Annotated in this window: 60 protein-coding genes (1 of these 60 cut by a window edge); 43 read left to right on the top strand and 17 right to left on the bottom strand. The window is 73.3% G+C overall.

The annotated features are described in order from the left end of the window. From LN652_RS04500 to LN652_RS04420, 17 genes are all read left to right on the top strand, one after another. A protein-coding gene (locus tag LN652_RS04500) for an ABC transporter substrate-binding protein (protein ID WP_230443494.1) crosses the window boundary here: on the top strand, positions 1 to 1,363 show its 3' portion. Its footprint begins 422 nt before the window's first position; the window shows 1,363 of its 1,785 coding nt (coding positions 423-1,785); its start codon lies beyond the left edge, outside the window; it ends in the stop codon at positions 1,361 to 1,363. A gap of 25 nt (positions 1,364 to 1,388) precedes the next feature. Continuing rightward, positions 1,389 to 1,904: a hypothetical protein gene (locus tag LN652_RS04495; RefSeq protein WP_230443493.1), complete on the top strand. Its 516-nt coding sequence runs from the start codon at positions 1,389 to 1,391 to the stop codon at positions 1,902 to 1,904. Further along, entirely contained in the window at positions 1,904 to 2,176 is a 273-nt protein-coding gene (locus LN652_RS04490) for a DUF6167 family protein (protein WP_230443492.1), read from the top strand. Before LN652_RS04495 ends, LN652_RS04490 begins: the two co-directional genes overlap by 1 nt. Continuing rightward, a complete protein-coding gene (gene alaS, locus LN652_RS04485; RefSeq protein WP_230443491.1) occupies positions 2,176 to 4,878 on the top strand; it encodes an alanine--tRNA ligase in 2,703 nt (900 codons plus the stop codon). Before LN652_RS04490 ends, alaS begins: the two co-directional genes overlap by 1 nt. Before the next feature lie 2 nt (positions 4,879 to 4,880). Then, positions 4,881 to 5,342: a Holliday junction resolvase RuvX gene (gene ruvX, locus LN652_RS04480; RefSeq protein WP_230443490.1), complete on the top strand. Its 462-nt coding sequence runs from the start codon at positions 4,881 to 4,883 to the stop codon at positions 5,340 to 5,342. Beyond that, positions 5,335 to 6,504, top strand: a complete 1,170-nt coding sequence (mltG, locus tag LN652_RS04475; RefSeq protein ID WP_230443489.1) for an endolytic transglycosylase MltG — start codon at positions 5,335 to 5,337, stop codon at positions 6,502 to 6,504. Before ruvX ends, mltG begins: the two co-directional genes overlap by 8 nt. Positions 6,505 to 6,544: 40 nt before the next feature. Beyond that, complete coding sequence (locus LN652_RS04470) at positions 6,545 to 7,369, top strand: shikimate dehydrogenase (protein ID WP_230443488.1); 825 nt, start codon at positions 6,545 to 6,547, stop codon at positions 7,367 to 7,369. Continuing rightward, a complete protein-coding gene (locus LN652_RS04465; RefSeq protein WP_230443487.1) occupies positions 7,366 to 8,091 on the top strand; it encodes a prepilin peptidase in 726 nt (241 codons plus the stop codon). The genes LN652_RS04470 and LN652_RS04465 overlap by 4 nt, the downstream gene beginning before the upstream one ends. A 12-nt stretch (positions 8,092 to 8,103) precedes the next feature. Continuing rightward, positions 8,104 to 9,282 carry a chorismate synthase gene (gene aroC, locus LN652_RS04460; protein ID WP_230443486.1) on the top strand — a complete coding sequence of 393 codons (1,179 nt, stop codon included), beginning with the start codon at positions 8,104 to 8,106 and terminating at the stop codon, positions 9,280 to 9,282. Between the two features lie 5 nt (positions 9,283 to 9,287). Then, entirely contained in the window at positions 9,288 to 9,845 is a 558-nt protein-coding gene (locus tag LN652_RS04455; protein WP_230443485.1) for a shikimate kinase, read from the top strand. Next, positions 9,838 to 10,935, top strand: coding sequence for a 3-dehydroquinate synthase (aroB, locus tag LN652_RS04450; RefSeq protein ID WP_230443484.1), 1,098 nt, complete (start codon positions 9,838 to 9,840; stop codon positions 10,933 to 10,935). Before LN652_RS04455 ends, aroB begins: the two co-directional genes overlap by 8 nt. After that, positions 10,932 to 11,720, top strand: a complete 789-nt coding sequence (locus LN652_RS04445) for a DUF402 domain-containing protein (protein WP_230443483.1) — start codon at positions 10,932 to 10,934, stop codon at positions 11,718 to 11,720. The genes aroB and LN652_RS04445 overlap by 4 nt, the downstream gene beginning before the upstream one ends. Further along, on the top strand, positions 11,717 to 12,148 hold the full coding sequence (locus LN652_RS04440; protein WP_230443482.1) for a type II 3-dehydroquinate dehydratase: 432 nt from the start codon (positions 11,717 to 11,719) through the stop codon (positions 12,146 to 12,148). Before LN652_RS04445 ends, LN652_RS04440 begins: the two co-directional genes overlap by 4 nt. Before the next feature lie 58 nt (positions 12,149 to 12,206). Continuing rightward, the gene (locus LN652_RS04435; protein WP_230443481.1) at positions 12,207 to 12,485 is read left to right on the top strand and encodes a hypothetical protein; all 279 of its coding nucleotides are present in this window, start codon (positions 12,207 to 12,209) and stop codon (positions 12,483 to 12,485) included. A gap of 12 nt (positions 12,486 to 12,497) precedes the next feature. Then, the gene (locus tag LN652_RS04430; RefSeq protein WP_230443480.1) at positions 12,498 to 13,346 is read left to right on the top strand and encodes a PhzF family phenazine biosynthesis protein; all 849 of its coding nucleotides are present in this window, start codon (positions 12,498 to 12,500) and stop codon (positions 13,344 to 13,346) included. A 124-nt stretch (positions 13,347 to 13,470) separates the two neighbouring features. Beyond that, positions 13,471 to 13,647, top strand: a complete 177-nt coding sequence (locus tag LN652_RS04425) for a hypothetical protein (protein WP_230443479.1) — start codon at positions 13,471 to 13,473, stop codon at positions 13,645 to 13,647. After that, positions 13,644 to 14,000: a hypothetical protein gene (locus tag LN652_RS04420; RefSeq protein ID WP_230443478.1), complete on the top strand. Its 357-nt coding sequence runs from the start codon at positions 13,644 to 13,646 to the stop codon at positions 13,998 to 14,000. Before LN652_RS04425 ends, LN652_RS04420 begins: the two co-directional genes overlap by 4 nt. A 179-nt stretch (positions 14,001 to 14,179) precedes the next feature. Here LN652_RS04420 and LN652_RS04415 read toward each other — a convergent pair whose 3' ends face one another. Further along, complete coding sequence (locus LN652_RS04415) at positions 14,180 to 14,833, bottom strand: NAD(P)H-binding protein (RefSeq protein WP_230443477.1); 654 nt, start codon at positions 14,831 to 14,833, stop codon at positions 14,180 to 14,182. Positions 14,834 to 14,865: 32 nt separating this feature from the next. On the opposite strand from LN652_RS04415, the gene LN652_RS04410 reads away from it, so the two are divergent. The 4 genes from LN652_RS04410 to LN652_RS04395 all read left to right on the top strand — a co-directional run bounded on the left by LN652_RS04410 (position 14,866) and on the right by LN652_RS04395 (position 17,647). Next, a complete protein-coding gene (locus LN652_RS04410) occupies positions 14,866 to 15,693 on the top strand; it encodes an aminoglycoside phosphotransferase family protein (protein WP_230443476.1) in 828 nt (275 codons plus the stop codon). 93 nt (positions 15,694 to 15,786) lie between these two features. Next, the gene (gene efp / locus LN652_RS04405; RefSeq protein ID WP_211731507.1) at positions 15,787 to 16,350 is read left to right on the top strand and encodes an elongation factor P; all 564 of its coding nucleotides are present in this window, start codon (positions 15,787 to 15,789) and stop codon (positions 16,348 to 16,350) included. 9 nt (positions 16,351 to 16,359) lie between these two features. Next, the gene (gene nusB / locus LN652_RS04400; RefSeq protein WP_230443475.1) at positions 16,360 to 16,770 is read left to right on the top strand and encodes a transcription antitermination factor NusB; all 411 of its coding nucleotides are present in this window, start codon (positions 16,360 to 16,362) and stop codon (positions 16,768 to 16,770) included. A gap of 64 nt (positions 16,771 to 16,834) precedes the next feature. Beyond that, positions 16,835 to 17,647, top strand: coding sequence for a DUF1206 domain-containing protein (locus tag LN652_RS04395; protein WP_230443474.1), 813 nt, complete (start codon positions 16,835 to 16,837; stop codon positions 17,645 to 17,647). On the opposite strand, the gene LN652_RS04390 is transcribed toward LN652_RS04395, so the two are convergent. The 3 genes from LN652_RS04390 to LN652_RS22005 form a co-directional block, all read right to left on the bottom strand. Next, the gene (locus tag LN652_RS04390; protein WP_230443473.1) at positions 17,644 to 18,354 is read right to left on the bottom strand and encodes a TetR/AcrR family transcriptional regulator; all 711 of its coding nucleotides are present in this window, start codon (positions 18,352 to 18,354) and stop codon (positions 17,644 to 17,646) included. The genes LN652_RS04395 and LN652_RS04390 overlap by 4 nt on opposite strands. A 73-nt stretch (positions 18,355 to 18,427) precedes the next feature. Continuing rightward, positions 18,428 to 19,354, bottom strand: coding sequence for an ATP-dependent DNA ligase (locus LN652_RS22010; protein WP_329958485.1), 927 nt, complete (start codon positions 19,352 to 19,354; stop codon positions 18,428 to 18,430). Further along, complete coding sequence (locus LN652_RS22005; protein ID WP_329958460.1) at positions 19,249 to 19,944, bottom strand: hypothetical protein; 696 nt, start codon at positions 19,942 to 19,944, stop codon at positions 19,249 to 19,251. The genes LN652_RS22010 and LN652_RS22005 overlap by 106 nt, the downstream gene beginning before the upstream one ends. Before the next feature lie 59 nt (positions 19,945 to 20,003). On the opposite strand from LN652_RS22005, the gene LN652_RS04380 reads away from it, so the two are divergent. Next, positions 20,004 to 20,618 (top strand): FMN-binding negative transcriptional regulator, encoded by a 615-nt coding sequence (locus LN652_RS04380; RefSeq protein WP_230443472.1) that lies wholly within the window; start codon positions 20,004 to 20,006, stop codon positions 20,616 to 20,618. A gap of 465 nt (positions 20,619 to 21,083) precedes the next feature. Here LN652_RS04380 and LN652_RS04370 read toward each other — a convergent pair whose 3' ends face one another. Continuing rightward, complete coding sequence (locus tag LN652_RS04370) at positions 21,084 to 22,325, bottom strand: MFS transporter (RefSeq protein ID WP_407941522.1); 1,242 nt, start codon at positions 22,323 to 22,325, stop codon at positions 21,084 to 21,086. A 23-nt stretch (positions 22,326 to 22,348) separates the two neighbouring features. Between LN652_RS04370 and LN652_RS04365 the strand changes: the two genes are divergently transcribed. The 3 genes from LN652_RS04365 (at position 22,349) to msrB (ending at position 23,785) form a co-directional block, all read left to right on the top strand. Beyond that, the gene (locus LN652_RS04365) at positions 22,349 to 22,909 is read left to right on the top strand and encodes a TetR/AcrR family transcriptional regulator (protein WP_230443470.1); all 561 of its coding nucleotides are present in this window, start codon (positions 22,349 to 22,351) and stop codon (positions 22,907 to 22,909) included. Between the two features lie 100 nt (positions 22,910 to 23,009). Further along, positions 23,010 to 23,291: a DUF4287 domain-containing protein gene (locus LN652_RS04360; RefSeq protein WP_230443469.1), complete on the top strand. Its 282-nt coding sequence runs from the start codon at positions 23,010 to 23,012 to the stop codon at positions 23,289 to 23,291. A gap of 41 nt (positions 23,292 to 23,332) precedes the next feature. Continuing rightward, positions 23,333 to 23,785: a peptide-methionine (R)-S-oxide reductase MsrB gene (gene msrB / locus LN652_RS04355; protein ID WP_230443468.1), complete on the top strand. Its 453-nt coding sequence runs from the start codon at positions 23,333 to 23,335 to the stop codon at positions 23,783 to 23,785. Between the two features lie 56 nt (positions 23,786 to 23,841). Here msrB and LN652_RS04350 read toward each other — a convergent pair whose 3' ends face one another. Then, the gene (locus tag LN652_RS04350; protein ID WP_230443467.1) at positions 23,842 to 24,792 is read right to left on the bottom strand and encodes a class II glutamine amidotransferase; all 951 of its coding nucleotides are present in this window, start codon (positions 24,790 to 24,792) and stop codon (positions 23,842 to 23,844) included. Positions 24,793 to 24,910: 118 nt separating this feature from the next. Here LN652_RS04350 and LN652_RS04345 point away from each other — a divergent pair, with 118 nt between their 5' ends. From LN652_RS04345 to LN652_RS04320, 6 genes are all read left to right on the top strand, one after another. Next, positions 24,911 to 25,759 (top strand): SCO6745 family protein, encoded by an 849-nt coding sequence (locus LN652_RS04345; protein ID WP_230443466.1) that lies wholly within the window; start codon positions 24,911 to 24,913, stop codon positions 25,757 to 25,759. A gap of 89 nt (positions 25,760 to 25,848) precedes the next feature. Then, entirely contained in the window at positions 25,849 to 27,573 is a 1,725-nt protein-coding gene (locus tag LN652_RS04340; protein WP_230443465.1) for a thiamine pyrophosphate-dependent enzyme, read from the top strand. A gap of 54 nt (positions 27,574 to 27,627) precedes the next feature. Further along, positions 27,628 to 28,656, top strand: a complete 1,029-nt coding sequence (locus tag LN652_RS04335; RefSeq protein WP_230443464.1) for an aldo/keto reductase — start codon at positions 27,628 to 27,630, stop codon at positions 28,654 to 28,656. Between the two features lie 120 nt (positions 28,657 to 28,776). Then, on the top strand, positions 28,777 to 30,153 hold the full coding sequence (locus tag LN652_RS04330; protein ID WP_230443463.1) for an NAD-dependent succinate-semialdehyde dehydrogenase: 1,377 nt from the start codon (positions 28,777 to 28,779) through the stop codon (positions 30,151 to 30,153). Between the two features lie 97 nt (positions 30,154 to 30,250). Beyond that, complete coding sequence (locus LN652_RS04325) at positions 30,251 to 31,093, top strand: SDR family NAD(P)-dependent oxidoreductase (RefSeq protein ID WP_230443462.1); 843 nt, start codon at positions 30,251 to 30,253, stop codon at positions 31,091 to 31,093. A gap of 415 nt (positions 31,094 to 31,508) precedes the next feature. Beyond that, positions 31,509 to 32,759 carry an HNH endonuclease signature motif containing protein gene (locus LN652_RS04320; RefSeq protein WP_230443461.1) on the top strand — a complete coding sequence of 417 codons (1,251 nt, stop codon included), beginning with the start codon at positions 31,509 to 31,511 and terminating at the stop codon, positions 32,757 to 32,759. 94 nt (positions 32,760 to 32,853) lie between these two features. Here LN652_RS04320 and LN652_RS04315 read toward each other — a convergent pair whose 3' ends face one another. Beyond that, positions 32,854 to 33,492, bottom strand: a complete 639-nt coding sequence (locus LN652_RS04315; RefSeq protein WP_230443460.1) for an NAD(P)-dependent oxidoreductase — start codon at positions 33,490 to 33,492, stop codon at positions 32,854 to 32,856. A gap of 159 nt (positions 33,493 to 33,651) precedes the next feature. Between LN652_RS04315 and LN652_RS04310 the strand changes: the two genes are divergently transcribed. From LN652_RS04310 to LN652_RS04300, 3 genes are all read left to right on the top strand, one after another. Continuing rightward, positions 33,652 to 33,996: a MarR family transcriptional regulator gene (locus tag LN652_RS04310; protein ID WP_230443459.1), complete on the top strand. Its 345-nt coding sequence runs from the start codon at positions 33,652 to 33,654 to the stop codon at positions 33,994 to 33,996. A 228-nt stretch (positions 33,997 to 34,224) separates the two neighbouring features. Then, positions 34,225 to 34,575, top strand: a complete 351-nt coding sequence (locus LN652_RS04305) for a hypothetical protein (RefSeq protein ID WP_230443458.1) — start codon at positions 34,225 to 34,227, stop codon at positions 34,573 to 34,575. Positions 34,576 to 34,643: 68 nt separating this feature from the next. Beyond that, entirely contained in the window at positions 34,644 to 35,333 is a 690-nt protein-coding gene (locus LN652_RS04300; RefSeq protein WP_230443457.1) for a hypothetical protein, read from the top strand. A gap of 67 nt (positions 35,334 to 35,400) precedes the next feature. On the opposite strand, the gene LN652_RS04295 is transcribed toward LN652_RS04300, so the two are convergent. Then, positions 35,401 to 35,844, bottom strand: coding sequence for a ferritin-like domain-containing protein (locus LN652_RS04295; protein WP_230443456.1), 444 nt, complete (start codon positions 35,842 to 35,844; stop codon positions 35,401 to 35,403). Between the two features lie 104 nt (positions 35,845 to 35,948). Further along, complete coding sequence (locus LN652_RS04290; RefSeq protein ID WP_230443455.1) at positions 35,949 to 36,539, bottom strand: DUF1349 domain-containing protein; 591 nt, start codon at positions 36,537 to 36,539, stop codon at positions 35,949 to 35,951. Positions 36,540 to 36,755: 216 nt separating this feature from the next. Between LN652_RS04290 and LN652_RS04285 the strand changes: the two genes are divergently transcribed. The 3 genes from LN652_RS04285 to LN652_RS04275 all read left to right on the top strand — a co-directional run bounded on the left by LN652_RS04285 (position 36,756) and on the right by LN652_RS04275 (position 39,029). Next, entirely contained in the window at positions 36,756 to 37,232 is a 477-nt protein-coding gene (locus tag LN652_RS04285) for a hypothetical protein (protein ID WP_230443454.1), read from the top strand. A gap of 85 nt (positions 37,233 to 37,317) precedes the next feature. After that, a complete protein-coding gene (locus tag LN652_RS04280) occupies positions 37,318 to 38,217 on the top strand; it encodes an ABC transporter ATP-binding protein (RefSeq protein ID WP_230443453.1) in 900 nt (299 codons plus the stop codon). Then, positions 38,214 to 39,029 (top strand): ABC-2 transporter permease, encoded by an 816-nt coding sequence (locus LN652_RS04275; RefSeq protein WP_230443452.1) that lies wholly within the window; start codon positions 38,214 to 38,216, stop codon positions 39,027 to 39,029. The genes LN652_RS04280 and LN652_RS04275 overlap by 4 nt, the downstream gene beginning before the upstream one ends. A 67-nt stretch (positions 39,030 to 39,096) precedes the next feature. Here LN652_RS04275 and LN652_RS04270 read toward each other — a convergent pair whose 3' ends face one another. Further along, positions 39,097 to 39,762 (bottom strand): hypothetical protein, encoded by a 666-nt coding sequence (locus LN652_RS04270; RefSeq protein ID WP_230443451.1) that lies wholly within the window; start codon positions 39,760 to 39,762, stop codon positions 39,097 to 39,099. Positions 39,763 to 39,942: 180 nt separating this feature from the next. On the opposite strand from LN652_RS04270, the gene LN652_RS04265 reads away from it, so the two are divergent. Beyond that, positions 39,943 to 41,670 (top strand): DEAD/DEAH box helicase, encoded by a 1,728-nt coding sequence (locus LN652_RS04265; protein WP_230443450.1) that lies wholly within the window; start codon positions 39,943 to 39,945, stop codon positions 41,668 to 41,670. Positions 41,671 to 41,699: 29 nt separating this feature from the next. Here the strand turns inward: LN652_RS04265 and LN652_RS04260 are convergent, their stop codons facing one another. Continuing rightward, complete coding sequence (locus LN652_RS04260; RefSeq protein ID WP_230443449.1) at positions 41,700 to 42,833, bottom strand: CDP-glycerol glycerophosphotransferase family protein; 1,134 nt, start codon at positions 42,831 to 42,833, stop codon at positions 41,700 to 41,702. A 254-nt stretch (positions 42,834 to 43,087) separates the two neighbouring features. Here LN652_RS04260 and LN652_RS04255 point away from each other — a divergent pair, with 254 nt between their 5' ends. Both LN652_RS04255 and LN652_RS04250 read left to right on the top strand, forming a co-directional pair. Next, a complete protein-coding gene (locus LN652_RS04255) occupies positions 43,088 to 43,912 on the top strand; it encodes a resuscitation-promoting factor (protein ID WP_230443448.1) in 825 nt (274 codons plus the stop codon). Positions 43,913 to 44,003: 91 nt separating this feature from the next. Further along, complete coding sequence (locus LN652_RS04250; protein WP_230443447.1) at positions 44,004 to 44,660, top strand: hypothetical protein; 657 nt, start codon at positions 44,004 to 44,006, stop codon at positions 44,658 to 44,660. Between the two features lie 158 nt (positions 44,661 to 44,818). Here the strand turns inward: LN652_RS04250 and pepN are convergent, their stop codons facing one another. Both pepN and kynA read right to left on the bottom strand, forming a co-directional pair. Further along, on the bottom strand, positions 44,819 to 47,251 hold the full coding sequence (pepN, locus tag LN652_RS04245; protein ID WP_230443446.1) for an aminopeptidase N: 2,433 nt from the start codon (positions 47,249 to 47,251) through the stop codon (positions 44,819 to 44,821). An 89-nt stretch (positions 47,252 to 47,340) separates the two neighbouring features. Next, on the bottom strand, positions 47,341 to 48,195 hold the full coding sequence (gene kynA / locus LN652_RS04240; protein ID WP_230443445.1) for a tryptophan 2,3-dioxygenase: 855 nt from the start codon (positions 48,193 to 48,195) through the stop codon (positions 47,341 to 47,343). 52 nt (positions 48,196 to 48,247) lie between these two features. Between kynA and LN652_RS04235 the strand changes: the two genes are divergently transcribed. After that, positions 48,248 to 49,183: a DNA-3-methyladenine glycosylase family protein gene (locus LN652_RS04235; RefSeq protein WP_230443444.1), complete on the top strand. Its 936-nt coding sequence runs from the start codon at positions 48,248 to 48,250 to the stop codon at positions 49,181 to 49,183. Between the two features lie 13 nt (positions 49,184 to 49,196). On the opposite strand, the gene LN652_RS04230 is transcribed toward LN652_RS04235, so the two are convergent. Continuing rightward, positions 49,197 to 50,441, bottom strand: coding sequence for a phospholipase D-like domain-containing protein (locus LN652_RS04230; protein WP_329958459.1), 1,245 nt, complete (start codon positions 50,439 to 50,441; stop codon positions 49,197 to 49,199). Between the two features lie 64 nt (positions 50,442 to 50,505). Between LN652_RS04230 and LN652_RS04225 the strand changes: the two genes are divergently transcribed. Next, a complete protein-coding gene (locus tag LN652_RS04225) occupies positions 50,506 to 51,093 on the top strand; it encodes a dihydrofolate reductase family protein (protein WP_230443443.1) in 588 nt (195 codons plus the stop codon). Positions 51,094 to 51,096: 3 nt separating this feature from the next. Here the strand turns inward: LN652_RS04225 and LN652_RS04220 are convergent, their stop codons facing one another. The 3 genes from LN652_RS04220 to LN652_RS04210 are packed head-to-tail and all read right to left on the bottom strand — an operon-like array spanning position 51,097 to position 52,134. Beyond that, positions 51,097 to 51,303: a hypothetical protein gene (locus LN652_RS04220; protein WP_230443442.1), complete on the bottom strand. Its 207-nt coding sequence runs from the start codon at positions 51,301 to 51,303 to the stop codon at positions 51,097 to 51,099. Positions 51,304 to 51,319: 16 nt separating this feature from the next. After that, complete coding sequence (locus tag LN652_RS04215) at positions 51,320 to 51,586, bottom strand: hypothetical protein (protein WP_230443441.1); 267 nt, start codon at positions 51,584 to 51,586, stop codon at positions 51,320 to 51,322. Beyond that, positions 51,529 to 52,134: a hypothetical protein gene (locus LN652_RS04210; protein WP_230443440.1), complete on the bottom strand. Its 606-nt coding sequence runs from the start codon at positions 52,132 to 52,134 to the stop codon at positions 51,529 to 51,531. The genes LN652_RS04215 and LN652_RS04210 overlap by 58 nt, the downstream gene beginning before the upstream one ends. 89 nt (positions 52,135 to 52,223) lie before the next feature. Here LN652_RS04210 and uvrB point away from each other — a divergent pair, with 89 nt between their 5' ends. Further along, on the top strand, positions 52,224 to 54,353 hold the full coding sequence (gene uvrB, locus LN652_RS04205) for an excinuclease ABC subunit UvrB (RefSeq protein WP_230443439.1): 2,130 nt from the start codon (positions 52,224 to 52,226) through the stop codon (positions 54,351 to 54,353). The last annotated feature ends 41 nt before the right edge of the window (positions 54,354 to 54,394 follow it).

Below are 54,394 nucleotides of genomic sequence, written 5' to 3'. Positions count from 1 at the left end.
CCGTGACGACGCGACGTGGGAGGACGGCAGCAGCGTGACCGCCGAGCAGGTGGCCTTCGGGATCTGCCGCTCGCTCGACGCCGGAGAGTTCCCCGCGGGGCCCGGCGCCCAGTACTCGCGCACCTACTTCGCCGGCGCCGAGGGCTACTTGGGCCCGTACTCCGGCGAGGACCCGACCTGCCGGGACTGGCCGGGCATCTCGGTCGACGGCCAGGACATCACCCTGGAGATGTCGCGGCCCTTCCCGGACATGGACTACTACGGCGCCTCCATGGCGATGGGCCCGGTCCCCGTCGGCGACGCCTCGGCGCCGGGGGACTACAAGCTGCGTCCGCTCGCCAACGGACCCTACCGGGTCGAGCGCTGGGACCCGGCCGAGCAGCTCGTGCTGGTGCGCAACGAGGAGTGGGACGCCGGGTCCGACCCGGCGCGTCACCAGTACCCCGAGCGGTGGGTCTTCAAGTTCAGCCAGGACCAGGCCAAGGTCGACGAGATCATGCTGTCCGACAGCCCCCGCGGTCGCGCGGCCATCGCCACGGCGGTGGGGTCGGGGCGCTACGAGGAGGCCAGCTCGTCGTTGGGCGAGCGACTGGTGCAGACCCCGACCGACTGCGTGTCGACGCTCGCGCCGGACTACGACAAGGTCGCGGACGTCCGGGTGCGCCGGGCGCTGGCGCACGCGTTCCCCTACCGCGACGTGTGGATCGCCGGCGGTGAGGTCCCGGACGTGACCCGCGTGCCGGCGAGCTCGGTGATGCCGCCCGGGATGGCCGGGCGTCACGACGTCCGGGTCGGGGGCGCGCAGACCGGCTACGACCCGGCGCGCTCGCGCGAGCTGCTGGCCGAGGCCGGCCACGCGGACGAGCCGTACCCGATCACGATGATCTACTACGAGGTCGACGACCAGGCGCGTGCGGCCCAGGAGCAGATCACGAAGGGCTTCGAGGCCGGTGGCTTCTCCGTACGGGCGATCCCGGTCCAGGAGTCGCCCTACAACGTATGGCTCGACCCCGACGACCCGCTCAACCAGAAGCTCGACGTGCGGGGCGCCAGCCTCTGCCCACTGTGGCCCGGCGGCTCGGCGATCCTGCCGACCCTCCTGAGGACCGGGGCGCTCCTCAACACGGCGGGCTTCTCCGAGCAGTCGGTCGACGACGAGATGGACCGGATCGCGATGCTCCCCGTCGACGAGCAGGCCGCCGCGTGGGGTGCGCTCGACGAGAAGATCATGTCGACGTGGTTCCCCGTGATCCCGATCGCCTACATCAACCGGCTGTTCGTCTTCGGCACCGACGTCGGCAACCCCAGCGGAGACAGCTCGATGGGAACGCCCAACTACAAGGACCTCTACCTCGAGCGGTGAACGGCGCGGCTTATAGGCTGTCCGGGTGACGACGGAGCAGGCGTGGCTGGTGGCCACCACGGCGACGGCCTCGGTGCTGGCGCTCGTGGCGCTGCTCGTCGGCCTGCGCGCCCGCGCCCGTGCGCTCCGCGCCGAGGCCCGGGCCGACGTCCTGGCCCGTGAGCTGTCCGAGCGTGTCGCGCTGCTGGAGTCACCCGTCACCACGGCACCTCCGGCTCCGTCCGGGGAGGACGCGGCGACGTTCGTGATCACCGCGCTGCGTCCCGACGTCGCGCCGCAGCCGGTGGCGCGGGAGATCGACGGGCGGCTCTTCACCGACATCGTGGCCCGTGAGGCGGTCGTCGCGGCCGCGTCGTGGACCCACGGCGTGCGTCGCGCGCTGTCGGCCGAGACCCGCAACCGGATCCGCTTCGAGGTGCGCCGCGAGACCAGGCGCGCCGGACGCGAGCGTCGTGCGGAGATGAAGCAGGCGCTGCGCGAGTTCCGTGCCCGCGAGCGGTCGGCGGGCCGTCCGGCCGAGGTCGGGGAGGACGTCGCCTGATGGGACGCCCTCTCTGGTTCGTCGCCGGGGCGGGGGTCGGGGTCTACGCCGCTGCCCGCGCCCGCCGCGTCGCCGAGTCGCTCACCGCCGACGGCCTGCGCGACCGCGTCCGCGGCTGGCAGGTCGGCGCCCGCCTGTTCGCCGAGGAGGTCCGCCAGGGCCGGGACGAGCGTGAAACCGAGTTGCGGGAGCAGCTGGGCCTGAGGCCCACTTCAGGTCCAGACGGACTTCCCGAGCTGACGAGCACCACCGAGACGAAGGACCCCCACTGATGGACACCGCCGAGATCCGCCGCCGCTTCCTCGCGCACTTCGAGGCCGCCGGGCACGCGGTGGTGCCGTCCGCGTCGCTCCTCGCCGACGACCCGAACCTGCTGTTCGTGCCGGCCGGCATGGTCCCCTTCAAGCCGTACTTCCTCGGCCAGGAGACCCCGCCCTACGACCGGGCGACCAGCATCCAGAAGTGCGTGCGGACGCCCGACATCGAGGACGTCGGCAAGACCACCCGCCACGGCACGTTCTTCGAGATGTGCGGCAACTTCTCCTTCGGCGACTACTTCAAGGAGCGCGCGATCGAGCTGGCCTGGACGCTGCTCACCGGGGCGGTCGAGGACGGCGGCTACGGCCTCGACCCGGAGCGCCTCTACCCGTCGGTGCTCGTCGGCGACGACGAGGCGATCGAGTTCTGGATGAAGACCACCGGCTTCCCGCGCGAGCGCATCGTCCAGCTCGGCAACAAGGAGAACTACTGGTCGATGGGCGTGCCCGGCCCGGGCGGCCCGTGCTCGGAGATCCTCTACGACCGCGGTCCCGAGTGGGGCCCGGACTTCGACCCGGCCACCCTCGGCCCGGACATGCCCTACGAGCTCGAGGACCGGCTGCTCGAGATCTGGAACCTCGTCTTCATGCAGGACGAGCTGAGCGCGGTGCGCTCCAAGGTCGACTTCGACGTCGCGGGCTCGCTGCCGAAGAAGAACATCGACACCGGCATGGGCCTCGACCGGGTCGCTTTCCTGCTCCAGGGCAAGAACAACATGTACGAGATCGACGTGATGTACCCCGTCATCGAGAAGGCGGAGGAGCTCACCGGGAAGAAGTACGGCGCGGACCCGGCCGACGACGTGCGCTTCCGCGTCGTCGCCGACCACGTGCGCTCCTCGATGATGCTCATCGGCGACGGCGTGACGCCTGGCAACGACGGTCGCGGCTACGTCCTGCGCCGGCTGCTGCGCCGGGCGGTGCGCTCGATGCGTCTGCTCGGCTGCGAGGCCCGCGTGCTGCCCGAGCTGATGCCGGTCTCGCGCGACAGGATGGGGGAGACCTACGACAACCTCCTGACCGACTGGCCGCGCATCTCGCAGGTCGCGTTCGCCGAGGAGGACGCGTTCCGCAAGACGCTGCAGTCCGGCACGCAGATCTTCGACACCGCGGCCGCCGAGGTGAAGCAGTCGGGCGGCTCGACGCTGTCCGGCGAGCGCGCCTTCGCGCTGCACGACACCTACGGCTTCCCGATCGACCTCACCCTGGAGATGGCCGCCGAGGCGGGCCTCGCGGTCGACGAGCAGGGCTTCCGCGGGCTGATGGCCGAGCAGCGCGAGCGCGCCAAGGCCGACGCGCGGGCCAAGAAGGGCGCGCACGGCGACACCGCGGTCTACCGCGGGATCTTCGACGAGCACGGACCCACCGAGTGGCTGGCCTACGAGACCCTCGAGACCGAGTCCCGTCCGTTGGCGCTGCTCAGCGGCGGCACCGCGGTCCAGCGCCTCGCCGAGGGCGAGGTCGGCGAGCTGGTCCTCGACCGGACCCCGTTCTACGCCGAGTCGGGCGGCCAGGTCGCCGACGCGGGTCGGATCGTCTTCGACGGCGGCGTGCTCGAGGTCGTCGACGTGCAGCGCCCGATCAAGGGCCTGGTGGTGCACCAGGTCCGTGTGGTCGAGGGCGAGCTCGACGCCGGCCGCGAGGTGCACGCGCGGGTCGACCCGGAGTGGCGCACCGGCGCCCGCCAGGCGCACTCCGGCACCCACGTGGTGCACGCCGCGCTGCGCGAGGTGCTCGGCCCCACCGCCCTGCAGTCGGGCTCCTACAACCGCCCGGGCTACCTCCGCCTCGACTTCGGCTGGACCCAGGCGCTCACCCCCGAGCAGGTCCGCGACGTCGAGCTGGTCTCCCAGCAGGCGCTGCGCGCCGACCTCCCGGTCGCGTGGGACTACATGACGCTCGAGCAGGCCAAGGAGTGGGGCGCGATCGCGCTGTTCGGCGAGACCTACGACAACACGAAGGTCCGCGTCGTCGAGATCGGCGGACCCTGGTCGCGCGAGCTGTGCGGCGGCACCCACGTCGACCACTCCTCGCAGATCGGCACCGTCGTCGTCACCGGCGAGACCAGCGTCGGCTCCGGCAACCGCCGGATCGAGGCGCTCACCGGCGTCGAGGGCTTCGGCTACCTCGCCCGCGAGCGCGACGTCGTCGCCCAGCTCACCGGCCTGCTGAAGACCCAGCCCGACGACCTCGTGTCGCGCGTCCAGGGCCTCACCGAGCGGCTGAAGTCGGTGGAGAAGGAGCTGGAGAAGGCCCGCCTGGCCCAGCTGCTCGGCGCCAGCGCGGAGCTCGCCGCCGGTGCGACGCAGGTCGGTCCGGTGCGGCTGGTCGCCCACCGCGCCGACGGCGCGTCGGGAGGCGACGTCCGCAACCTCGCGATGGACGTGCGCGGCCGGCTGCCGCAGGGCGAGCCCGGCGTCGTGGTGGTCATCGGTCAGGCCGACGGCAAGGTGTCGGTCGTGGCCGCCACCAACGACGAGGCGCGCGCCCGCGGGCTGTCGGCCGGCGAGCTGGTCCGCGCGGTCGGCCCGCTGCTCGGCGGCAAGGGCGGCGGCAAGGACGACGTCGCCCAGGGCGGCGGCACCGACGCGTCGCGCATCGACGAGGCCCTGGCGCTGGTCACCGCCGAGGTCGGCGCACGAGCGGCGCAGGGCTGAGCGTGCGGTTCGGCGTGCGGCTGGGCATCGACCCGGGGGACTCCCGGATCGGTGTCGCCCGCAGCGACCCCTCCGGCTTCCTCGCCACCCCGGTCGAGACGGTCCGGCGCGGGTCCGGGGACGTACGCCGCATCGCCGCGCTCGCCGTCGAGGTCGAGGCGGTGGAGGTCGTGGTGGGCCTCCCGCGCTCGCTCAGCGGGGACGAGGGACCGGCCGCGACCAAGGTCCGCGAGTTCGCGGCCAAGGTGGCGCGCCGAGTTGCACCCGTCCCCGTCAGGCTGTGTGATGAGCGACTGACCACGGTCTCGGCCGAGTCGATCCTGCGCGAGCAGGGCCGACGTGGGGCGAAACGGCGTGCCGTGGTCGACCAGGCAGCGGCCGTGCTGATCCTGCAGACTGCCCTCGACACGGAGCGGTCGAGCGGAAGGCCACCCGGAGAGATCGTCGAGGTGAACGATGAGTGAGCACGAGGCCCCCGTCGAGGACGACCGCGACGACCAGCCCTACGAGTACGTCCCCGGCGGCAAGCGGCGCAAGCGCCGCGGCGGCAAGGGCTGCCTCGCCGTCGTGGTCGCGCTGGCGGTGCTCGTCGGCGGCTTCTACGTCGGCCTCACCAAGGGCGTGGAGTGGGTCTCCGACCAGTTCCAGGGACCGGACGACTACCCCGGACCCGGCACCGGCTCGGTGCAGTTCGACGTCAACGAGGGCGACTCCGTCGCCCAGATCGGCCGCAACCTGAAGGCCGAGGGCGTCACCAAGTCGGTCCAGGCCTTCATCGACGCCGCGGCCGGCGAGCCCGACTCCAGCGGCATCCAGGTGGGTGCCTACGAGCTCCAGAAGGAGATGAAGGCCTCCGACGCGCTCGAGGTCCTCATCGACCCCGCCAACCTGATCGGCTTCCCGACCGTCACGATCCCCGAGGGCCTCCGCCTCACCGAGATCGTGTCCACCCTCGCCGAGGGCACCGACTTCTCCGAGGCGGCCTACAACCGGGCGCTGCAGCAGCCCGACCGGATCGGGCTGCCCGACTACGCCGACGGCAACGCCGAGGGCTACCTCTTCCCGGCGACCTACGAGATCAAGCCCGGCATGAAGCCGGTCGCGATCCTCAAGATGATGGTGGCGCGCTGGCAGCAGGCGGCCGACGAGGCGGGCCTGGAGGAGAAGGCCGCCGAGCTCGGCCACACGCCGGGCGAGCTGATGATCATCGCCTCGCTGATCCAGGCCGAGGGCCGCGGCTCCGACATGCCGAAGATCTCGCGGGTCATCTACAACCGCCTCGACGGCCCCGGCGACAAGGGCGGCACCAACGGCACCCTCGGCATCGACGCGGCCATCGCCTACGGCCTCGGGCTCTCGCCCGGCTCCACCGAGCTGACGCCCGAGCAGCTCGCCGAGGACACGCCCTACAACACCCGCCTCAACGCCGGGCTCCCGCCGACGCCCATCGAGGCGCCGGGCGACGACGCGATCGCCGCGGCCGCCAACCCGGAGGAGGGCGGCTGGTACTACTACGTCACCGTCGACCTCTCCACGGGCGAGACGAAGTTCTACGAGACCTACGACGGGTTCCTCGAGGGACGCGAGGAGTACAAGACCTACTGCGAGACGTCGGACCGGTGCTGATCCCGGGGGTCGGCGCGACGTACGGCGGGAGCGGCCGGGGGTGAGCGGGCGCCGCTGCGGCGTGCTGGGCGACCCGGTCGCCCACTCGCTGTCCCCGGTCCTGCACCGCGCCGGCTACGCCGCGCTCGGGCTCGACTGGCGCTACGACGCGCACCGGGTGTCGGCCGGCGGGCTGGCGGGCTTCCTCGACGGCCTCGACCCGCAGTGGCGCGGGCTGTCGCTGACCATGCCCCTCAAGCGCGAGGCGATGGCGCTGGCCGACCGGCTGACCGACCGCGCGCGGCTCGCGGGGGCGGTCAACACCCTGGTGCTGGACGACGACGGCGCCCGCACCGGTGACAACACCGACCTCCCGGGAGCGGTGGCGGCGGTGCGCGAGCGCACCTCGTTGCCGCTGGTGTCGGCCGCGGTGCTCGGCGGCGGCGCGACGGCCACCTCGACCGGGCTGGCCCTGGCCGACCTCGGGGTGCGCTCGGTCCGGGTGCTGGTCCGCGACGCGTCCCGCGCGGAGGAGACGGTGCGGGCGCTGCGGTCCCACCCGGCCGGGATCGAGGTGACCACCGGCGACCTGGCGGGCCGCGACCCGCTCGACGTCGACGTGGTGACCTCGACCGTCCCGGCGGCGGCGCAGACCCCCGACCTGGTCGCGCGGTGCGGGCTCGCGCCGGTGCTGTTCGAGGTGCTCTACGACCCCTGGCCCACGCCGCTCGCCGCGTCGGCGGGCGACCGGGTGCTCGTGGGTGGGCTGGACCTGCTGGTGCACCAGGCGGTCCTGCAGTTCCATCTCTTCACCGGCCTGCAGGCTCCCCTGGAGGCGATGAGGGAGGCGGGCCACCGCGCGCTCGCCGGACGGAGCCCGACGTGACCGACACCGTGCTGGCCTCGCTGCTCGCGGCGCTCGTCGCGGCGCTCGGGGGCCTGCTGGTGCCGGTCGTCCTCGCGCAGCTGCCGGCACCCGAGCCGCCGACGACGCCGCTGCCCGAGGGCGAGGAGCCGCCGGTGGCGTACGCCGTGCTGGCGGCGCGCCCCGGGCTGGGCTGGCGCTGCGCGCTGGTGTCGGCGGTGCTCGGCGCCCTGGTGGGCGCCACCCAGGGTCTCGACTGGCCGCTCGTCTGGCTCGCCCCGCTGGTGCCGGTGGCGGTGGGCCTGGCCCACGTCGACTGGCACACGCGGCTGCTGCCGCGCCGGGTCGTCGTGCCGGCCACCCTCGCCGTGCTGGCCGCGGTCGTCGTGGTCGGCCTCGCCACCGACCAGCGCGACGCCCTGGTGCGCGCGGTGGTCGCCATGGTCGTCGTGCGCTCGTTCTTCTGGGTGCTGTGGTTCGTCCACGCGTCGGGGCTCGGCTTCGGCGACGTGCGGCTCGCCGCGCTGGTCGGCCTGGTGCTCGGCTGGGAGGGCTGGGGTGCGGTCGCGCTCGGCCTGTGGTCCGGTTTCGTCGCGCTCGGCGTCCCGGGCGTGCTGCTGGCGCTGGTGCGCCGCGACCTGGCGCTGGTGCGCAAGGCGTACCCCTTCGGTCCGGCGATGCTCGCGGGAGCACTGGTGGGTCTCGTCTGGGGGACCGCGCTCGGTGCGCGGCTCTGGGGCTGAGAGACTGGCGCCATGCTCCGATGGCTCACAGCAGGCGAGTCCCACGGTCCCTCGCTGGTGGCGATCCTCGAGGGGCTGCCCGCCCACGTCCGCGTCACGACCGACGACCTCGCCGACTCGCTCGCCCGGCGCCGCCTCGGCTACGGCCGCGGGGCACGGATGAAGTTCGAGCAGGACCAGGTGCGGGTCCTCGGCGGCGTGCGCCACGGTGAGACCCAGGGCGGCCCGGTCGCCATCGAGGTCGGCAACACCGAGTGGCCGAAGTGGGAGAAGGTCATGTCGGCCGATCCCGTCGACCCGGTCGAGCTCGACGCCCTCGCCCGCAACGCCGCGCTGACCCGCCCGCGCCCCGGCCACGCCGACCTCGTCGGCATGCAGAAGTACGACTTCGACGAGGCCCGCCCGATCCTCGAGCGCGCGTCCGCCCGCGAGACCGCGGCCCGCGTCGCGCTCGGTCGCGTCGCCTCCAACTTCCTCGAGCAGGCCGTCGGCGCCCGGATCGTCTCCCACGTCGTGTCGCTCGGCGGGGTGAAGGCTCCCGCGGGCTCGATCCCCGGGCCCGACGACGTCGAGCGCCTCGACGCCGACGAGGTGCGCTGCCTCGACCCCGGGGCGAGCGCCGCGATGGTGGCGCGCATCGACGAGGCCCACAAGGACGGCGACACCCTCGGCGGCGTCGTCGAGGTCGTCGTCCACGGCCTCCCGCCGGGCCTCGGCTCCCACGTGCACTGGGACCGCCGCCTCGACGCCCGGCTGGCCGGCGCGCTGATGGGCATCCAGGCGATCAAGGGCGTCGAGGTCGGTGACGGCTTCGAGCTCGCCGACACCCCGGGCTCGCTGGCCCACGACGAGATCGTGGCGACCGACGAAGGCCTGCGCCGCGCCTCGGGCCGCTCCGGTGGCACGGAGGGTGGCATGTCGACCGGCGAGGTGCTGCGGGTGCGCGCGGCGATGAAGCCCATCGCCACGGTCCCGCGGGCGCTGCGCACCGTCGACGTCGCCACCGGCGAGGCCACCGTCGCCCACCACCAGCGCTCCGACGTGTGCGCGGTGCCCGCCGCGGGCATCGTCGCCGAGGCGATGGTGGCGCTGGTGCTGGCCGACGCGGTGGTCGAGAAGTTCGGCGGCGACTCGGTCGCCGAGACCCGGCGCAACGCCGAGTCGTACCTCGACACCCTCCGGTTCAGGTGAGCGCGATGGCTCCCCGTGTGGTGCTCGTCGGACCGATGGGCGCCGGCAAGACGACGGTCGCCGGCCTGCTCGGCGACGCGTGGGGAGTGCCGGTGCGCGACACCGACGCCGACATCGTGGCCACCAGCGGCCGCGAGATCGCCGACATCTTCGTGGAGTCCGGCGAGGAGACCTTCCGTGACCTCGAGGCGGCGGCAGTGGCGTCCGCGCTGGCCGACCACGACGGCGTCCTGGCCCTCGGTGGCGGCGCCGTGCTGCGCCCCGAGACACGTGCGGCGCTCGACGGCGTGACGGTGGTGTTCCTGCGCGTCGGGCTCTCCGACGCGGTCCGGCGGGTCGGCCTCGGGGTCGGGCGCCCGCTGCTCCTCGGCAACGTGCGGGGGCGGATCAAGGCCCTCCTCGACGAGCGCGCCCCGATCTACGAGTCGGTGGCCGACCACGTCGTGGAGACCGACGGCCGCACCCCCGACGAGGTGGCCGCGGAGATCCGGGACCTGCTGGGCGCGACTCGGCGACGTCCGTCTCCGTCGCACGACGCCGAGGGGACCCCGGAGCATGACTGACACGGTCATCCACGTCGGAGGCGCCTCGCCCTACGACGTGGTGGTCGGCCACGGCCTGGCCGACCGGCTGCCCGGGATGCTGGGCGAGTCGGTGCAGCGCGTCGCCGTGCTCTACGCCGGCACGCTGGGCGCGCTCGCCGACCCCGTCGTCGACGCGCTGGTCGAGCACTACGACGTGCTGGCGCTCGGCCTGCCCGACGGGGAGCGGGCGAAGACCGCACCCGTCGCCGCGGACTGCTGGGAGGCGCTCGGCGAGGCCGGCTTCACCCGCTCCGACGCCGTCGTCACGATCGGCGGGGGAGCGACCACCGACCTGGGCGGGTTCGTGGCGGCGAGCTGGCTGCGCGGCGTGCGCGTCGTCCACGTGCCGACGACGCTGCTCGCGATGGTCGACGCGGCCGTGGGTGGCAAGACCGGCATCAACACCGGCGCCGGGAAGAACCTCGTCGGCGCCTTCCACGAGCCGGCCGGCGTGCTGTGCGACCTCGCGCTGCTGGAGTCGCTGCCGCGCGCGGAGCTCGTCGCCGGGCTCGGCGAGGTGGTCAAGTGCGGCTTCGTCGCCGACCCCGCGATCCTCGACCTCGTCGAGCGCACCGACCCCGCCGCGATCACGTGGGACTCACCCGAGCTGCGCGAGCTCGTCGAGCGGGCCGTCCGGGTGAAGGTGGACGTCGTGGTCGACGACCTCAAGGAGACCGGCGGCACCGGGGGCCACCCGGGCCGCGAGGTGCTCAACTACGGCCACACCCTGGCGCACGCGATCGAGCGCACCAGCGACTACGCCGTGCGCCACGGCGAGGCCGTCGCCATCGGCTGCGTCTACGTCGCCGAGCTCGCCGCGCGGGCCGGCTCGCTCGACCCTGCGCTCGTCGAGCGGCACCGTGCGGTGCTGGCGCGGGTCGGGCTGCCGACGACCTACGACGCGGCCTCCTTCGACGACCTGCACGCCGCGATGAAGGTGGACAAGAAGGCGCGGGGCTCACAGCTCCGGTTCGTCGTGCTCGACGCCCTGGCCGCGCCGCGGATCCTCGCCGGCCCCGGCGAGGACGACCTGCGCGCGGCCTACGCGGCGCTAGCGTCTGCCAAGTGAGCGACACCACGGGGGACGAGACGGCCGTCAGCGAGTCCGGCGGGACGATGCAGCGGCTGTCCGGGGCGGCCGCCCCGCGGCAGGTCGACCTGGCGCTGCTGGAGGAGCACCGCTCGGTCGGCGCGGGATGGCCGGTCGCCGGCAGCGGGCCCTTCCTCGCCCCGGGCGAGGTGGTCCAGTGGTGCCACGGCGCGAGCATCGACCCGATGCGGGTGGTCCGCGACGACGAGCGCGGGCTGGTCGCCTGGCTCGCAGAGGACACCGAGCAGCTGATGTGGTGGCCCGCGGACGGGCGCGCGATGCGCGAGGTGCCGCTGGAGGAGCGCTTCGGGGTGCCCCGCGCCCCGGTGGTCCGCCGCTGGCAGGGCTCGGGGGTGCTGCGCCTGGCGCCGACCGGACGCCCCTGGTCGGTCTGGGTCTTCCTCGAGGACGACGGCAGCCTCGCCGGCCACTACGTCAACCTCGAGCTGGTCCACCACCGCGACGGCGCGACGACGGCCTCGCGCGACCTCGTCCTCGACCTCTGGCTCGACGCGGACGGCGCGCTCTGGCTCAAGGACGCCGACGAGATCGGGGCGGCGGTCGCGGGAGGCCACCTGTCGGCGGCCGCGGCCGACGAGGTCCGCGCCGTCGCCGAGTGGGCGCGCGCCGAGGTCGTCGAGGGCCGCTCGTGGGTGCTCGACGAGGAGTGGACCACCTGGCGGCCGCCGGCCGCGTGGACGCCGCCGTCGCTGCCGGACGGCGACGACGTCCGGGCCGCGCGGAGCCGTACGCTCTCGGCATGACCCGTGTCCTCGTCCTGAACGGCCCCAACCTCGGCCGGCTCGGCCGGCGCCAGCCGGAGATCTACGGATCGACGACCCACGCCGAGCTCGCGCACCAGTGCGTGGAGTGGGGGAGCGGACTCGGGCTGGAGGTCGAGGTGCGCCAGACCAACCACGAGGGCGACCTGCTCGACTGGCTCAACGCCGCCGCCGACGACGGGGTGCCGGTGGTGCTCAACGCGGGCGCCTGGACCCACTACTCGCTGGCCCTCTGGGACGCCTGCGCCCAGCTCACCGCGCCGCTGGTCGAGGTGCACATCTCCGACCCCAAGCAGCGCGCCGAGGAGTTCCGGCACACGTCCGTCGTCGAGCCGCACGCCGCCGCGACGATCGCCGGGCAGGGGATCGACGGCTACCGCCAGGCGCTCGTGTTCCTCTCCGGGACCTGAGCGCCGCCGAGCCGGCAGGAGCTTCCGGCCGACCCACCGACGTGCGAGCCTGACCCCCATGGACGAGGGCGTCGAGGTCAGCGCGATGGCGATCAACGTGGTCATCCCCGAGGAGCTGCGCTGGCGCGACACGCGCCGCGACGAGGAGTTCGAGCTCCAGAGCCTGACGATCAGGATGCTGCCGGACGGGTCCCTGGCCGCGAAGGCCTACGGGCGGCCGGTCGCGGGCGGTCGGGGCGCGTACGTCTCGTTCCCCGTGCCGGACCGGCCCGAGCTCGCTGCGCTCTTGTCCGCCGCCGCGGACGAGGCCGGACGGCGCTGGAGCGCCCACCTCTGATTGGATCGGCGGATGCTGCCCTTCCGCCAGGTCGACGTGTTCAGCTCCGAGCCGTGGCTCGGCAACCCGCTCGCCGTCGTCCACGACGCCGACGGCGTGAGCGACGCGCAGATGGCGGCCTTCGCGCGCTGGACCAACCTCTCGGAGACCACCTTCCTGAGCGCACCGACCGACCCGGCCGCGGACTACCGCGTGCGGATCTGGACGCCCGCGGGTGAGCTCCCGTTCGCCGGGCACCCGACGATCGGCAGCGCCCACGCGTGGCTGGAGGCCGGGGGAGTGCCGCGCGGCGACGTCGTGGTGCAGGAGTGCGGGGCCGGGCTGGTCGACGTGCGCCGCTCGCCACGGCTCGGGTTCGCCGCGCCGCCGCTGGTCCGCTCCGGGCCGGTGGACGACGCGCTGCGGGACCGGATCCTCGCCGGGCTCGCGGTGCAGGCGTCCCTCGTGCAGGACATGGCGTGGATCGACAACGGACCGGGCTGGGTCGGGGTCGACCTCGGCGACGCCGAGGCCGTGGTGGCGCTGGTGCCCGACCTCGCTGCGTTCACCGACCTGAAGGTCACGGTACTGGGGCGCTGGGACGACGCGCGGGCGGACGAGCTGGGCGCCGACGTCGAGGTGCGGGCGTTCTTCGCGGACGGGCGCGACTTCACCGAGGACCCCGTCACCGGCAGCGCGAACGCCGGGCTGGCCCAGTGGCTGATCGGCAGCGGGGCGCTGCCGGCCGCGTACACCTCCCGGCAGGGCAGCGTGATCGGCCGCGAGGGCCGCGTCTGGCTCGAGGCCGTCGACGCGACGGTCTGGGTGTCCGGCGACGCCGTCACGCGGGTGGCGGGCCGGGTCGACCTCGGCCCCGCCTGATCGCGGCTACGCCCCGCGGCGAACATCGGTAGTTCTGCCGATGCGACCGCTGCCCGGCTGCGGCGAGGCTGGGCCCAGACGTCGTGCCGTCAACGGCGTCGGGGAGGGCGTGATGCGGAGCGTGGTGAGCAGGAGCGCGCACGCGGACCAGCTGGAGGCAGAGGTGCGCGACGCGACGTGCTGCGTCGCGACCGACCGCTGCTGGACCTGCCAGGTCAAGCTGGGAGAGGTGCGCGCGGCCCGCAGGGACGCGCTGCTGCTCCGGATCACGACCGTCCGGCCGAGGAGGGTGCGCCGATGATGGTGCGCGACGGAGCCGCAGGGGGCGGTGCGGGGGCCCGGGGTGGGGGACGGGTGCCGTTGTCGACCATGGGGCTCGGCATGGCGGTGCGCCGCGAGGCGGCGCGCCGTCGCGCCGAGGCCGACTTCGGGCCGGCCTCCGGGTCGGCGCTCGATCTCGTCGAGCTGTTCGAGCTGGGGTGGCACCGGTGCTACGGCGACCTGGCGCCACCGGCCGACGTGATGGACGACCTCTGGCTGGTCGCCGACGGCGACGTGGGGCGCCTGGCGACGGCTGCGCGGCTCGCGGTGAACGACTGGCGCGACCTCCGGGTCGCTGCCGACCGGCTGCGCGAGGCGGCCGGCGGGGCCTGAGGCGTCCAGCGGGCCGGGACGCGACGGGAGGGGGACCCGTCCGTCCACACCCTCCACCAGTAGTCCGCTGCGAACGGCCGGTCCCGGGGCGCCCGGCACCGGCCGATCGCAGCGGACTATCGGGAGGGGTGTGGACGACGGGTGTCCGGACCGCCGGTGGGCCCAGACCGCCGGTGGGCTCAGCCCAGCGAGGAGAGCCACTCGTCGATCGGGACCTCGCCCTTGCCGAAGACCAGCGTCCTGCCGACCGCGCGCTCGTCGGCGAGCACCGCGGCGGCGACCTGCGCCACCAGCTCGCGGGGCGACTCGTCGCCGTCGCGCGAGGAGGCGTCGGGGTTGACCCGCCCGTCGGACGCCTCGGAGGTGAGCGCGCCGGGGCCCAGCACGGTCCAGCCGAGGTCGGTGCCGCGCAGGTGGTCGTCGGCGGCGATCTTGGCGTCCTGGTAGCGCCGGAACGGGTCGTCCTCGGGCACCAGGTGGTCGGGGGAGGCGCCGGAGAACGACACCATGACGTAGCGACCGACGCCCGCGGCGACGGCGGCGTCCATGGAGCGGATCGCGGCGTCCCGGTCGACGGCGTCGGTGCGCTCGGGGGACCCGCCGCCCGCGCCGGCCGACCAGACGACCGCGTCGGAGCCGCGGAGCAGGTCGGTGAGGGCGGCCAGGTCGGCGTCCTCGACCGAGGAGACCACCGCGGTGGCGCCGGTCGCCTCGACCTCGGCGACGTGGTCGGGGTTGCGGATCACCGAGTGGACCTCGTGACCGGCCTCGACGAGGAGGGGAGCGAGCAGGAGGGCCACCTTGCCGTGGCCGCCGAAGATCGTGGTGTGCATGTCAGAGACGCTAGCGCGGCTACGGTGGCGCGGTGCAGACCACGGTCCAGACCTCCACGCACGCGGTGACGCTCGGCGACACCGAGGTCCGCAAGGAGTTCGTCGCCGACCACGAGGCCGAGGCCGAGCGTGAGTGGGCCTGCCTGGCGCTGCTGGCCGAGCACGCACCCGGGCTCGCCCCGCGCCCGCTGCGGCGCGAGGACGGCGCGACACCGGTGGTCGTGATGGAGCGGGTCCCCGGTGAGCCGCTCGCGCCGCGCCCGCTGTCGGCGGCGCAGACCGCGGCCCTGGGCGCAGCGCTGCGACGGATGTACGACGTCGCGCCGACCGCGCTGGCCGACGCCGGGATCGGCGGACGCAGCCACGGCCCGCGCGAGCACGCCGACCTGATGGTGGAGTGGCTGGGCCGCGAGGTCGACCTCGCGCCGTGCCGCGACCCCGGCCTGGTGGCCGAGGCGCTCGCGGCGGCGCGGGCGTACGTCGCCGACCCGCGGCTCCCGGAGCCGCACCTGACCTGCCTGGGGATCGCCGACCTCAACCCCGCCAACGTGCTGTGGGACGGGCGGGCGGTGCGGCTCGTCGACTTCGAGGACGCCGGCCTCAGCGACCCGGCCTATGAGCTCGCCGACCACGTCGAGCACCTCGGCAGCCGGCTCCCGGGCGTGTACGACGCCCGCGCGCTCGCCGACGCCGTCGGGCTGACCCGGGCCGACCGGGAGCGGGCGGCGGCCTACCGGCCGCTGTGGGGGGCGTTCTGGCTCGCGATGCTGCTGCCCGGCAACCGCGCGTGGCACAGGAACCCGGCGGGGACGACCGAGGCGCACGCCGCGCATTTCATGGCTCTCGTGGGCCACCACTAGACTGGCCCGTCGGCGCGGGACCCGTCGTCTCGTCGCCCACACGTTCTTTGACACTCCTCGAGACCAGACAGCGACGAAGGCGGACAGAATCACATGGCAACCACCAACGACCTGAAGAACGGCATGGTCCTCAAGATCGAGGGCCAGCTCTGGTCCGTCGTCGAGTTCCAGCACGTCAAGCCCGGCAAGGGCCCGGCCTTCGTCCGCACCAAGCTGCGCAACGTCGAGTCGGGCAAGAACGTCGACAAGACCTTCAACGCCGGCACCAAGGTCGAGACGGCCAACGTCGACAAGCGCACCATGCAGTACCTCTACAACGACGGCTCGTCCTACGTCTTCATGGACACCAGCACCTACGAGCAGCTCGAGGTCACCCCCGAGGTCGTCGGCGACGCGAAGAACTTCATGCTGGAGAACCAGGAGGCGATCGTCGCCACCAACGAGGGTCGCGTGCTCTTCATCGAGCTGCCCGCCTCGGTGGAGCTCCTCATCGCCGAGACCGAGCCGGGCCTGCAGGGCGACCGCTCCACCGGCGGCACCAAGCCCGCCACGCTGGAGACCGGCCACACCATCGCGGTCCCGCTGTTCATCACCACCGGCGAGAAGGTCAAGGTCGACACCCGCGACTCGTCCTACCTCGGCCGCGTCAAGGGCTGAGCTCCGCACGTGGCTGCCCGTTCCAAGGCCCGCAAGCGCGCGCTGGACATCCTCTTCGCCTCCGAGCTCCGCTCCGAGGACCCGGTGGAGGCGCTCGAGCGCGCCATCGCCGCCGGCGAGGGCCCGACCAACCCCTACACGGCCACCCTGGTGCGCGGTGTCGTCGAGCACCGCGAGCGCATCGACGAGGTGCTGAGCACCTACAGCAAGAGCTGGACGCTCGGGCGGATGCCCGCGGTCGACCGCAACGTGCTGCGCATCGGCGTCTTCGAGCTGCTGTGGGGCGACGACGACGTGCCGCAGAGCGTCGCGGTGAGCGAGGCGATGCACCTCGTGCAGGACCTCTCCACCGACGAGTCGCCGACCTTCGTCAACGGCCTGCTCGGCTCGGTCATGCGCGACCGCGCCACCCTCGTCTGACCCGCCTCACCCGCAGGGGTTCCGGGCCTCGCCCGGAGCCTCTGCGAGGGCCTACGTTGGGCCCATGAGCAACGCGTCGGACGCCGCCGAGAAGGTCCATGACAGCGCGTGGTTCGACCACGCGATCCGCGCCGGGCTGGTGGCGTACGGCGTCGTCCACCTGCTGGTGGCGTGGCTGGCGATCCAGCTCGCCATCGGCGACAAGGAGGATCAGGCCTCCAACAGCGGCGCCATGCACTACCTCGCCCAGCAGCCGATGGGCAAGGCGCTGGTCTGGCTGATCGCGATCGGCATGCTGCTGCTCGTCGTGTGGCGCGTGCTCGAGGCGCTCTACGGCTACGCCGACGAGTCCGACGAGAAGAAGCGGCTGCTCAAGCGCGCGTCCTCGATCGGCAAGGCGGTGATCTACGGCGCCCTCGCGTGGAGCGCCTTCAAGACCGCCACCGGTGACGGCGGCGGCAAGGGCGGGACCGACAGCACCACGGCGAAGATCATGCAGATGCCGGGCGGCCAGCTCATCGTCGGCGTGATCGGCCTCGCGATCATCGGTTACGGGATCTCGCTGGTCGTGCGCGGCTGGACCGAGAAGTTCCGCGAGCACCTCGACGCGCAGGGCCAGGCCGGGCAGGACGGCTCGGCGTACGTCCTCTTCGGCAAGGTGGGCTACATCGCCAAGGGCGTCGCGATCGCGATCGTGGGCGGTTTGTTCGCCTGGGCCTCGGCCACCCACGACGCGAAGAAGTCCGGCGGGCTCGACCAGGCGCTGCAGACGGTGCTGGAGCAGCCGTTCGGGCAGGTGCTGCTGATCGCGATCGCGCTCGGGATCGCCGGCTATGGCGCGTTCTGCTTCGCCCGCGCCAAGCACCTCTCGCGCTAGCGTCCCGGCGGCCGGGTGCCGCCGGAGGCGACGGCGAGCGCGGTGGTGACCATGTGGTCGCGCACCTGCTCGGCGGAGATCCGGCTGATCCGCGGCACGCCCGGCGCCTCCTCGGACACGAGCATCGCGACCCGGCCGAGCTGGAGGGTGCCCAGCCCGCTGGCGTAGAGCATGTTGGCGAGCAGGCCGGGGTCGTCGACCTGGAAGTCGCCCGACGCGACGCCGGCCTCGATGGTCTGGGTCAGCACCGCCAGGCAGCCGCTGATCGCCTGCCCCAGCCGGAACATCGCGCTCTCGCTCACCTCCTCGAGCAGGTCGCCGCCCGGGCGACGCATGATCGACTGCGCGCAGTCGACGAAGGCAGGGTGGGCGAGGCCGTAGTCGACGAACGCCTCCGTGAGCCGCTGCAGCTGCGCGCGCGGCTCGTCGGCGGTGGCGGCGCCGGAGCGGAGCGCGTCGCGCAGCTCGTCGAGGTACTGCACCAGGGTGAGGGCGAACAGCTCCTCCTTGCCGGTGAAGTGGCGGTAGATGATCGCCCGGTTGATGCCGACGGCGCGGGCGATGTCCTCGATCTGGGCGTCGCGGACCCCGCGCTCGTCGAAGAGGGCCCGGGTGGCGGCGATGATCTCCGCCTCGCGGAGCCGTCGCCGGGCCGCCGCGGTCGTGCCGCGGGTGGCGCCGGTCGGGGTCGACGGCTCGGTGCTCATGCCGGTCAGTCTAGGGAGACGACGGGGGCCTCCCGCCTCCCCGGTGCGGCGTATCTTCGTGTCCGACCCGGTGTCACCCGCGGGCGTGGGCGCGCACGTCCTCGATGGTGTCGGCCTGGTCGGCGGCCTTGTCGTCGCGGTAGCGCAGGACGCGGGCGAACCGGAGCGCGAGGCCACCGGGGTAGCGGGTGGAGCGCTGGAGGCCGTCGAAGCCGATCTCGACGACCTGCTCGGGCCGGACGTGGACGACGTGGCCCTCGCGGTGGGTCTCGAGCGCCAGGAACCGCTCGGTCTGCCAGACGAGCACCTCGTCGGTCATGCCCTTGAACGTCTTGCCGAGCATCACGAAGCCGGTGGGCGAGGTGTCGTCGCGGGCGCCGAGGTGGATGTTGGAGAGCCAGCCCTCGCGGCGCCCCGAGCCCCACTCGACGGCGAGGACGACGAGGTCGAGGGTGTGGACCGGCTTGACCTTGACCCAGGCCGAGCCGCGGCGGCCCGCGGCGTAGGGCGCCGACAGGTCCTTCAGGACGACGCCCTCGTGGCCGGCGGCGACGGTCTCGGCCGCGAAGGCGTCGGCCTCCGCGGGGTCGGTGGTGACGAGGCGGCGCACGCGGTGCTGCTCGGGCACGAGCGCGTCCAGGGCGGCGATCCGCTCGCGGCCAGGGGAGTCGAGCAGGTCGCGGCCGTCGAGGTGGAGCAGGTCGAAGAAGTGCGGCGTGACCGGGACGCCCGCGTCCTGGGCGGTGCGGCTGGCGGTGTCCTGGAACGCCATCGGGCGCCCGTCGTCGGTGAGCGCGAGTGCCTCGCCATCGAGCACGAACCGCTCCGCGGGCAGCGACCGGGCCACCTCCACGACCTCCGGCAGCCGCCCGGTGATGTCGTCGAGGCTCCGGGTCACGACCAGCACCTCGTCGCCGTCGCGGTGGACCTGGATCCGGATGCCGTCGAGCTTGGCGTCGATGGCGACCTCGGTGCCGGCGTCGGGGGACAGGCCGGCCATCGCGGTGGCCACGTCGGGCGCGCTGGAGGCGAGCATCGGCATGACCGGGCGGCCGACCTCGAGGCCGATGGCGGCCAGCGCGTCCTCGCCGGCCCACGCGGCGCCGGCCGCGGCCACGGTCGACCCCGCCAGCATCGCGGCCCGGCGCACGGCCGCCAGCGGACGCCCGCGACCTGCGCGACGGCCTCCTGGGTGACGGCGTCGAGCGCGCCCTGGCGCACGTTGCCGGTGACGACCGCCTGCAGCCACCGCTGCTCGGGCGCCGTGGCGCGGGAGAACAGCGCGGCGACCGCCTCCTTCCGCGCGAGCTGGGAGCCCGCGCCGGCCAGGCGGGACATCGCGTCGAACGCCTCGTGGACCTCGAGCACGCCGAGGGACGGCTCGTCGGCGGGGTCGGGGACCTCGCTCACGCCGCGCCAGCCGAGGCCGGTGCGGCGCTGGAGCAGCGCGCCGCCGAGGTAGGACACGACGACCTCGAGCTCCTCGGGCGTGACCCGGGCGAGGGTCTCGGCGAGCGCGGCGACCTTGGCCTTGCGCGAGCGCGTGGCGGCGACCGCGGTGGACGTGGCGACGAGCTCGGCGAGCAGCATGCGCCCATCCTGCCGCCCGCCACCGACAGCCGCCGCGCCCGAACGGGCAGGATGGAGCCATGCCCGACGCCTCGCTCTACGTGCCCCGCTTCAACGCGATGGACGCCGACGCCGTACGTCCCTTCGTCGCAGGCGTCGGGGTCGCCCAGCTGGTCACGGTGGGCGAGGACGGGCTGCCCGACGCCACCCTCCTGCCCGTGCTCTGGGAGGGGGACCGCCTCGTCGGCCACCTCGCCCGGGCCAACGCCCACTGGCGGCGCGTGGTCGACGGCTCGCCCGCCCTGGCGGTCGTGACCGGGCCGGACGCGTACGTCTCGCCGTCCTGGTACGCCTCCAAGGCCGAGCACGGCCGGGTCGTCCCGACCTGGAACTACTCCGTGGTCCACCTGCGCGGCACGGTCCGCGTGCACGACGACGCCGCCTGGGTGCTGGACCTGGTCACCCGCCTCACCGAGCGCCACGAGGCCCCGCGCGCGCAGCCGTGGGCGGTCGCAGACGCCCCCGCGGACTACGTCGAGAAGAACCTCCGCCCGATCGTCGGCGTCGAGGTCGTCGTCGACTCGGTCGAGGCGAAGGCGAAGCTCTCGCAGAACCGCTCCGACGAGGACCGCGCGGGCGTCGCGGCCGGACTCTCCGCCGACGGGCGCGACCCGTCCGGGCTGGTGGCGCCGTGAGGCGTGTCCGCGAGCGGTTCACCGGCCGGATCGCCGGCGTGGGCAGCACCAGCGGGGTCCGCGTCGTCGTCGGCCGGTGGGACGGCTCGCCGTGGGGCTCCTTCGCCGACGTGATGGTCGAGGACGCCGCCGGCCACCGCGTGCTGCTCGCCCCGGACGAGCGGGTGCGCGACTTCGTCAGCGCGACCTACACCTTCGACGAGCACGTCCTCGAGCCCGTGTCGGTCACCGACGGGGGCGACGGCTGGGAGGTGACGACCCCGTCGCTGTCGCTGCGGCTGGCGCTCGGTGGGCGTACGCCGCTGGGCGTGCTGCTCGGCCTGGTCCCGGCGCGGGTCGCGACCGCGCCCGCCTGGTGCACCGCGATCGACCCGGTGGCGCGCGTGGTGGTGCGCGGGGTGCGGACCCGCGGGACCGCCGGCAACGACCGGCGCGAGTGGTACGGCGCGACCTCGGTGCACGCCGTCACGTCGGTCGCAGGGGACTGGCGCGGCGCCGACCTCGGCGCGCTGGCGCCCGTCGACCCGCCGTGCCGCTTCGGGTTCTCCTCGACCCCGGCGCGTCCGTCGGTGACGAGTGTGGTGACCACGGTCGAGCGCGCCGCGCCGGCCTGAGCCGCGCGGCCGACGCGCCCGCGCTCAGGCGAGCACGCGCCCCAGGAGCTGGGAGCCGGCGGCCTGCCCGATCGCGAGCGCGATGAACAGCCATGCGGTGGCGGAACCCCCGCCGCGCGGGTCGACCAGGCGGTCCCCAGAGGATCAGCACGCCGCTCAGGGACATGTACGCCGCCCCGAAGCAGGCCGCCCCGAGTAGCGGTTGTGCCGGGTCGGCGCCCGGGACCAGCACCGCGGCCGAGCCGACCAGCAGTGCCGCCGTGCACACGACGAACGCCGTGGTGGGTCCGTGGCGCGACACCGGCCGTGCGACGAACGCACCCGCGAGTCCGCCGAGCCCGAGCGCCGCCCACAGCAGGCCGACCTGGCCGGGTCGGAGTGCTCCGCGGTCGACGACCACGGTGGGGCCGAAGGTCCACACGGCGGCCGAGGCGACCCCGGCGCCGAGGGCCAGCACGAGCGGGAGCACCAGGGAACGCGCGGCTCGTCCTCCGCGCCCTGCCGGAGGACCGGCGACCGCTGCGCCCGAGCTCAGGAGCACGACCGCGGCGCCGGCGACCACGCACACCACCGCCATCAGCACCCACGCAGCTCCGGGCGCCGTGATCGCGGTGGCGAGCAGCCCGGTGAGGACGACCCCCAGCGTGGTGCCGGAGTTCACCACGGCCTGCGCGCTGCCGGCCACCCGCTCCGGGACCAGCGCGTCGAGCAAGCCGACCAGTGCGGGAGACGCGAGGCCCGCGCCGGCGCCGCCGACGAACGCGCTGACGACGAACCACCCGCTCGACGTGCTGGTGGCCAGCCCCACGCACCCGGCCCCGGCCAGCACGCCCGCGGCCCCGGCGACCGCGCGTGACCTGCGGGGGACGACGAGGCCCGCCAGCGCGGCGGCCACGCAGTACGAGGCGAACTGCGCTGCGCCGGCCGACGGCAGCGCCGTCGCGATCCCCGGACGCTCGACCGCCATCGCCGGGTGCAGCAGCCCGACCCCGAACCGGGCCATCCCGTACGTCGCAGCGACCAGCAGGGTGCCGGCCGCGACGAGCGGGAGGCCGTGGGTCGTGCCGGATTGAAACGTACGTTTCACCACCATGAAACGCACGTTACACTACGGGCATGGGGCGTCCGGACACCCGAACCACAGCACTCGACGCGGCCGAGCGGCTGTTCTTCGGCGACGGCATCGCCGTCACCCCCGTCGACGCCGTGGCGCGCGAGGCGGGCGTGTCGGTCGTGACGCTCTACTCCCACTTCGGGAGCAAGGACGGTCTGGTCGAGGCCGTCCTCGCGAGGCGGCTCCACGCGTGGGACGAGGTCTGGCGCTCCCACGTCGAGGCGGCGGAGGACCCGCGCGACCGGGTGCTGGCCGTCTTCGACGCCGTGACGACCTTCCGGGCGACGGCCGGGGCGACCCAGTGGTGCACCTTCCTCGCCACCGCCTCCGAGCGACCCGCCGCCGACGACGCGCCTGCCGCACTGGTCGCCCGCGACGACGCGCTGCTGCGGGAGCGACTCCGTGCGTACGCCGAGGCCGCGGACCCCGCGCGGGTCGACGAGATCGTCGACACGGTGACGCTGGTCTACAACGGTGTCCTCGCGAGCCTCCTGCGGGGAGCGCCCGACGACCCTGCCACGGTCGGTCGCCGCGTCGCCGCTGTGGCCCTCGGATGGTCATGACCGCCCGGGTGGTCCACCGGCCAGGGGACAGCGGTTTCGGAGAAGCGGTGAGGCGGTCGGTGCCACTAGCGTCGCTCGCACACCACCGAAGGGGATCACGATGAGCTACCAGGCCTACCTCGATGCGATCGAGAAGAAGACCGGCAGGACGCCGGACGAGCTGCTGGGCGAGGCCGCCGCCCGCGGGTTCACCCCGGCGAGCAAGGCCGGCGACTTCGTCCTGTGGCTCGAGGACGACTACGACGTGGGTCGTGGGCACGCCATGGCGTTGTGGGGCGTGCTGAAGAACGGCGCGACGATCAGCGACAAGCACGTCGGCAGCGGCGGCACCCACTCCGACCCGTCCACCGAGCTGCGGCTCGACGGCATCGACCGGCGTTGACGCGCCTCACGCCACCACCAGGTCCTCACTAGGATCGTGACGTGTTCAGGCGCCGCTCCCGACCGCAGCCCGAGGTGGTCCGCTCGGACGCCGAGTGGCGCGCGAGCCTCGATCCCGAGGCCTACCGGGTGCTGCGCCGGGCAGGCACCGAGGCGCCCCGCTCCAGTCCGTACGAGCACCCGCCGGCGGACCGCGCCGGGACGTACCGGTGCGCCGGCTGCGGGGCCGAGCTGTTCCGGGCCGCCGACCAGTTCGACTCCGGGACGGGGTGGCCCAGCTTCACCGCCCCGGCAGCCGCGGACGCGGTCGGCACGCACACCGACTTCACGCTGCTCCTGCCCCGGCGGGAGGCCTCGTGCGCCCGCTGCGGGGGACACCTCGGCCACGTGTTCGCCGACGGTCCGGTCCCCACGGGTCGACGGTGGTGCATCAACGGTGCCGCGCTCACCCTCGACGAGCCCGGCGCTCCCCGAGGAGCCGGGCCGGCGAAGTAGGAGCAGAGGTCAGCGGGCGTCATCGTCCGACACGAGGACGTACCCCTCGGGCGCCGTCAGACCTCCAGGCGCCTGACGGTGCGGGTGACGCGCTCGCCCGTCCGCTCGAAGAACACGATCTCACCGAACGCCAGGTCGGACCAGCCGTCGGTGTCCTCGGTGAGCTCCTCGGACGCGAAGAGCGCGGTGGTCGCCTCCTGCTCGGTGCACGCCTCGAAGCCGAACGTCGTCGCGTCCGTCTCGACCGCGCGTCCCAGCAGCAGGTGCATCGGCTCGAGGAGCATCGACAGGGCGTAGTCGTCCGTGCCGGGACCGGACTCCCGCAGCTCCTGCCAGTCGCCCGTCGGGTCGGTGTCGCCGTCGTGCCCGAGCCCGGTGTTGATCCCGATGATCCGGTTCGGCGAGACCAGGGCCATCTTGAGCTTGGCAAGGGCCCGGAGGTCGAGGTCCGCCATGGCCTGTGCGATGAGACGGACCATCTGCTCGACCGCCCGCTGCACGTCCTCGTCGCTGTCGCCCTCGAGCAGCGAGAGCAGGAGCACGTAGAGGAACTCCGTGTCCGTCGTGCCTCGCATCTGCGTGAGGAACGTGTCGTCGCAGTGCTGGAGCAGCTCACGCTGGAGGAGCATCCAGTGCGGCAGGTCGCCGTTCTGGGCCAGGATCCACGGCGTGCCCTCGAACGAGTAGGGATGGCAGTTCTCGTCGGCCAGCACGACCTTCGAGTCGTACGCCGCCGCGCGGACGTGGCCGAGCACCGTGCTCGCCTGGAGGCTCGGGATCATCCGCGCGGCGTTGTCGTCGTAGAAGGCTGCCACGGGGCGGCGGTAGAGGAAGGGGTCGTCCGGCTTGAGCAGGTGCTCGCTCCACGCCCCGAACCCCCAGCCTGCCAGGTGGAGGTCCGGGTAGCGCTCCGGGTCGAGGGACTGGTTCACCAGGCTGTTCGACGGGGTGAGCAGGAGGTCCTCGAGGGGGACCTCGGGTCCGATGTAGGCGAGCACGCGGCACATGGGGGTTCCTCCACGGGTGGGTGTGGCGACCGGCGGCCGCGGGCGTGGCCACCCTAGGTGGTGCCGGACGGAGGTCCCACCACCTCCTCCGGACGGGGTGGCACGGTAGGAAGGGGGCATGGACCCTCGCCTCGCCGGACGCACCGCCCGCCTGCTGGAGCCCCTGCACGCCCTGGGCTACTTCGCCCCCGAGGTCGAGGCGGAGGTGGTCGGGCTCGGCGTCCGCAAGGGGCGCGCCACCTACTTCGCGTCGCGCGCGGCGGCCATGGGTCGCGTCGGCCCCGGGCCCGTGGCCGCGACGTTCTACGTGTTCAACCCCTCGCTGGTCGCGCACTTCGTCCCGGCGGTCTGGGAGGCGGCGAGCCCGGAGGACGTGGTGGCCGCCCGCTACCGCGGCGTCTCGGCCGCGTGGACCCGTCTCCTCGGTGGGGAGACGCTCGGCTCCGACGAGGTCCGGGAGGCCGCCGACCTGGCACGCACGGCCTCCGACGGGTGCACCGTCGCCGGTCGCCCGCTGCACGCGGCCCACGCCGACCTGCCCTGGCCGGAGGAGCCGCACATGGTCCTCTTCCACGCCCTCACCCTGCTCCGCGAGCACCGCGGGGACGGGCACGTCGCCGCCCTGATCGGCTCCGACCTCGACGGCATCGAGGCGCTCGTCAGCCACACCGCGACCGGCAAGGGCTTCACCCGGCCCGCGGCCCAGGCGACGCGGGGCTGGTCGGACGAGCAGTGGGGAGCGACGGTCGCCGCGCTGGAGACGCGCGGCCTGATGACGGCCGACGGGCAGCTCACCGAGGAGGGCGTCGCGCTCCGGAAGGCGGTCGAGCGACGGACGGAGGAGAGCGCGTACGCACCGTGGGAGCACCTCGGGAAGGCCGGCACGCAGCGGCTCACCGAGCTCTGCCGTCCGCTCGTCACCACCGCCCTGACCAACGGCGCCTTCCCGGCCGGGGTCTTCGCCTGACCCGCCTTGCTGCCGGCTGACCGGCACACGCTCCGGAGCACCACCTTGCGGGTGGTACCGGGTGCCGGACTCGGTGGCACGGTGGGGTGATGACGACTGTCGCGGAGCTGCTCATCGAGTCCCTCGCCCAGCACGGAGTCCGGCAGGTCTGGGGCGTCGTGGGCGACGCGCTCAACCCGGTCACCGACGCCATCCGCCGCGAGGACCGCGTCGAGTGGATGGCCGTGCGGCACGAGGAGGCTGCGGCGTTCGCCGCGTCCGCCCAGTCGCAGCTGACCGACGACCTCGCCGTGTGCATGGGCACCGTCGGCCCGGGCGCCATCCACCTGCTCAACGGTCTCTACGACGCGAAGAAGTCGAGGACGCCCGTCCTGGCGATCTGCGGCCAGGTCCCGCGGGAGGAGATCGGCTCGGACTTCTTCCAGGAGGTCGACAACGACGTGCTCTTCGCCGACGTGTCCGTCTTCTGCGAGACGGTGACCAGCGTCGACCAGGTGCCCCGGATCATCGAGCAGGCGGTCAACGCGGCCCTCTCCGAGCGCGGGGTCGCCGTGCTGAGCCTGCCGGGCGACGTGGGCGGCCTCGACCTCCCGAAGGACACCCCGCTCCCCAGGTTCGTGACCGAGCAACCGGAGCTCGCCCCCACCTCCGACGCCGTCCGTGCCGCGGCCGGTGCGATCAACGCGGCCGGGTCGGTGACGTTCCTCGTCGGCATGGGGGCCCGCCACGCCCGCGACGAGGTGCTGCGGGCGGCCGAGCTCCTCGCGGCGCCGATGGTGCTCTCGCTCAAGGCGAAGGAGGGCTTCGACGACGACAACCCCTTCGAGATCGGCCAGTCCGGCCTGATCGGCAACCCGGCCACCGCGCGGGCCCTCGAGTCGTGCGACGTGCTGGTGCTCATCGGCACCGACTTCCCCTACCCGGAGTTCCTCCCGACCGGCAAGACCGTGGTGCAGATCGACGTCCGCGGCGCCCACGTCGGACGGCGTACCCCGGTCGACCACGCGGTCGTGGGCGACTCGCGCCTGGCGCTGGCCGCGCTGCTGCCGCTGCTGCAGGAGAAGACCGACCGGGGCCACCTCGAGGAGGCGCGCACGGTCTACGAGAAGTGGGCCGGTGGGCAGGAGCACTTCACCCACGCCGACTACGACCACAAGAAGGTCGGGTTGCTGCGACGCAGGGTGGACAACCCCGACGGGCTGGTCCGCCCGGAGCTGCTCGCGGCCGCCCTCGAGCGGCACGCGGACCCCGACGCCGTCTTCACGACCGACACCGGCATGTCGACGGTCTGGCTGAGCCGCTTCATCCGGATGAGCGGGCGACGACGGATGCTGGGGTCGTACAACCTCGGCTCGATGGCGAACGCGATGCCGATGGCCCTGGGTGCCCAGGCGCTCGACCGCGACCGCCAGGTCATCGCGCTCTGCGGCGACGGTGGGCTCACGATGCTCCTGGGCGACCTGATCACGGCCGTCACCGAGGAGCTTCCGGTCAAGCTGGTCGTCTTCGACAACGGCCGGCTCGGGATGGTCAAGCTCGAGATGGAGCAGGTGGGGCTGCCGGAGTTCGGCACATTCCTGCACAACCCCGACTTCGCGAAGGTCGCGGAAGCCCTCGGGATGCGCGGGATCCGGGTGACCGACCCGCGCGAGGTCGACGCCGCCGTCGCGGACGCGCTGGCCCACCCCGGTCCCGTCCTCCTCGACGTCCTGACCAACCCGGACGAGATCGCGCTCCCGCCGAAGCCCACCCTGGCGCAGGGGTGGGGGTTCGCGATCGCCAAGAGCAAGGAGTTCGTCGTCTCGCCGGAGTAGCAGCCCGGCTCCGGCCGGGGGCGGCCGTCGGGACCGGTGGCTAGGCTCGACGGCATGCGACACCGACGGATGGGCAACAGCGGCTGCGCGGTCTCCGAGCTGTGCCTCGGCACGATGACGTTCGGCGCCGAGACCGACGAGGCGGGCTCGCACGAGCAGCTCGACCTGTTCGTCGAGGCCGGCGGCACGCTCGTCGACACCGCGGACGTCTACTCCGCCGGGACCTCCGAGGAGATCATCGGCCGCTGGCTGGCCGACCGGCCCCGCGACGTCACCGACCGGGTCGTCCTCGCCACCAAGGGCCGGTTCCCCATGGGCGCCGGGCCCAACGACAGCGGGCTCTCCACGCGCCACCTCACCCGTGCGCTCGACGCCTCGCTCGGACGTCTCGGCGTCGACGCGGTCGACCTCTACCAGGTCCACGCCTTCGACCCGCACACGCCGCTGGAGGAGACGCTGCGCACGCTCGACGGCTTCGTGCAGGCCGGGAAGATCCACTACTACGGGCTCTCCAACTTCACCGGGTGGCAGCTGACCAAGGCCGTCCACACCGCCCGGGCGCTGGGCCTGCGCGAGCCCGTGACCCTGCAGCCGCAGTACAGCCTGATCGTCCGCGAGATCGAGTGGGAGGTCGTGCCGGCCGCGCTCGACGCCGGCATGGGCCTGCTGCCGTGGAGCCCGCTGGGCGGCGGCTGGCTGTCCGGGAAGTACACCCGCGACCAGCGGCCCACCGGCGACACCCGGCTCGGGGAGGACCCCGGCCGCGGCATGGAGGCCTGGGACCGGCGGGGGAGCGAGCGCACCTGGCGGATCATCGACGCCGTCGAGCGCGTCGCGCAGGACCGCGGGGTGTCCATGGCCGAGGTCGCCCTCGCCTGGGTCACCAACCGCCCCGCCGTCACCTCCACGATCCTCGGCGCCCGCACCACCGAGCAGCTCGCCGCCAACCTGAAGGCGGCCGGGCTGGTGCTGTCGGCGGGGGAGCAGGCGGTCCTCGACGAGGCCAGCGACCTCGCCGCCACGGACTACCCCTACGGCGAGCTAGGCCTCGAGCAGCGCAGCCGCGACCTCGCCGGCGGCTGATTCCCGATCCGCACGGTGTGACTCCTCACCCCTCCGGACCCTTGTGAGGGCCGCAGCCGTGCGTACGTTCGGAGGTGGGGGATGCACGCGCGTCCCCACCCCCGTTCGAGAGGATCACGCATGAGCGACTACCAGGTCACCAACCCGTCCACCGGCGAGGTCGAGAAGGAGTTCCCCACCGCCACCGACGCCGAGGTGCAGGACGCGCTCGCGCGCAGCCACGCGGCGTACGGCGAGTGGCGCACGACGTCGAAGGACGAGCGCGCGCAGGTGCTCCGCCGGGTCGCCGACCTCTACGACGAGCGCGCCGACGAGCTCGCCGCGATCATCGCCCGCGAGATGGGCAAGCCGGTCCGCGAGGGCAAGGGCGAGATCAAGCTCGTCTCCTCGATCTTCCGCTACTACGCCGACCAGGGCCCGACGCTGCTCGCCGACGCCCCGCTCGACCCCGCGATGGGTGGCAGCGCGCTGGTGCGCAAGGAGTCGGTCGGCCCGCTGCTCGGGATCATGCCGTGGAACTTCCCCTACTACCAGGTGGCCCGCTTCGCCGCGCCCAACCTCATGGTCGGCAACACGATCCTGCTCAAGCACGCCCCGCAGTGCCCCGAGTCGGCGCTCGCGATCGACCAGATCTTCGCCGACGCCGGGCTGCCGGCCGACGCCTACATCAACCTCTTCGCCACCAACGACCAGTCGGCCGACATCATCGCCGACCCGCGCGTCGTCGGCGTCTCCGTGACCGGCTCCGAGCGGGCCGGCTCGGCCGTCGCGGAGGTGGCGGGCCGCCACCTCAAGAAGGTCGTCCTCGAGCTCGGCGGCTCCGACCCGTTCATCCTCCTCGACGCCGACGACCTCGGCGCCGCCGTGAAGTCGGCCGTCCGCGGCCGGATGGGCAACGCCGGACAGGCCTGCAACGGCGCGAAGCGGATGATCGTCGTCGACGACCTCTACGACGAGTTCGTCGAGCAGTTCACCGCGGCGATGGGCGCGCTCACGCCGGGCGACCCGTTCGAGTCGTCCTCCGGCTTCGGCCCGCTGTCCTCCGAGGCCGCCGCGACGACCCTGCTCGAGCAGGTCGAGGACGCCGTCTCCAAGGGCGCCACGCTCCGCACCGGCGGCAAGCGGCTCGACCGCCCGGGCGCCTTCGTCGAGGCCACCGTGCTCACCGACGTCACGCCCGACATGCGCGCCTACGGCGAGGAGCTCTTCGGCCCCGCCGCGGTCGTCTACCGCGTCGAGGACGCCGCCGAGGCGGTCGCGCTGGCCAACGACTCGTCGTTCGGCCTCGGAGGCGTCGTCTGGAGCTCGGACACCGAGAAGGCCCAGCGGGTCGCCGACCAGCTCGACACCGGCATGGTCTGGATCAACAGCGCCCAGGGGTCGGCGGCCGACCTCCCCTTCGGCGGGACCAAGCGTTCGGGCGTCGGTCGCGAGCTCGGCCCCTACGGCATCGACGAGTTCGTCAACAAGAAGCTCATCTACACCCCCGCGGGCTGACCCGCCGCACCCTCCGACGCCTCGCGCACCCACGACCGGGTGCGCGGGGCGTCGTGCGTGGGGCTGCCGCTCAGCACGTGCGACCTAGGCTCGGCGCATGACTGATCAGACGATGGCCGGCCGCACGGTGCTGGTGACCGGGGCGAGCGACGGGATCGGCGCGGAGACCGCCAGGGTCCTGGCCCAGCGGGGCGCGACGGTCCTCGTCACGGGGCGCTCGCGCGACAAGCTGCGCCCGGTCGCGGAGGCCGTCGGCACGGAGCCGCTGGTCGCCGACTTCGCCCGCCTCGACGACGTACGCCGCCTCGCCGGGCAGGTCGCGGACCGCGCCGGCACGCTCGACGTGCTGATGAACAACGCCGGCGGCACCTTCTCGCCGTCGAGGACGACCCACGACGGCCACGAGCCCAACTTCCAGGTCAACCACCTCGCGCCGTTCCTGCTGACCAACCTGCTGCGCCCGACGCTGGCCGCGGCGGGACGCTCGCTCGTGGTGAACACCTCCAGCATCGGCAACCTGATGGGCAAGGTCGTGCTCGACGACCTCGACTACGAGCACCGCAAGGCGCGCGAGTTCCCCGCCTACGGCACCGGCAAGCTGATGAACATCCTCTTCACCCGCGGCATCGCCGACCGGTGGGCGGACGACGGGATCACCTCGGCCGCCGTGCACCCCGGGCCGGTGGGCAGCTCCTTCGGCCGCGACTCCCGGATCGTCGGCCTGCTCTACCGCACGCCGCTCGCCCGCTTCGCCACGATCAGCGTCCCCGACGGTGCCGCGCCGCTGGTCGCCCTCGCCGAGCGCGGCCCTGACCCCGAGGTCAACGGGCGGTACTTCAGCCGCTTCCACGTCGACGGCCGGGAGAACAGGCAGGCCAGCGACCAGGCGCTCATCGACGGGCTCTGGGAGCGGTCGGCCGCGCTGGTCGGGATCGGCTGAGCGCTAGCCCCGCGGCGCTCGCTGGTCGAGGAGGGACGGAGTCCCGTCTCGAGACCCCTCGGCACTCGCTGGTCGAGGAGGGACGAACGGCACTCGGTGGTCGAGGAGGGACGGAGTCCCGTCTCGAGACCCCTCGACCAAGGACAGCAGTTCCTCCACAGGTGTCGGCACTCCTTGCTCACGCATTCGAACAGGTGTACGATCGTGCGTAGCACGCCGGTCCGGAACGGTTCTCTCGTCTGAGGTGACGGAGGGCCCGGGACCGGGTCAGTCACCCATAGAACCCGTGGTGGTGCTCACGGGATGCCGTAGGGCTCACAGGTGACGCCAGGCCTTCGACGCCACCCCATGCCTCACCGCTCCGCCCCGGACCCGGGCGGTTGTCAGTGACGTGCGTGCGAGGAGGTGGCTCTGGATGACCCTGGTGGATCCGGTGGAGCAGCTGCATCCGATCGTGGAGTGCGCCGTGGACCTGCGTGCGTCGTTGAAGGGTGTGGCGCCGGTGGAGCCGGTGTTCATGTCGGTGGGGGAGAAGCGGGCGGCGCTGGTGGAGCTGGTGGCGGCGCGGTCGCAGCTGGACGGGCTGCTCTCGCGGGTGCTGGCGGCCTCGGACGACGTCGGGACGGTGGAGGGTTCTCGGGACGCGGTTCCGTGGGTCGCGGCCGAGACGCGGTCCACGCGGCGTGAGGTACGCCGCGACCTGGCGCTGGGGCGCGCGATGGAGAACCACCCGGAGGTCGGGCGTCTGCTTGCCGACGGCACGCTGCGGGCGGAGCAGGCGCGGGCGATCGTCGAGGCGGTTGATGCGCTGCCGGACCGTGTCGACGTCGCCGTGCGGGAGGAGGCCGAGGCGAGGCTGCTGGCCTACGCGCGGCTGCATGATGCGAGGGCGTTGCGGCAGATCGGGAAGCGGATCCTGGACGTGGTGGCACCCGAGGTGGGGGAGTCGGCCGAGGCCGACGCGCTGGCCGAGGAGGAGCGCCGGGCGGCGGAGTCGGTGTCGTTCTTGATGTCGGACGACGGTGAGGGCCGCTGCCACGGCCGGTTCACGGTCCCCTCGCACGTGGGTGCGATCCTGCGGCGGATCCTGCAGGCGTTGGCGAACCCGGCCCGGCACACCGAGGGGGACCTGCGCGACGAGAACGGTGTGTGGAAGCCGTCGCGGCGGCGGATGGGTGAGGCGTTCGTGGAGTACGTCGAGCGGTACCCGCTGGACGCGACCCCGCAGACCGCGGGCGTGAGCGTGTCGGTGGTGGTGGCGGTGACGTTGCAGGACCTGCTGGGTGAGCACGCGGTGGCGCTGCTGGACGACGGCACGCGGATGTCGGCGGCCCAGGCCCGCCGGCTGGCGTGCGAGGCCGGGATCGTCCCGGTGGTGCTCGGCGGCGACGGGCAGGTGCTGGACCTGGGACGGTCGCGGCGGCTCTTCAGCAAGGCGCAGCGGATCGCGCTGGGGTTGCGGGACGGCGGGTGCACCGCGAAGGGGTGTGAGACGACCGCGTCGGGGTGTCATGCCCACCACGACGACCCGTGGTCCAACGGTGGTGCGACCGATCTGGTGAACGGGCGGTTGCTGTGCCCGCGCCACCACCGCCTGGCCCACGACCCGCGCTACGCCAAGACCATCCACGCCGACAACCAGGTCAGCTTCACCATGCGGACGTGAGGGGCACGGGTACGTGCTTCCGTCCGAGCCGGTCGCTGATGCCGGGCAGGTCGCCCCCTTTCGTCACCGAGCGCGTCTTCAGGACCTGCGTGTCTCACGTGGCCACGGCAAGCGTGTGGCCGAGCGCCTCGTCGCTGAGTGCCCGCTGGAGGATGGCGTGCGCGAGGCTCCACCTGCTCAACGAGCCGTCCTTGGCCAGGGGGGCATCGATGCTGACGCGGTAGTCGGTGCGTTGCTTGTCGCCCGTGAGGTAGCCGGGGCGGACGATGGTCCAGCCCAGGTCGCTGTGCTGGAGTGATCGCTCCGCGAGGCGCATGTCGCGGTACGTCGGCTCGAGGAAGTGGCGCTTGAGGACGTGCGTGTAGAACCAGCCGTCATCCGGTTGGTCCACGACTCCGCCGCTGGTGACGAGCACCACGCGGGAGAATCCGGCTGTAGGAGCTGCGGCGACGAGGGCCGCGACGCTCCGTGAGTAGACCGTGGTGCCACGCCGCGCGGCGAGCAGGCCGCTCACGCCGACGAGGTTGACGACGACCTCGCAGCCGTCGAGTCCAGAGCCGAGCGCTGCCGGGTCGGTGGCGTCACCCAACGCGACGTGGACCGACGCTCCCTTCGGGACCTGGACCGCGTCGGGGCGTCGAGCGACGACGCGGACGTCGTGGCCTGCTTCGCATGCCAGACTCAGAAGCGCCTCTCCACTTCCGCCAGTCGCTCCGAGGAGACCGATTCTCATGCGTGCCACCGTCCTCGCCGATACTTTAGATATGCAAGCAGTATGACACCTGAAGACGTTCCGCACGACCCACTGTCAACGGCGCTGCAACGAGTGTTGCTGGCACACACACGTGCTCAAGGTCATCTTGCTCGCACGCTCGGGGTTTCACGTACGGACGTGGATGCCCTCGAGCACCTGATGGTCGGACCCCTGAGTGCGGTGGAGCTCGCTGGGCGCCTCGGCATCAGTCAAGGCGCCGTGACCCACCTGTTGAGGCGCCTCGAGAAGCGTGACCACGCGCGCCGTACGAGTGACCCCGAGGACCGCCGCCGGGTGGCGATCGAGCTCACCGACGCCGGCCGTGACACCGTCGTCGCTCACGTGCTTCCGATGCTTCGAGACCTCGATGCTCTCGCTGCTCGAATGAGCCGACGCAGCGGCGAAGCAGTCATCGCCTACCTCGACGGCTCGACCACTGCACTGCTCGCGCTTGCCGGGGCGGAGTTCCCGCCCGCCCCGTGACGCGCGCGGGTCGATGTGCGCAGGGCCCATGGTCGACTGGACAGCACGTCGCACAGTTCGCCGTGCCAGTGACGGCTGAGCCACGCTCCCACACTCCAGAAGGTGGGTGAGGCACCGCTGGACGCGAGGCAGACCGTCGCTGCCGCGGGCTCGCCTCGCGTCCCTGATTGCGGGTACGTCGTGCTCACCGGCCGCTTGCGAGCACGGTTCGTGCCTACGGTCGCGTGCATGCCGATGCCGGTGGACGTTAGTGAGGTCTCGCGGACGCTGGTGGTGCGTCCTGCGACGTCGGCCACCCCGCCCGCTGCGGTCCGTCCACGCCAGGTCATCGACGTCGATGTCCGCCAGCAGGTGCTGGGTGCGCGTGCAGGGGCACGAGCCCGCGAAGCGGCCGCTCGTTATGCCGACCACGACACCGGCCTGCTCGGTCACGTGCAGGCGCACGGCTCCGCCGCACAGGCCGGGCCGCACGACGCGGCCGACGGGTGGACCGTGGTGGGGCGCTGGCTGACGTTCGTGGCCGTGCTGAGCGTGTTCGCTGTCGCGTTCGCGCTGTACGGCAACCACGCTGTTCGCTGAGCGTGCCGACGGGCACGCGCCGAGACGGTGTGGCCCCCGTGTTTTCGTCCGCTTCCTAGGCTTCCACCATGTCCGGACTGTTCGTCACCGCGCTGGCGCTCGGGACAGCAGGGATCGACCCGGCTGGCGTGCTGTTGGCCCTGGGGTCGCTCGCTGCGGGCGCTCGCGAACGAACGGTGCTGGTCTTCACCGCGATCGTGGTGGCGGGCACCGCGTTGCTGGGCACGATCCTCACGATGACCCTCGGTCAGCAGCTGCAGGACTTCGACTGGACGTCCGTCCTCCCGCCGGACTGGCTCGGCGCGGCGATCGAGGCCGTGCTCGCGGGGGCGCTCCTCGCGTGGGCGGTGGCGCGGCTGCGGCGCCGCGACGTGCGGCCGCCCAGGCCTGCCCGTCCGGGCCGCACCGGCTCGGCCCTGGTGGCCGGTGGCCTCGTGTTCGCCGCGTCAGCGCCGCTCGATCCCACCTTCGTGGGCCTGGTGGTGCTTGCCGGGCGGAGCGAGTCGGTGCCCGAGATCGCGTTGGCCCACGTGACGTGGATCGTGACGAGCCAGCTCCCGCTCATCGCGCTCGCCTTCGCCATCATGCTGCGCCGCCATGGCCGCGCGGTCGCGTGGCTGCGTGACCTGATGCCGCGGGCTCGGCCGGTTCTCGCTCGCGTCGGGACCGCGACACTGGTGCTGGCGGGGCTCGTCATGGCGGCGGACGCCGCCTGGTGGCTCGTCACGGGGCACTTCCTGCTGCCCGATCCCACCTGACGTCGTCGCTGGGCCCCGAACGGCAGGGCCCGGCGCCGCGGTGACCGCGGCGCCGGACACGAGCCGATCAGGCGGCGGTCTGCAGCGCCTTGACCTCGTCGCGGGCCGCGACGACCGCGGCCTGCTGGCGGACGACGACCTCGCGGAAGCCGGCGCTGAGGTCGAGCTTGAGGGCGTCCTCGTACTCCGAGACTGCGTGGTCCTCGCCGGTGGCGGCGGCCTTGAGGACGGCCTCGGCGTCGTCGCCGGTGAGCGCGTCCTTCAGGGAGATCCAGCCGCGGTGCAGGGCTGCGGCGACCGAGCCGCTCTTGTCGACGTCGTCGCCGTACTCGTGGCCGAGCTCGACGATCTCGCGCCAGAACCCGGCGCGCTGCTCCGACAGGCGGTGGAGGGTCGTCGCCCACTCCGGGTGCTCCCCGTCGCGGAGCTTGTCGGCGGCGTCCGCGAACCCCTTCTCGCCGTCCTTCAGCGTTTCGACGAGCTCCTTGGCGGCCTTGGCGTCATCAGACATGTGTGCTCCTTCGTGTCAGTGGTTCCTCCACACAAGCCGACGGACCGTCGCCACGGATCACCCGTGGGGATGCCCGGCGGCGGGGAGACACTCGCCGACCGGGCTCACGTGCTCGGGTGCAGCCCGGTGTCGGGCGGGGTGGTCCGCCACGACGTGAAGTGCACCGTGAGCCCGGACCGGGTCGGCGCACAGCAGAACGGCCCGGCCGTGACGGGTCCCGACGTCTCCAGGGGCGCCACGCGGACCAGCCGCCAGGGCTCGTCGTCCACCCGCGCGCGGATCGTCAGCGCGTTGCCCGACCAGCTGCCGCGGACGGTCACCAGGCGCCCGGCCCAGGCCGGCACGGGGGACAGCGACCAGTCCGACGCGCCCCGGGTGACGACGGCGCCGAGGCTCTCCTCCCCGTCGCTGAGCTCGACGCCGGCCTTGACCCACGAGTGGTCGTCGACCTTCACGAAGATGCCGGCCTGGTCGAACTGCTCGGCGAGGTCGAGACGGAACTGGACCTCGACCGCGGACTCGGGGTCCATCGTGGCCAGCAGCGCGTGCTCGCTGGAGTGGATGAACCCGTAGGACGTGAGGCGCCAGGCGTCGCTGCCCTCACGGGCCGTGACGCGCAGGCCGTCGCCCTCGGCCACGACCTCGGCGGGCTCGTTCGTCCAGCGTCCGTCCGTCCAGGCAACGCTGTGCGTCATGGTCGCTCTCCCAGGGGCCGGAGGTCAGGGATCCAACGTGTGGATGACGATGATCCTAGGCGTCGGCCGGGCGGTCCGGACGGGCTCCACGACCGCTGCGGGGACCACGTCCGTGGGTGAGGACGAAGACTGATCTGCCGCCCGCCCTCGGCAGGTGGGGTGCTGACCTCGTACGCTGCTGCAGACATCACTGCGGGGGCAACAGAGGAGGCGCACGTGTTGGACCAGGACTTCGACCGGACCGTCGGCGGCGACGCGGGCGAGCAGGACCAGCCCGGAGCGCAGCTCGACGTGCCCGCGCCGCGCTCGCCGTCGGCGGCGCGGCTGCTCGAGATGACCGCGCGCGAGACCGACCAGTGGCGCGCCGACGCCCGCGCCGAGGCCGACGGGATCGTCGCCGCCGCGAAGGAGGAGGCGGCCGAGGTCACGCGCGCCGCCCAGCGCGACGCCGACGCGATGCTCGAGGACGCGCGTCGGGCCGCCGAGAAGACGATCGGCGAGGCGCGAGCCGAGGCCGACAGCGTCCGCGCGGACGCCGACCAGCACCGCGCGCAGCAGGAGTCGGAGGCCACGCGCCTGCGGCGGGTCGCCTCCGAGCACTCCGAGCAGCTGCGCCGCCACCTCACCGACATGCTCGGCCGGCTCGACGCCGTCCCGGCCCCGAGCGAGCGGTCCGACGGCTCCGGCGAGTAGGCGGTCGACCGGCCTCGTACTTTCGGCCAGCAGGACCGGCCATCGAGCCGATCCGCTCGCGACGCGACGCGTCGAGGGTGGAGCCATGATCACAGTCCAGTCCCTGACCCGGACGTACGCCGGCTCCACCGCGGTCGACGACGTCTCCTTCACCGCCCGACCCGGCCGCGTGACCGGCTTCCTCGGCCCGAACGGCGCCGGGAAGTCCACCACGATGCGCATGATGGTGGGCCTGACCGCGCCCTCGTCCGGCTCCGCCACCATCGACGGCGCACGGTTCGTCGACCTGCCCAACCCCGGACGCGAGGTGGGCGTCCTGCTGGACGCCTCGGCTCAGCACGCCGGTCGGACCGGGCGCGAGGTCCTCACCGTCGCCTCGCACACCATGGGCCTGCCCCGCGGGCGGGTCGACGAGATGCTCGAGCGGGTCAGCCTGACGCCCGCCGAGGCCGGGCGCCGGGTGCGCGCCTACTCGCTCGGGATGCGCCAGCGACTCGGCATCGCCACCGCCCTGCTCGGCGACCCGCACGTGCTGATCCTCGACGAGCCGGCCAACGGGCTCGACCCGGCCGGGATCCGCTGGATGCGCGACCTGCTGACCGGCTTCGCGAGCCGGGGCGGCACGGTGCTGCTGTCGTCGCACCTGCTCCACGAGATCGAGGTCGTCGCCGACGACCTGGTCGTGATCGGTCATGGCAGGATCGTTGCGTCCGGCACGAAGGAGGAGCTCCTGGCGGCCGCCGGCACGCTGGCCCGTGCGTCGTCGCCGCGCGACCTCGCGCACGCGCTCGAGCGGGCCGGGATCGCGAGCACGCTCGCCGGCGACGGCTCGGTCCGCACGGAGGCCGAGCCCGCCCGGGTGGGGGCCGTGGCCCTCGCCGCCGGCATCGCCCTCACCGAGCTCCGGTCGGCCGAGGGCGCAGGGCTCGAGGACATGTTCCTGTCCCTCACGGCCGACACCCAGCGCGAAGGGGCGGCAGCATGAGCGCCGCGACCGTCCCGTCGACCGCCTCGACGGACGCCGAAGCGGTGCGCCGGGCCGTCCCCCCGATCCCGACCGGGCGGCTCGTCCAGGTCGAGCTGCGCAAGATGTTCGACACCCGCTCGGGGTTCTGGATGCTCGTCAGCATCGGCGTCCTGTCGGTCGTCGCGACCGGGTCCGTCATCGCGTTCGCCCCGGACAACGCCGTCACCTACGAGAGCTTCGCGACGGCGATCGGGTTGCCCATGTCGGTCATCCTGCCGATGATCGCCATCCTCTCGGTCACGAGCGAGTGGAGCCAGCGCAGCGGGCTCACGACGTTCACGCTGGTGCCGAGCCGCGGCCGGGTGATCGGCGCCAAGGCGAGCGCGGCGCTCCTGGTCGGCCTCGGCTCGATGGTCCTGGCCTTCGCGGTGGGCGCCGTCGGCAACCTCGCCGGCGCCGCGATCGCCGGTGTCGAGACCGTCTGGGACGTGTCGTGGAGCGCCGCACCCCAGATCGTGCTCGGCAACCTGGTGGGCATGGCCATCGGGTTCACGCTGGGCGTCGTGCTGCGCGGCTCGGCGGCCGCGATCGTCGGCTACTTCGTCGTCTCGCTGGTCATGCCGGGCATCCTCGTGCTACTGGCCCAGGTGCGCTCGTGGTTCGAGGACCTGCAGCCGTGGGTCGACTGGAACGCCACCCAGGTGGTGCTCTTCGACGGCGCCACGGACACCGGCGAGGAGTGGGCGATGCTCGGCTCGACCACGCTGATCTGGATCGTCGTGCCGCTCGTCGCCGGGCTGCTCTCGCTCCGTCGTGCCGAGGTCGCGTAGCCGCGCGCGGCGGCGGTGCCGTGTCGGGACGGGGGCCGGCCGCCTCTCGCCGTGCCGGCGCCGGGCCTCAGCCCGCGGGGTCGTACTCGCGGTGGAGGACGTAGGTGTCGACGGTGACGCTCTCCGTCGCCAGCCACGGCTTGCCCAGGAGGCGCCCGCCGGAGACGTACGCCCCCGCCCGCTCCACGGCGTCCGCGTGGTCGCCGTCGTACCAGGACTGCGTCACCGCGCCGTCGGCCTTCAGGCGCAGCGAGAGCCACCCGCGCTGGGGGCCCGCCCCGCCGGCATCGGCATCCGCCGCGGTCACGACGACCGGGAGCCGGACGTTGACGTACCTCAGTGTCGGGGCCCACCGCTGGACGGTCTCGCCCGGCCACACGTAGGAGTGGTCGTAGTCGATCGAGGACGTCGCCCTCAACCGGCACGGCGAGGCTTCCTGGGGGTCGAGAGGGGCGACGGCGCCCGCCGGGCAGAACCAGTCGCGCACCGTGCCGGCGACGACGCCCTCCTCGTCCCAGGTGTTCACCTCGGTGAGGTGCTGGTTGCCGAGCCGCTCGGGCAGGTAGCCCTTCTGGCGTGCGACGACGACGAAGGTGACGTGCTCCCAGGTCGGCTCGCCCCACTCCGCGGGCACCGGGCCGGAGTGACAGCCCGGCGCACCCTGGCCGGGCTCCGGGCATCCGGCGTCGGCCGGTGCCCCGACGACCAGGAGCCCGAGCGCGAGTGCTCCCACGGGGACGAGACGACCGAGACGCTTCATGCCTGCCCACGCAACCAGCACCCCCGCGTCCGGCACATCCCATCATCTGAGGAAAACCCGGACCGCGTGGCGCCGGTCAGGGCGACCGTCCGGCGTGCCCGGCCGTGGGCGAGCCGCCACGAGCAGCGCCCGTTGCGCCGGTAGCGTCCGGGGGTGGCCAGCACCCGTCGATCCAGCTCGCGTCGACGCGCCAGCACCTCGCGCCGCGGCGGCGCGCGCCAGCCACGCCCCCTCCCGGTCGCGGGGCCGGGAGAGCGGCTGTGGGTGCTGGACGTGCCGTACGGCACCCAGGTCGAGGGCGCGTCGTGGCACCCGGCGGTGAAGATGCACCTCCACGTCGGACACCGGCTGCCCGCGCACCTCGAGCCCTACGCGCCGGGCCCCCACACCCTCGGACGGTTCCTCGAGAACACGCTCAACCCAGGCGCCCGGGCGCCCGACCCCGAGCCGACCGACGCCCTGGAGCCGCGCAGGCTGCAGTTCGAGGCGGCCGACGCGATCGCGGCGTGCGCCGAGGCCGGGGGTCGGCTGTTCCTCCTCGCCGACGAGCCCGGCGTCGGCAAGACGATCTCGGCGGTGCTCGGGGCGCAGGCGGTGGCCGACCTGCGTGACGCGCGACGCGTGCTGGTCGTGGCCGACCGGCCTGCGGCCATCACGATCGGCCACTGGTGCCGCACCATCGCCGCGCTCGGCGACGGCGGGCTGGAGTGGGTGGTGATCACGTGGGACCGGCTGGACAAGGTCATGGACCACGACTGGGACGTGATCATCGCGGACGAGGCGCACGCCCTGCGCCGGACGACGACCAAGCGGTGGAAGCGCTGGGCGCGGATCTCGGGTCATGCGAAGCCGCACGACACCGCCCCCTTCGTCATCGCGACGACCGCGACGCCCGGGCACACGCCGCTCGAGCTGCCCTACCTCGCGCCGGCCTACGCCCAGGTGCTCGGCGAGCCGATGCGGCAGTGGACCTCGGCGACGAAGCCGGCCGAGGCGTTCGCCGAGGCGCTCGAGCGCCACGGTGTCGGCGTCGAGCCGGGACGCTACGGGGCGAGCTGGACCGCCGACCCCGCCCGGCGCGCCGCGGACCTCAAGCTGGTCCGCGGCTGGCTCGACGAGGAGCGGCCGCCGGCGATGCTGCACCGCGCCGCCCCGTGGGGGCCGGTGCCGATCTCCGGGATGCCGGTCACCCTGACGCCTGCCGAGCGGGAGGCGTACGAGGCCGAGTGGGGCGAGTTCTGCCGCGAGATGGACCTCGCCCGGCGCGGCCGGAACGTGGCGAAGGGTCGGGCCGCGCTGCTGCGCTTCCGCCAGAAGGCGGGCCTGCTGCGCGTCGACTCGACGGTGGCCTGGATCGCCCAGCAGGTCGAGAGCGACCGGCAGGTGGCGTGCTCGGTCGAGTTCGTCGCGACCGCCGCCGACCCGATCGCCGACCGGCTGCGCGACTCCGGCATCTCGGTCGCCACGATCTACGGCCGCGACCGGTTCGACCCCGAGGCGGAGCGGCTCAAATTCCAGACCGGCGAGGCGAAGGTCTGCGTCTTCACCACGGTGGCCTCCATCAGCCTGCACGCCGGCGAGACCCTCGCCGAGGGGCGTACGGCGAGCAGCGAGCCACGGGTCGGTGTGTTCCACCAGGCCCGGTTCTCCGGCATCGCCGGGCGGCAGGTCACCGGCCGCACGCACCGCGACCACCAGGTCTCGCCGTGGCACGTCGCCTACGCGGAGGGCACCGTCGAGGAGCAGGTCGGCAAGGTGATGGTCGAGCGGATCGCCGCGGCGTCCGACACGGTCGGCAGCGACACCACCGGGCTCACGGACCTCGCCGAGCTGCTGGGGGCCGACTGGCTGCCGGTCGCGTCGCTCACCGACGCCGGCTGACCAAGCGCGGCCGACCAGGGCCGGCTCGCTCAGGCGGTGATCGCGCCGCCGCCGTCGTCGAGCAGCCGGTCGCGGAGCGCCACCAGCTCGGACACCGCGGTGAGGAACCGGCCGGTGCTCTCGCCGACCTGGAGGCCGTCGAAGTAGTGGTGGCGCATCGCCAGCCGGGCGAGGTGGTGCTCGTCGTGGTCGAGGCGGTCGGCCAGCAGGTCGGCGAGCGTGCCGACCGAGCGGGCGTCGACGACGTCCGCGCAGCGGCTCAGCGGAGCCTGCTCGTGCAGCGACGCGAGGTCGTCGTGCGGGTCGGTCATCACGATCGGCCGCTCGGTCCGCAGGTAGAGCCAGTCGAGCCCGACCGACGACACGTCGGTGACCATCGCGTCGCACTGCGCCATCATCGCGAGGATGTCGCCGGCCAGTACCTCGGTGTGCCCGGCGTCGGGGTCGCGGCGCGCGGCCTCCGCGACGGTGCGCAGGATCGCGCCGTGGGCCTCCGCGACCTCGGGCACGAGGCTGGTCGTGACCTTGGGGTGCGGCTTGTAGACGAGGCGCACGTCCGGCACCCGCAGCACCTGCCGGACGATCTCCTCGCCCAGCGTGACGACCGACGTGTAGTCGTTGTAGCTCGCGTCGCCCTCCCACGTCGGGGCGTAGAGGACCGTGCGCCGCGGGCTGGGCGCCAGCAGGGGAGCGCGGGGCAGGTCGAGCTGGGGCCGCCCGATCCGGACCAGGCGGGTCGCGTCGAAGTCGAGCAGGCCCGTGACGTAGCGCTGGACCGCGGCCTCGCCCGCCACGAACACCCGGTCGTAGGCCTTGGCGTTGTTGCTCGCCATCGACTGCTTGTCGCTCTCGCCGTGGTTGACGTGGACGTGCAGCATCCGGGCGTCGACGAGGGACTCGAAGTTGGTCGGGGAGTTGTTGACGTAGAGCACGACCTTGGCGCCGAGCGCGGCGTAGAGGTCGGTGAGCTCGGCGAACGACTCGGCGAGGAGGACCGGCAGCCGCGTCCGCTCGCGGACCAGCGCGGCCGAGTCGGGGTCGCGCAGCACGAGCCCCACCGGGTGGGCGGCGTCCAGCACCTCGAGGACCTCCAGCCACTGGACCAGCTGGTAGGCCCGGGTCGGGTCGCCCGCGAAGTGGGCGAGCACGCGTACGTCCTCCACGGACCGAGCCTAGTCGGCGCCTCCGAGCCGTGACCTCCCTCACAGGGGTGGGTGGGGACGCCCCGGCCGGGCCCGACCCCGATTCGACATGCCGGCGGCGGCCGTGTTCTGGTGGTGGGACCGCAGCAGTGCTCCCGTCGTGACCGACGCGCCTCCCCTCGTGAGGCGAGCAGCGCAGCGCGGCCGGTGCCCGCGAGGCGCCGCGTCCGAGCGCCCCGGAGGCGTACCCCCAACCCCCGTGAGGTCAGAAGCACGTGCGTGCCACCACCACACCCACCCCGTCCACCCGCACCCCCTCGAGCCGGGCGCGCGGTGCCGCCGCCGGCCTCGCCGCGGCCGCCGTCGCGCTCAGCCTCGTGCCCGGCAGCGCGTCCGCCCAGCAGGCCGACGCCGAGCCCGTCGAGGTCAGCCTGAAGCTCGCCGGCCAGGCGCCGGTCGAGGTCGCCACCACGCCCCAGGCCTGGCCCGGCCAGGTCCTCGAGGCCCACGGGGTCAGCGTCGACGGCAACGACGTCGTCGCGGTGCTCCGCGGCGGCGACAAGGTCCACGGCCAGCGCAAGAAGGTGCGCCAGGGCGACGTCGTGCGGCTGACCGACGTGGTCGAGCAGCGCAAGGTCAAGACCCAGAAGATCCGCAAGGGCACCGTCGAGGTCTTCACCACCAAGCTGGAGCCCGGCACGCGCAAGGTCGTCAGCACCGGCCGCGCCGGCCAGCGCAAGGTCGTCGCGATCAAGACGCTGCACGACGGCGAGCCGGTGAACTACCGCGTGGTGCAGAAGAAGGTCGTGAAGGAGTCGCGGCCGCGGCGCGTGCTCGTGGGCCGCGAGGCGTGGTCCGTCCCCGGCGCCGACGGCCTCAACTGGGGTGCCCTCGCGAGCTGCGAGTCGGGCGGGAACCCGAACGCGGTCAACCCGGCCGGCTACTACGGGCTCTACCAGTTCGACACCGGCACCTGGCGCAGCGTGGGCGGCTCCGGCCTCCCGACCAGCGCGTCGGCGGCCGAGCAGACCTACCGCGCGAAGCTGCTCTACCAGCAGCGCGGCCGCTCGCCGTGGCCGAACTGCGGCCGGCTCCTCTGAGCGGTCCGCGCCCCTGAGGAGCACGCTCCGGGCACCGAGTTCCCCTCGATCGGTGATTCGCGGGGGAAGGGGTCGTCCCTAGCGTCGAGGGATGACCTCAGCGGCGCGGCGACTCGGACAGCTCCTCGTGGCAGTCGGCCTGGCGGGCGCCGCCGTGATGACCGGCGGCGCTGCCGCCGACGCCGACCCGCCCCGCGCCTGGACGGGCGGGGTGGAGGCCGACTTCGGGCGGGTCTGGTGGGTCCACGAGGGGTCCTACGCGGGCGCCCCCGGCAACTGGCACCTCGGCGACCTCACCATCGAGGAGGACGACGACGTCCTCACCGGGAGCCTCGTCGACTGGAGCTGCCCCGACGGCGCCAGGCCGCCCGACCCGCTCCTCTCGCCGGTCCCGCCCACGCCGTGCATGATCGTCGGCGGGACCTACGTCGAGCAGCTCGACCCGTGGGACATCGCCGTCTTCGACCACGCGACCAACCGGCTGCGCCTCTCCGGGGACTTCCGGGAGGTCGACGCGACGGGCGCGGCGGTCGGCACCGTCGCGATCGACGTCACCCTGGTCGGGACCGGTACCCCGGAGAAGCACCGCACCTACTCGGCCGGTCGCACCAGGCTCGAGTATGGGGAGTACTTCCCGACCGCGAAGGCGTGGGGCCGCTTCGACGGCCACCGCGTCGGTGGACCGCACGTCACGCAGACTGTCAAGCAGGTCAGCTTCCTGATCCGCGACATGGTCCCCGCGCCGTGACGCCGCTCAGTCCTCGACGGGCCTGATCTCGACCACGGGGTGCGACCGCGTGAGCACGCACGCGGCCGCGACGCACGTAGTCGGTCATCGCTCGTCCTCTCGTCAGGGTCGTCACTCAGGTGACGGGCGGCGGCGGCGGCGCGGATCGACAGGGACGGTCACAGACCCCGCGCCCGCACCATCCGCAGCACCTCCTCCGACCGCTCGGTCAGCGCGCCGACGACGACCGGTGCCGCCTGGGCGGCCGCGACCTCGCGGGCGCGGCGGATCCACGCCTCGTCGATCGCGTGGACCGGGAAGAGGCTGGACGTGAGCGCCAGACCGGGGATCATGCCGCCCTCGTGGAGGGTGGGGAGCGCGGCTAGGAAGCGCTCCGCGTAGGGAGCCAGCACGTCGTCCTGCCCGGGCCGCCACAGGGCCGGCCCGACGGTGCGCGCAGCCTGGATCGGCACCCGCCGCTCCACCAGGGCGGTCCACGCCTCGTCCTTCGCCTCCGGCGACGGCGAGCTCGCGCGGACGCAGAGCGCACGGACCCACGAGTCGGGATCGGGGTCGCGCTCCTCCAGAGCCGCGACGGCGGCTGCGTCGACCTCGCCGAGCTCGGCCCGGCGCTGCAGGACGTACCACTCGAGGTCGACGTCACCGTCGGCAGCGGCGAGCACCGCGGCGAGGTCGTCGTCGCCCGTGGCCGTCCGTGCCAGTGTGCGCAGGGCCGTCTGCCGGGCGATCCCCGACCCCAGCAGGCCGCGCGCCGCATCCGCGACGCGCGCCTCGAGCCCCGCACGCTCGGCGTCGGGTGCCCACTGCTGGGCGGCGGTCAGCGCCAGCTGGAGGCAGGGCTCGGCGACCGTCTCGACGGTCTCGACCCGCACCACGTCGGTGAGCGCACCGACCGCCTCGGCGGCGGTCGCGTCGCCCTCCGAGAGCATGTCCCACACGGTGGCCATCGCGACCGCTCGCGCCAGCGTCGTGGGCAGCGCGGACGGACGGCCGAGGAGCACCTCGCGCCCGGAGGGGTCGGGACGGGTGGTGGCGAAGGTGGCGTCGTCGTGGTTGACGAGGTAGAGGTCGGCATCGGGGAGCCCCTCGACCGGGGTGCGCTCGCCGTCGACCTCGACGCGGACCGCGCCGACCTCCTCGAGGACATCGCCGGCCCAGCGGTACGCGGCGACGCCGACGACCTGCGGGTGCGGGGTTCCGTGGGCGCCGGCGGCGGTGAGCACCAGGTCGTCGCCGGTGCGCTCGATGCCGAGCCGGTCGACCCCGGCGGTCTCCAGCCAAGCCCGGCGCCACGGCTGGAGGTCGCGGCCGCTGGCCTGCTCGAGGGCGCGGACGAGGTCGTCGAGCGTGGTGTTGCCCCACGCGTGCTCGGCGAAGTAGGCCGACATGCCGACGCCGAAGGTGTCCTCGCCGACGAAGTGCATGAGCTGCTTGAGGACCGCGGCGCCCTTGGGGTAGGTGATCGAGTCGAAGATCGACTCGGCGTCGGCCACGCTCGGCACGCTCTGGCGGATCGGGTGCGACGCAGGCCCCTGGTCGGCGAGGTAGGCGTGGAGCTTGTCGCCGACCAGGTTGTTGGCGGCCGTGTCGCCGTAGGCCGTGGCGCGCTCGGCCGCCCACATGCAGGCGAACTCGGCGAAGGCCTCGTTGAGCCAGAGGTCGTCCCACCAGCGCATCGTCACGATGTTGCCGAACCACATGTGCGCCATCTCGTGCAGCAGCACGTTGGTGAAGACCTGCCACTCCGCCGTGGTCGGCTCGTGGCGCCGGATGATGTCGTCGCTCCAGGTGACGCAGCCGTAGTTCTCCATCGCCCCGCCGAACTCCGGCAGGAACACCTGGTCGTAGCTGCGCTGCGGGAACGGCATCCCGAACCGCTCGCCGAAGAACTCCAGGCCCTGGGCGGTGAGGGTGAAGAGCTGGTCGGCGTCGCGCCGCAGCGCGTCCGCGAGGGTCTGGCGGGCGTAGAGGCCGAGGTCGAAGCCGTCGACCTCGCGCCGGACCTCGACGAACGGCCCCGCCACCACGACGGGGTTGTACGTCGACAGCGCCGGGGTGGGCGCGAACGTCCAGCGGCGGGCGCCGTCGACGTCCTCGACGAGCGGGTCGCCCGAGTTGCTGACCACGGTCCAGCCCGACGGCGCGGTGACCGTGAACGCGTGCGGCGCCTTGAGGTCGGGCTGGTCGAAGCAGGCCCAGGCGTAGCGCGCCTCGTCCGGCTCGAAGGTGGTCCAGAGGTAGACGTTGTCGTCGGCCGGGTCGACCGCGCGGTGCACGCCGCGCCCGTGGGTGGTGTCGGCCTGGACGCTCGCCACGACGAGGACGTTGTCGTCGGCGAGGCCGTCCAGCACGATCCGACCCTCCTCGGCCGGCGGGAGCGGCTCGCCGTTGAGGGTGGCCGACTCGACCTCGGCGCAGCAGTCGACGAACGTCGCGGCGCCCGCGGTGGCCGTGAAGCGCACGGTGCTGACCGCGCGGAACGCCGGCCCGTCGGGCAGGGCGGTGAGGTCGACGGCGATGTCGTAGGACGAGACCGACAGGAGGGCCGCACGCTCGACGGCCTCCTCCTGTCGCAGGCTGCGGACGGGCACGGGTGTGGTCCTCACTCGGGTCGGGGCCGCCGCCCGGGACGGGCGGCCTCCAGCAGCCTAGGCCGACCCGCGGACAGGAGTGACGTCGGTCACTGCCCGATGCGGGTGCGGACCTCGTAGAGCTCGGGGAAGAACGTCAGGTCGAGGGCGCGGCGCAGGAAGTCGACGCCCGACGAGCCGCCGGTGCCGACCTTGTGGCCGATCGTGCGCTGCACGACCTGCAGGTGCCGGAAGCGCCACTGCTGGAAGGAGTCCTCGACGTCGACGAGCTCCTCGCAGGTCTCGTAGACGCCCCAGTGCTCGGCGGGCGCGGCGTAGACCCGCGCGAACACCTCGACCAGCTCCGGGTCGGTCGTGTGCGGCTTCGACCAGTCGCGCGCGAGCAGCCGCTGCGGGACGGCGTGCCCCTGGCGGGCGAGGTGGGCGAGGAACTCGTCGTAGAGCGACGGCTCGTGCAGCAGCTCCTCGAGCGTCGCGCGGGCGGTCCCGTCGTGGGCGTGGACCTTCACCATGTCGGCGCTCTTGTTGCCGAGGAGGAACTCGACCTCGCGGTACTGGGCCGACTGGAAGCCCGAGCTGGTCGCGAGGAACGGGCGGATCTCGGCGTACTCGCTCGGCGTCAGGGTGGCCAGCACCGACCACTGGTCGGTGAGGGTGTGCTGGATGTGCTTGACCCGGGCCAGGCGCTTGAGGGCGGGGGAGAGGTCGTCGGTGCGCAGCAGCGCGCGGGCAGAGCGCAGCTCGTGCACCATCAGCTTGAGCCACAGCTCGCTGGTCTGGTGCTGGACGATGAAGAGCAGCTCGTCGTGCTGCGGCGGGTCGGACAGCGGCTGCTGCGCGGAGAGCAGGACGTCGAGGCGGAGGTAGTCGCCGTAGGACATGGACCGCGAGAAGTCGCGCTGGATGCCGGCCTCGAGGTCACGCTGGTTGGTGTCGTCGCCCATGGCCGCAACCTATCCGTCCCGTGCGTCGGACGGCTCGACTACCGTCGTGGGCATGGCCGCCCCCCACGCCGAGCGCACCCGCACCTGGGTGCCCGGGTGGCCGTGTGCGCCCGCGCAGGTGCTGCGCCCGCAGCGGCGCGGCGCCGGAGACCCGACCCACCGGGAGGACGACGCCGGCCGCACCTGGCGCGCCATGCGTACGCCGGTCGGCCCCGCGACGCTCTGCGTCCAGGCGCGTCCGTCCGCCGGCGACGTGCTCGGGCGGGCCTGGGGCCCGGGCGCCGAGTGGGCGCTGGAGCACCTCCCGCGGCTGCTGGGCGCCGACGACGACCCCGCCGGGTTCGAGCCGCACCACCACCCCGAGGTCGCCGAGGGCTGGCGCCGACACCCGCACTGGCGGATCGGTGCCACCGGGCTGGTGATGGAGTCGCTGGTGCCGTCGATCCTCGAGCAGAAGGTCACCGGCAAGCAGGCGTTCGGGTCCTTCCGCGAGCTCGTGCGCCGCCACGGCGAGACCGCGCCCGGCCCGGTCGCACCGCTGCGGCTGATGCTCCAGCCCACCCCGGCGACGATCGCCACGATCCCGTCGTGGGAGTGGCTGCGCCTGGGCGTCCAGCCCGCCCAGTCCCGCACGGTCGTCACCGCCTGCCGGCTCGCGTCGTCGCTCGAGCGGATCACCGAGGTGTCGCCCGAGGAGGCCGACCGGCGGCTGCGCACGGTGCGCGGCATCGGCGTCTGGACCAGCGCCGAGGTGCGCCAGCGGGTGCTCGGCGACGCCGACGCGGTCAGCTTCGGCGACTACCACCTCGCCAACTGGGTCGGCTGGGCGCTGCTGGGCCACGACATCACCGACGACGAGATGGCCGCGCTCCTCGAGCCCTACCGTCCGCAGCGCGGACGGGCGGCGATGCTCGCGATCGCCGGCGGACGCAGCCGCCCCCGCCGGGGCCCGCGGATGAGCGTGCCGACGCACCTCCCGACGCGCTGACGGGCAGCGGGGCTCAGAGCAGCGGGCGCAGGGGCGCGAGGAAGCTCTCGGTGAACTTGCGGTTGAGGTCGCGCGCCTCCCACTCGTCGAGGGTGAGCTCGAGGCAGTTGGTCTCGTCGGTCCGGAAGACCCGCTCCATCACGGCCGCGAACGCCGGGTCGATCACCTCGAGGTTGATCTCGTAGTTGCCCTGCAGGCTGAGCCGGTCGATGTTGGCCGTCCCGACGGTCGCCCACCTCCCGTCGATGGTGGCGGTCTTGGCGTGCACCATCGCGTCGCGGAAGCGCAGGATCCGGGCGCCCGAGGCGAGCAGCTCGCCGTAGTAGCCGCGCGAGATCCAGTCGGCGACGATGTGGTTCGACTTCAGCGGCAGCAGGATCCGGACGTCGACCCCGCGCCGCGCCGCGTCGACCAGCGCGTCGACGAAGTCCTGGTCGGGCAGGAAGTAGGCGGTCGTGATCCAGATGTTGCGGCTCGCGCGGTTGATCGCCTCGAGGTACATGCTGCGGATCGGGAAGTTCCACTGCCGCGGGATGTTGCGGTGGATCCGGATCTGCGGGTCCCAGTCGGACGCGGTCTCCAGCAGCAGCGGCCGCTCGTCGCGCTTGATCCGGTGGCGGCGGTTGAGGTTCCAGAAGTCGGCGAAGGCCCGCTTGAGGTCCCACACGCCGGGACCGGTGATCCGCACGTGGGTGTCGCGCCACTCGGTCGCGTAGGGCGAGCCGATGTTGTAGCCGCCGAGGAAGGCGACCTCCTCGTCGACCACGAGCATCTTGCGGTGGTCGCGGCCGTAGTGGCGCAGGTCCCAGAACTTCAGGCCCGCGGTCCACACCGGGTAGCGCAGCACCTTCAGCGACGGGGAGAACCGCTTGAAGGCGGGCGAGACGACGAGGTTGGCGAAGCCGTCGTAGATGCAGTGCACGTCGACGCCGCGGTCGGCGGCGGCGGTGAGGGCGGCCTTGAACTTCCAGCCGATCTCGTCGCCCTTCCAGATGTAGGTCTCGAAGAGGACCTGCTTCTTGGCGCCGTCGATCGCGGCCAGCATGTCGTCGTAGAGGTCGCGCCCGAAGGTGTACGTCGTGATCTCGCCGTCGCCGACCGCCACGCGCTCGGGGGCGGTCACCGGGAACGGCTTCGGCTTCTTGCCGCGCCGGCGGTAGGAGTCGACGAGGGACAGTGCGATCGCCAGCCCGACCTGCAGCCCGAGCAGCCCCAGCAGGCCGCGGCGGACGGCGGTCAGCGCGCGGGTCAGGGTCACGCGCACAATCTAGCCACGGGGCCCCATGGCCGCGGCGTGCGACCCGGCTGGCACCATGCGGGCCATGCGTCGTCTCGTCTACCTCGTCGCCGTCACCCTCGACGGGTTCATCGCCGGACCGGACGGCGGTGACCCCAGCGGGTCGGAGTTCCTCCCGGTCACCCCGGACCTCGTCGAGCACCTCGTGGGCTCCTGGCCCGAGACGCTCCCCGGGCCCGCGCGTGACGCGATGGGCGTGACCGACCCCGGCACCCACTTCGACACGGTCGTCGAGGGGCGCGGCTCCTACGAGCTCGGCCTCGCCGCCGGCCTGCTCGACGCGTACCCGCACCTGCGCCACCTCGTGGTCTCGCGCTCGCTCGCCGGGCGCACCGACCTCCCGGTCGAGGTCGTCGACGGCGACCCCGTCGCGCGGGTCCGCGAGCTCAAGGCCGAGGACGGCGACAAGGACATCTGGCTCGTCGGCGGCGGCACGCTGGCGCACGCGCTGCTGCCGGAGGTCGACCGACTGGTGCTCAAGGTCAACCCGTCGGTGATCGGCGACGGCGTACGCCTCTTCGCCGGGCCGTTCTCCCCGGCCCGCTTCGCGTCCGTCGACCAGGTCGACCTGCCCGGCGGGGTCCGGGTCGTCACCCTCGACCGGGTGCGCTGAGCCTCACCTGCCGCGGCGGCGGAACAGCCCGGCGTCGGCCTGCGGGCCGAGGGCCGTCACGAGGAAGACCAGGCCGAGCAGCACCTGCCCGACCCCGAGGGCCGTCCGTCCGCCGTCGAGCGCCCACGCGCCGAGACACATCCACGCGGCGGCGAGGAGGATGGTCCACGTGCGCCGGCTCGGGGCGCTGGGTTCCTCCTCGGTCTCCATGCGCCGAGCGTAACGGTCAGCCGAGGTCGAGCGCGGCGTAGCGAACGACGTCGCAGGGCCGGTCCGAGAGCACCCGGAAGAGCGCGGCGCGGAGCATCGCCTGCCGCGGCGCGCCGCTCCGCCACTCCTCCAGCGCCTCGGTCGGGGCACCGTGCCAGAGCACGGCGTCGAGGACCAGGACGGCCTCCGCCCACAGCGGTGAGCGCCAGGTGGGGGAGAAGTCGATCACGAACGGCACGCCGGACGCGTCGAGCAGCACGTTGCCGGCGAGGTCGCGGTGCACGAGCTGCTCGCGGCCGAGGTCGGCGTCGTCGGTGTCGTCCAGCCCGCCGACGAGTCGCGCGACGAGGTCGGCGAGCCCGGGCTCGGCGCGCCCGGCAGTCGCCGCGACCGCGACCCCGGGGTCGTACGCCGCCCGCTCGGCCGCCGTCCACCGGTCGCGCTGGGCGTCCAGCCCGGCGGGCGCTCGGGCACGGCGGTCGCGAGGTGCGCGTGGAGCAGGTGGGCAGTGGCCCGCAGCGTGGGCAGGTCGCGGCACGGTGTCGTGCCGGGCTCGAACCGGGTGGCCGACCAGCCGTCCACGACCAGGCTGCCGTCGCGGGCGGGGACGGGGAGGGCGAGGCGCAGGGAGCGCGGGGAACCCTCGTCGAGGCGCACGGCCAGGCGGGCCTGGACCGGGGCGAGCCACGCCTCGGACCCGTCGTGACCGGGGGAGAGGGCGAGGTCGCCGGCGCGCCACGTCGTGCCCCGGCCGCCGGGCAGCGGCTCCAGGACGCCCTCGGCCACGAACAGGTCGAGCACGTGGTCGGGCGGCTGGCCGGGGTGGGGCATGCGCCGAGCGTAGGACGGCCGGGGCCCGTCCGGGTCCCCGGTGCACGACGGCGGACCCCGCTGTCGGTGGCCCCGCGTAGTCTCGACGCATGCGTCCAGTCACCGATCTCCAGCGCCGGGTGGCCCCCTTCAAGGTCGTCTCCGACTACGAGCCGTCCGGCGACCAGCCGACCGCGATCAAGGACATCGTGGGGCGCATCCAGGGCGGCGAGCAGGACGTCGTGCTCCTCGGCGCCACCGGCACGGGCAAGACCGCCACGGTCGCGTGGGTGGCCGAGCAGCTCCAGCGACCGGTGCTGGTGCTCCAGCCCAACAAGACGCTCGCGGCCCAGTTCGCCAACGAGCTGCGCCAGCTGTTCCCGGACAACGCGGTCGAGTACTTCGTGTCCTACTACGACTACTACCAGCCCGAGGCGTACGTCCCCCAGACCGACACCTACATCGAGAAGGACTCCTCGATCAACGAGGAGGTCGAGCGGCTGCGCCACAGCGCCACCAACAGCCTGCTCACCCGGCGCGACACCATCGTGGTCTCGACGGTGTCGTGCATCTACGGCCTCGGCACCCCGCAGGAGTACGTCGACCGGATGCTGCGGCTCAAGGTCGGCGAGGAGCACGACCGCGACTCGGTGCTGCGCCGGCTCGTCGAGATCCAGTACACCCGCAACGACATGTCGTTCACCCGCGGCACCTTCCGGGTCCGTGGCGACACCCTCGAGATCTTCCCGGTCTACGAGGAGCTCGCGATCCGCGTCGAGTTCTTCGGCGACGAGATCGAGCGGCTGATGACGCTCCACCCGATCACCGGCGAGGTGATCTCCGACGACACCGAGCTGCACGTCTTCCCCGCCACCCACTACGTCGCCGGCCCCGAGCGGATGGAGCGGGCGATCCAGGGCATCGAGCTCGAGCTGGCCGACCAGCTCGCGACGTTCGAGAAGCAGGGCAAGCTGCTGGAGGCCCAGCGGCTGCGGATGCGCACCACCTACGACGTCGAGATGATGCGGCAGGTCGGGTCGTGCTCCGGCATCGAGAACTACTCGATGCACATGGACGGCCGCACCCGCGGCAGCGCGCCCAACACGCTGCTCGACTACTTCCCCGAGGACTTCGTGCTCGTCGTCGACGAGTCACACGTCGCGGTCCCGCAGATCGGTGGCATGTACGAGGGCGACATGTCCCGCAAGCGCAACCTCGTCGACCACGGCTTCCGGCTGCCGAGCGCGATGGACAACCGGCCGTTGAAGTGGGAGGAGTTCGTCGACCGGATCGGCCAGACGATCTACCTCTCCGCCACCCCCGGCAACTACGAGCTCGACCGGGTCGGCGGCGTCGACAACACGGTCCAGCAGATCATCCGCCCGACCGGCCTGATCGACCCCGAGGTCGTGGTCAAGCCGACCAAGGGCCAGATTGACGACCTGATCCACGAGATCCGCACCCGTGCGGAGAAGAACGAGCGCGTGCTGGTCACCACGCTGACCAAGAAGATGTCCGAGGACCTCACCGACTACCTCCTCGACGCCAACATCCGCACGCGTTACCTCCACTCCGAGGTCGACACGCTGCGACGCATCGAGCTGCTGCGCGAGCTGCGGATGGGCGAGTACGACGTGCTCGTCGGCATCAACCTGCTGCGCGAGGGCCTCGACCTCCCGGAGGTGTCGCTGGTCTCGATCCTCGACGCCGACAAGGAGGGCTTCCTGCGCTCGGACAAGTCGCTCATCCAGACGATCGGCCGCGCGGCCCGCAACGTGTCCGGCCAGGTCCACATGTACGCCGACAAGATCACCCCGTCGATGGAGAACGCGATCGAGGAGACCAACCGCCGCCGCGCGATCCAGGTCGCCTACAACACCGAGCACGGGATCGACCCGACGCCGCTGCGCAAGAAGATCGCCGACATCACCGAGATGCTCGCCCGCGAGGACGAGAACACCGAGGAGCTGCTCCGCACCTGGGCCGACGTCGGGCAGAAGGGTCGCGCCGGCGGCGTGAAGGCCGGCAAGTCGCCGACCCCCGCCCTGTCGAGGATCCACTCGGAGGCTCCCGACACCGCCGGCATCCCGAGCGCCGACCTGGCCGAGCTGATCCAGGGCCTGACCGACCAGATGCGGACGGCGGCCGCCGAGCTGCAGTTCGAGGTCGCGGCGCGCCTGCGCGACGAGATCTCGGACCTCAAGAAGGAGCTCCGCCAGATGATGGAAGCGACGAAGTAGACGCCCGGTACGCACGCTGGCGGCGTTCTCGTCGCTCGCAG

Origin of the sequence: Nocardioides okcheonensis, assembly GCF_020991065.1 — a bacterium.
Classification (GTDB): domain Bacteria; phylum Actinomycetota; class Actinomycetes; order Propionibacteriales; family Nocardioidaceae; genus Nocardioides; species Nocardioides okcheonensis.
This window is presented reverse-complemented; position numbering and strand designations above follow the sequence as displayed.

What these genes read in the sequence shown, in the direction of transcription:
- LN652_RS04490 (WP_230443492.1), top strand. Translation starts at nt 1,904, where the DNA reads ATGGGACGCCCTCTCTGGTTCGTCGCCGGGGCGGGGGTCGGGGTCTAC.
- alaS (WP_230443491.1), top strand. Translation starts at nt 2,176, where the DNA reads ATGGACACCGCCGAGATCCGCCGCCGCTTCCTCGCGCACTTCGAGGCC.
- mltG (WP_230443489.1), top strand. Translation starts at nt 5,335, where the DNA reads ATGAGTGAGCACGAGGCCCCCGTCGAGGACGACCGCGACGACCAGCCC.
- aroC (WP_230443486.1), top strand. Translation starts at nt 8,104, where the DNA reads ATGCTCCGATGGCTCACAGCAGGCGAGTCCCACGGTCCCTCGCTGGTG.
- LN652_RS04455 (WP_230443485.1), top strand. Translation starts at nt 9,288, where the DNA reads ATGGCTCCCCGTGTGGTGCTCGTCGGACCGATGGGCGCCGGCAAGACG.
- aroB (WP_230443484.1), top strand. Translation starts at nt 9,838, where the DNA reads ATGACTGACACGGTCATCCACGTCGGAGGCGCCTCGCCCTACGACGTG.
- LN652_RS04440 (WP_230443482.1), top strand. Translation starts at nt 11,717, where the DNA reads ATGACCCGTGTCCTCGTCCTGAACGGCCCCAACCTCGGCCGGCTCGGC.
- LN652_RS04435 (WP_230443481.1), top strand. Translation starts at nt 12,207, where the DNA reads ATGGACGAGGGCGTCGAGGTCAGCGCGATGGCGATCAACGTGGTCATC.
- LN652_RS04430 (WP_230443480.1), top strand. Translation starts at nt 12,498, where the DNA reads ATGCTGCCCTTCCGCCAGGTCGACGTGTTCAGCTCCGAGCCGTGGCTC.
- LN652_RS04420 (WP_230443478.1), top strand. Translation starts at nt 13,644, where the DNA reads ATGATGGTGCGCGACGGAGCCGCAGGGGGCGGTGCGGGGGCCCGGGGT.
- LN652_RS04415 (WP_230443477.1), bottom strand. Translation starts at nt 14,833, where the DNA reads ATGCACACCACGATCTTCGGCGGCCACGGCAAGGTGGCCCTCCTGCTC.
- efp (WP_211731507.1), top strand. Translation starts at nt 15,787, where the DNA reads ATGGCAACCACCAACGACCTGAAGAACGGCATGGTCCTCAAGATCGAG.
- LN652_RS04395 (WP_230443474.1), top strand. Translation starts at nt 16,835, where the DNA reads ATGAGCAACGCGTCGGACGCCGCCGAGAAGGTCCATGACAGCGCGTGG.
- LN652_RS04390 (WP_230443473.1), bottom strand. Translation starts at nt 18,354, where the DNA reads ATGAGCACCGAGCCGTCGACCCCGACCGGCGCCACCCGCGGCACGACC.
- LN652_RS22010 (WP_329958485.1), bottom strand. Translation starts at nt 19,354, where the DNA reads ATGGCCGGCCTGTCCCCCGACGCCGGCACCGAGGTCGCCATCGACGCC.
- LN652_RS22005 (WP_329958460.1), bottom strand. Translation starts at nt 19,944, where the DNA reads ATGCTGCTCGCCGAGCTCGTCGCCACGTCCACCGCGGTCGCCGCCACG.
- LN652_RS04380 (WP_230443472.1), top strand. Translation starts at nt 20,004, where the DNA reads ATGCCCGACGCCTCGCTCTACGTGCCCCGCTTCAACGCGATGGACGCC.
- LN652_RS04370 (WP_407941522.1), bottom strand. Translation starts at nt 22,325, where the DNA reads ATGGTGGTGAAACGTACGTTTCAATCCGGCACGACCCACGGCCTCCCG.
- LN652_RS04365 (WP_230443470.1), top strand. Translation starts at nt 22,349, where the DNA reads ATGGGGCGTCCGGACACCCGAACCACAGCACTCGACGCGGCCGAGCGG.
- LN652_RS04360 (WP_230443469.1), top strand. Translation starts at nt 23,010, where the DNA reads ATGAGCTACCAGGCCTACCTCGATGCGATCGAGAAGAAGACCGGCAGG.
- LN652_RS04350 (WP_230443467.1), bottom strand. Translation starts at nt 24,792, where the DNA reads ATGTGCCGCGTGCTCGCCTACATCGGACCCGAGGTCCCCCTCGAGGAC.
- LN652_RS04345 (WP_230443466.1), top strand. Translation starts at nt 24,911, where the DNA reads ATGGACCCTCGCCTCGCCGGACGCACCGCCCGCCTGCTGGAGCCCCTG.
- LN652_RS04340 (WP_230443465.1), top strand. Translation starts at nt 25,849, where the DNA reads ATGACGACTGTCGCGGAGCTGCTCATCGAGTCCCTCGCCCAGCACGGA.
- LN652_RS04335 (WP_230443464.1), top strand. Translation starts at nt 27,628, where the DNA reads ATGCGACACCGACGGATGGGCAACAGCGGCTGCGCGGTCTCCGAGCTG.
- LN652_RS04330 (WP_230443463.1), top strand. Translation starts at nt 28,777, where the DNA reads ATGAGCGACTACCAGGTCACCAACCCGTCCACCGGCGAGGTCGAGAAG.
- LN652_RS04325 (WP_230443462.1), top strand. Translation starts at nt 30,251, where the DNA reads ATGACTGATCAGACGATGGCCGGCCGCACGGTGCTGGTGACCGGGGCG.
- LN652_RS04320 (WP_230443461.1), top strand. Translation starts at nt 31,509, where the DNA reads ATGACCCTGGTGGATCCGGTGGAGCAGCTGCATCCGATCGTGGAGTGC.
- LN652_RS04315 (WP_230443460.1), bottom strand. Translation starts at nt 33,492, where the DNA reads ATGAGAATCGGTCTCCTCGGAGCGACTGGCGGAAGTGGAGAGGCGCTT.
- LN652_RS04305 (WP_230443458.1), top strand. Translation starts at nt 34,225, where the DNA reads ATGCCGATGCCGGTGGACGTTAGTGAGGTCTCGCGGACGCTGGTGGTG.
- LN652_RS04300 (WP_230443457.1), top strand. Translation starts at nt 34,644, where the DNA reads ATGTCCGGACTGTTCGTCACCGCGCTGGCGCTCGGGACAGCAGGGATC.
- LN652_RS04295 (WP_230443456.1), bottom strand. Translation starts at nt 35,844, where the DNA reads ATGTCTGATGACGCCAAGGCCGCCAAGGAGCTCGTCGAAACGCTGAAG.
- LN652_RS04290 (WP_230443455.1), bottom strand. Translation starts at nt 36,539, where the DNA reads ATGACGCACAGCGTTGCCTGGACGGACGGACGCTGGACGAACGAGCCC.
- LN652_RS04280 (WP_230443453.1), top strand. Translation starts at nt 37,318, where the DNA reads ATGATCACAGTCCAGTCCCTGACCCGGACGTACGCCGGCTCCACCGCG.
- LN652_RS04275 (WP_230443452.1), top strand. Translation starts at nt 38,214, where the DNA reads ATGAGCGCCGCGACCGTCCCGTCGACCGCCTCGACGGACGCCGAAGCG.
- LN652_RS04250 (WP_230443447.1), top strand. Translation starts at nt 44,004, where the DNA reads ATGACCTCAGCGGCGCGGCGACTCGGACAGCTCCTCGTGGCAGTCGGC.
- kynA (WP_230443445.1), bottom strand. Translation starts at nt 48,195, where the DNA reads ATGGGCGACGACACCAACCAGCGTGACCTCGAGGCCGGCATCCAGCGC.
- LN652_RS04235 (WP_230443444.1), top strand. Translation starts at nt 48,248, where the DNA reads ATGGCCGCCCCCCACGCCGAGCGCACCCGCACCTGGGTGCCCGGGTGG.
- LN652_RS04225 (WP_230443443.1), top strand. Translation starts at nt 50,506, where the DNA reads ATGCGTCGTCTCGTCTACCTCGTCGCCGTCACCCTCGACGGGTTCATC.
- LN652_RS04220 (WP_230443442.1), bottom strand. Translation starts at nt 51,303, where the DNA reads ATGGAGACCGAGGAGGAACCCAGCGCCCCGAGCCGGCGCACGTGGACC.
- LN652_RS04210 (WP_230443440.1), bottom strand. Translation starts at nt 52,134, where the DNA reads ATGCCCCACCCCGGCCAGCCGCCCGACCACGTGCTCGACCTGTTCGTG.
- uvrB (WP_230443439.1), top strand. Translation starts at nt 52,224, where the DNA reads ATGCGTCCAGTCACCGATCTCCAGCGCCGGGTGGCCCCCTTCAAGGTC.